Source organism: Methylibium sp., assembly GCF_965279545.1.
Lineage (GTDB): Bacteria > Pseudomonadota > Gammaproteobacteria > Burkholderiales > Burkholderiaceae_C > Methylibium.
In genome coordinates this window covers 3,085,140-3,140,630 of record NZ_OZ257250.1, presented here as the reverse complement: position 1 = coordinate 3,140,630, position 55,491 = coordinate 3,085,140, and the positions used below count along the sequence as shown (strand labels likewise).

Here is a 55,491-nt window from a genome sequence, read left to right as displayed (position 1 = left end):
TGCGCCGTTCGCAGTGGCACGACCGCTGCTTCGGGTACGGCGAGCCGCCGGCGCAGTGGACCTTCGACACCTTCCTGTCGCACGTGCATCCGGAAGACCGGACCGAAGCGGCGCGCACTTTTCATCGTGCCGTCGCCGAGCTGAAAGACTGGCGCGTCGAGTGCCGCGTGGTGTGGCCCGACACGAGCGTGCATTGGATCAGGGCCCAGGGCAGCGTCGTGCGGGACGGTGTGACGCCGCAGCGCGTGCTCGGCATCGTGACCGACATCACCGAACAGAAGTCGGCCGACGAGGCCCGGCTCAGGGCCCAGCGCCTCGAGAGCGAGAACCGCCAGATACAGGAAGCGAACCGACTGAAGAGCCTGTTCCTGGCCAACATGTCCCACGAACTCCGCACGCCGCTCAACGCCATCATCGGCTTTGCCGATTTGCTGCATGCGAACGCCGTGCCGCCGGAGTCGCCCAAGCACCGTGTCTTCCTGGGCCACATCAGCACCAGCGGACACCACCTGCTGCAATTGATCAACGACGTGCTCGACCTGTCGAAGGTGGAGTCGGGCAAGTTCGAGTTCACGCCCGAGCCGGTGCACCTGCCTGCGCTGGTGAAGGAGGTGAGCGACACCCTCAACACCGCCGTTCTGCGAAAACGCATCCGGGTCAATACGGTCGTCGACCCGACGCTCACCGATCTCGTGTTGGACGTGGCGCGGCTCAAGCAGGTGCTGTTCAACTACCTGTCGAATGCGATCAAGTTCACGCCGGTGGGGGGCCACGTGACGGTTCGCGCCCGTGCCGAGGGGGCAACCCACTTCCGGCTCGAGGTCGAAGACGACGGCATCGGCATCGCGGCGGCCGACCTGCCGCGCCTGTTCAGCGAGTTCCAGCAACTCGACGCCGGCTACAACAAGCGGCACCAGGGCACCGGTCTCGGTCTCGCGCTCACGCGCCGCCTGGTGCAGGCGCAGGGCGGCAGCGTGGGGGTGCGCAGCACGGTGGGGCATGGCAGCGTGTTCCACGCGGTGCTCAACCGTGTGCACGGCACCGATGCGTGCCTTGCCGAAGCGGCGCTCGCCCAGCCGGCCGCCGGGCCGCCTGCCAACCGCTGGCTCGTGATCGAGGACGATCCCCGGGACCAGGACCGCCTGTTCCACGCGCTATCGGAAGCCGGCTTCGACGTGGACGTGGCGACCACCGGCGAGCAGGCGCTGCGGCACGCGAGCGGCCGAACCTACGATGCGATCACCCTGGACCTGATGCTGCCCGACCAGCATGGCCTCGGGGTGCTCGCGAACATCCGCAGCCACGGCCCGAGCCGCACTGCGCCCGTGGTGGGCATGACCATGCCCGCCGACTCGGGCACGGTCGCCGGTTTCTCGATCGCCGATGTGCTGTCGAAGCCGATCCGCACCGAGGAGATCGTCCTGGCCATGGCCCGCTTCCGACGACGGGAACCGGACCGCGCCAAGGTGATGGTGATCGATGACGACCCCCTGGCGCTGGACCTGATGCGCTCGACGCTCAAGGGTCTCGGCATCGAGACGGTCGGCCTGCTCGATGGCCGCCTGGCCCTGAGCGAGATCGATCAGCACCGGCCCGACGCCATCATTCTCGACCTGATGATGCCCGGCTTCGATGGTTTCGCGGTGATGGATGGCTTGCACCGATTGCCGCAGTGGCAAGCCACGCCGGTGTTCATCTGGACCAGCATGATCCTGTCGGACGCCGAATACGAAAGCCTGGCCCGATCGGCCAGCGCCATCGTCAGCAAGGGCGGCGGTGTCGTGACCGACCTGCTTGACGAATTGCGTCGATGGCGACCGCCGCACCGCGTGCTGCCGCCGAGGAGCCGTGTGTGACATCACCGCGCATTCTGGTCGTCGACGACAACGCCATCAACATCGAGTTGGTGACGTTTCTGTTGACATCGAATGGCCTCGTCGTCGAGTCCGCTGCGAATGCGGCCCAGGCCGTGGAGCGGGTCGGCGTGTTCCAGCCCGACCTCATCCTGATGGACGTGCAACTGCCCGGCATGGACGGGCTGTCGTTGACGAGGCAGATCAAGGCCGATCCCGCCACGCGGCATATCGTGGTCGTCGCCTTCACGGCGTACGCGATGAAGGGCGACGAGGCCAAGATGCGCGCGGCCGGCTGTGATGGCTACCTGTCCAAGCCGATCGACGTGGCCACTTTTGCAGCGAGCGTTCGCGCCTACGCCGAGGCTGCCGGCTGATCGGATGCGGGTGAACGCGACGGGGGGGTGTCAATCCACGAAGAAGTCCGGCACGAAGTCCTTCGTCCCCGGTGTCACGCTGTACTTCTCGAGGTCCGTGATGCCGTGCTCGGCCAGCAGCGTGTCGTCGATGAAGAAGTTGCCGGTGACGCTGCGTGCGTCGCTGGTCAGCACCAGCCAGGCGGCGTCGGCCAGGATCTCGGGCGTGCGGCAGCGGGCGATGTCGATGCCGGGGATCATCTGCAGCGCCGCGGTGGCGATCGCGGTGCGCGGCCACAGGCTGTTGACGCCGATGCCATAGGCCGTGAACTCGGCCGCATGGCCCAGCGTGCATTCGCTCATGCCGTACTTCGCCATCGTGTAGGCGACATGGTTCTTGAACCAGTGCGGCTTCATCGACAGCGGCGGACTCATGTTCAGCACCATCGGGTTGCGGCCGGCCTCGGCGCTCCTGACGAGCTGCGGCAGGCAGGCCTGGGTGCACAGGTAGGTGCCGCGCACGTTGACGCCGAACATCAGGTCGAAGCGCTTCATCGGCGTCATGGGTGTCGCCGTGAGGCTGATCGCGCTGGCGTTGTTGACGAGGATGTCGATGCCGCCGAAGCGCTCCACGGTCTGCGCCACCGCCGCCAGCACGCTCGCTTCGTCGCGGATGTCGCCGGCAATCGCCAGCGCCTGGCCCCCTGCGGCCTCGATCTCCTCGGCGGCGCTGTAGATGGTGCCGGGCAGCCTGGGGTTCGGCTCGGTGCTCTTCGCGATGATCGCGATGCGGGCACCGTCGGCCGCGGCGCGCCTGGCGATCGCCAGGCCGATACCGCGGCTCGCGCCGGTGATGAAGAGGGTCTTGTCGCGCAGGTTCATGGCAGCTTCCTCGTCAGGCAGGGTGGCGCCCGGTGGTGGTGGGCGCGGAGTCACGGGCGTCGTCTCTCAGACCTTGCTGAAGTCCGGCTTGCGCTTGTCCACGAAGGCCGAGAAGGCCTCGCGCGCTGCCGCGCCGCGCAGCAGCGGGCCGAACACCTCGCCTTCGGCGGCCATCGCTCGTGCCACCGGCTCGGCCGACGCGGCCTTCATCAGGCGCTTGGTCGCGATCAGCGCACTCTGCGGCTTGTCGGCCAGCTTCCTTGCCTGCGCCTGCGCGAAGTTGTTCGCTTCACTCGGCGGCAGGATGCGGTTCACCAGGCCCCACTCCTGCGCCTGCTCGACACCGAAGGGCTCGCCGAGCAGCAGCGCCTCGGCGGCGCGCGCATGGCCGATGCGCTGCGGCAGCAGCAGGCTCGAGGCGGCCTCGGGGCACAGGCCCAGGTTGACGAAGGGCAGGCTGAACCTGGCGTTGTCGCCGGCGTAGACGAGGTCGCAGTGCAGCAGCAGCGTGGTGCCGATGCCGACCGCCGCACCGCACACCGCCGCGACCACCGGCTTCGGAAAGCTGCGCAGGCCGTGCAGGAAACGCCACACCGGCGCGTCCGCACTGGCCGGTGGGTCGTTCAGGAAGTCGGCGAGGTCGTTGCCGGCGCTGAAGATCAGCTCGTGGCCCTGGATCACGAGCACGTGCACCGCGGCGGCGTCGCGGGCCGCGGCCAGCGTGTCGGCGAGCGTGGCGTACATCGCGGCAGTGATCGAATTCTTCTTGTCGAGCCGGTTGAAGGTCAGCGTCAGCACGCCGGCCTCGGTGTGGGTCAGGATGTCGCTCATGGCGGGGATCTCCGTGGTGTCGGGTTGTGCCGTCGGCCGCGAGCGCTCAGGCGTTGCGGGTCTGTTCGAATTGCTGCCAGTGATCGGCCAGGTGCATCAGATGCGCGCGCTGGTAGGCCGGCTTGTCGAGTGCGCCGTACGCGAAGTGGGGGGCCAGCGGGCCGGTGTGGACCTCGAAGGCGTCCATCGCCCGCAGCAGGCGCAGTGCCGCCACGTCCGGCGGCCAGGCGGCGTCGAGTGGCGCAGCGCCGGGGATCGGTTCGTCGAGTGAGTGCGTCATGCGGCCGCGCGCGTCGAACACCGCATGGGCCGCCGCACCCAGCGTGCGGGTGAACCAGGCCGGCTTCGACTGCGGATAGCCGGCCAGCGAGCCCTCGATGCTCTGCGCCAGGTGCTGCAAGGCCTGGCTCAGCGACCAGGCACCGCTGCTGCGCCAGCGCGAGCCCGGCTGTGCCAGCGCGAAGACCGCATTGCGCGCCTCGGCCCAGGTCGCGAAGCGCTCGATGCGTCCGGGCGCGCAGCCGCCGAGACCCCCCGCGGCGACCACCGCCATCCCCACCAGCGCGTGTCGCCGCTGCCAGCCGAGCGGCCGCCGCGGATCCGGCTCCGCCGGTCCGCCAGCGGTGCCCCCTGGGGGGCGCGGCGCAGCCGCAACGGGGGGGTTCACACGCTCTCGAAGATGCCGGCCGCGCCCTGGCCGGTGCCGACGCACATCGTCACCATGCCGTACTTCAGCTTGTGGCGGCGCAGCGCGTGCACCACGGTCGCGGCGCGGATCGCGCCGGTGGCGCCGAGCGGGTGGCCGAGCGCGATCGCACCGCCCATCGGGTTGACCTTGCTGCGGTCGAGCTCCAGCGTGTTCAGCACCGCCAGCGACTGCGCGGCGAAGGCCTCGTTCAGCTCGATCCAGTCGAGCTGGGCCGCAGTGAGGCCGGCGTACTTCAGCGCCGCGGGAATGGCCTCGATCGGCCCGATGCCCATGATCTCGGGCGGCACGCCCTTGATCGCGAAGCTGACGAAGCGCGCGAGCGGCGTGAGGCCGAACTGCCGACAAGCCTTCTCGGACGCGAGGATCAGCGCGCCCGCGCCGTCGCTGGTCTGCGAGCTGTTGCCGGCGGTGACGCTGCCCTTGGCGGCAAACACCGCCTTCAATCTGGCCAGGCCCTCGGCCGAGGTGTCCTTGCGCGGGCCTTCGTCCAGGCTCACGGTCTTCGTCTTGACGATCGTGCTGCCGTCCGTGAGATTGGGCAGGCGCTCGATCGCTTCGACCGGCGTGATCTCGTCGGTGAACTCGCCGGCCGCCTGCGCGCGCAAAGCCTTCAGGTGCGACTGCAGCGCGAACTCGTCCTGCGCCTCGCGCGAGACCTTCCACTGCGCGGCCACCTTCTCGGCGGTGAGGCCCATGCCGTAGGCGATGCCGATGTTCTCGTTCTTCGCGAACACCTCGGGGTTGAACGAGGGCTTGTTGCCGCTCATCGGCACCATGCTCATCGACTCGGCGCCGGCGGCGATCATCACGTCGGCCTCGCCGACGCGGATGCGGTCGGCCGCCATCTGCACGGCAGTCAGGCCCGACGCGCAGAAGCGGTTGACGGTCACGCCGCCGACCGAGTTCGGCAGCCCGGCCAGCAGCACCGCGATGCGGCCCATGTTCAGGCCCTGCTCGCCTTCGGGCATGGCGCAGCCGACGATCGCGTCCTCGATCGCTTTCGGGTCCAGCGTCGGCACCTGCTTCAGCGCGCCGTGCAGCGCGGCAACCAGCAGGTCGTCGGGGCGGGTGTTGCGGAACACGCCGCGGCCGGACCTGCCGATCGGGGTGCGGGTGGCGGCGACGATGTAGGCGTCTTGCACTTGCTTGCTCATGCTCGGTCCTTCGAGGGAGGAACTCCCTCTCCCGCGAGCGGGAGAGGGCAGGGGTGAGGGTGATGGATCTGCAACCAGTCGAGCAGTCGCGCCAGCACGGCGTCTCGCTCGGTCAAGGCTTCCCGGTTGGTGAAGCGAAGCACTTCGAAGCCCGCTCGGCGCAATGCCGCGGTGCGTTGCTCGTCTGCGAGCAACGCGGGCGGCTCGAAATGCTGGCCGCCGTCCAGCTCGACGACGAGCCCCGCCTCAAGGCAGGCGAAGTCGGCGATGTAGCAATCGATCGGATGCTGGCGGCGGAACTTGTAGCCGCACAGTCCGCGGTTGCGCAAGGCGTGCCACAGCGCGCGCTCGGCGTCGGTTTGGGCAGCACGCAGGGTGCGCGCCCTCACCCCTGCCCTCTCCCGCGAGCGGGAGAGGGGGTTGGACGGAGCGGGCTTGTGTTCCATGTGCTTCTTCAAGAAGTCGATGGCCATGCGTTCCGGTAAACCCGTCGGCAGCCGACTCAGTTCCGCACCGGCTTGCCGGTCTGCAGCATGCCCATGATCCGCTCCTGGGTCTTGGGGTGTTCCAGCAGGGCGCAGAAGTGCCTGCGCTCCAGCGCCATCAGGTACTCCTCGGTCACCAGCGAGCCGGCGTCGATGTCGCCGCCGCACACCACGTCGGCGATCAGCGAGGCGAGGTGGAAGTCGTGCGCGCTGATGAAGCCGCCGTCGCGCATGTTGGCGAGCTGGCCCTTGATGGTGGCGATGCCGCTGCGGCCGGCCACCGGGAACAGTCGCTTCACCGGCGCGCGGTAGCCCGACGCGAACAGCGCCTTGGCCTGCTGCGTCGCCACGAACAGCAGCTCGTCCTTGTGCGGCACGATCACGTCGCCGTCGATCAGGTAGCCGAGCTTGCGGCTCTCCAGTGCGCTGCTGCCCACCTTCGCCATCGCGGCGCTGGTGAAGCCGTCGGTCGCGAACTTCAGGAGGTCGGCGTTCGCGTTGCCGGCGTTGGCCATCTCGGCCGCGCGCCGCGCGATGTAGGTCAGCCCACCCGCGCCCGGCAGCAGGCCCACGCCCACCTCGACCAGGCCGATGTAGCTCTCCATCGCCACGACGCGCCGCGCGCTGTGGACGGCCAGCTCGCAGCCGCCGCCCAGCGCCAGGCCGCGGATCGCGCTGACCACCGGCACGCTGGCATAGCGGATGCGCAGCATCGCGTCCTGCAGCTTCTTTTCCTCCGGCGCGATGCCCTTGGCGCCGCTCTTCATGAACACCGGCATCAGCGCCTCGAGGTTGGCGCCGGCCGAGAACACGTCGTCGGGCGACCAGATCACCAGGCCCTGGAACTGCTCCTCGGCGATCTCGACCGCCTTCAGCAGCCCTTCGGTCACCGTCGGGCTGATCAGGTGCAGCTTGGCGGTGATCGACGCGATGAGCACCTCGCCGTCGAGCGTCCAGACGCGGATCTCGTCGTTGCGGAACAGCTCGGTGCCACTCTTCAGCGCATCGACCGCGCCGCTGCCCAGCACACCCTCGGGGAAGTGCTGGCGCTGGTAGACCGGCAGCACGCTGTGCGGCACGAAGGCCTGGCGCGACGGCGACCACGAGCCCTCGGGCGTGTGCACGCCAGCGCGTTCGGCCACCGGACCGTCGAACACCCAGGCCGGCAGCGGCGCCGTCGACAGCGCCTTGCCGGCGGCGATGTCGTCCTTCACCCAGCCGGCCACCTGCCGCCAGCCGGCGGCCTGCCACAGCTCGAACGGGCCCTGCTGCATGCCGAAGCCCCAGCGCATCGCGAAGTCGACGTCGCGCGCGTTGTCGGCGATCTCCTCCAGGTGCACCGCCGCGTAGTGGAAGGCATCGCGCAGGATGGCCCACAGGAAAGCGGCCTGCGGGTTGCTGCTCTCGCGCAGCAGCTTCAGGCGCTCGGCCGGCGGCTTCTTCAGCATGCGCGCGACGATCTCGTCGGCCTTGCCGCCCGCTGGCACGTAAGGGCCAGCTTCCGAGGACTGCACGTCGTCCCGCTTGGCGGGGTCGAGCCGCAGAATGTCCTTGCCGACCTTCTTGTAGAAGCCGGCGCCGGCCTTCTGGCCCAGCGCGCCCTTGGCGATCAGCGCCGACAGCACCGGTGGCGTCGCGTAGCTCGGGTAGAAGGGGTCGTCCTTCAGGTTGTCCTGCAGCGTCCTGATGACGTGCGCCATCGTGTCCAGGCCCACCACGTCGGCGGTGCGGAAGGTGCCCGAGCTGGCGCGGCCGAGCTTCTTGCCGGTCAGGTCGTCGACCACGTCGTACGTCAGGCCGAAGGCCTCGGCCTCCTTGATCGTCGCCAGCATGCCGGCGATGCCGACGCGGTTGGCGATGAAGTTCGGCGTGTCCTTCGCGCGCACCACGCCCTTGCCGAGGAAGGTGGTGACGAAGCTTTCGAGCTGGTCCAGCACCGAGGGCGTGGTGGTCGGCGTGTCGATCAGCTCGACCAGCGCCATGTAGCGCGGCGGGTTGAAGAAGTGGATGCCGCAGAAGCGCGGCTTGATGCTCTCGGGCAGCGCCGCCGACAGCGTGGTGATCGACAGGCCCGAGGTGTTCGACGCCAGGATCGCGTGCGGCGCCACGTGCGGCGCGATCTTCGTGTACAGGTCGAGCTTCCAGTCCATGCGCTCGGCGATCGCCTCGATCACCAGGTCGCACTCCTTCAGCAGATCGAGGTGCTCCTCGTAGTTCGCCGCACCGATCAGCGCCGCATCCTCGGCCACACCGAGCGGCGCGGGCTTCAACTTCTTCAGGTTGTCGATCGCCCTGGTGACGATGCCGTTCTTCGGGCCTTCCTTCGCAGGCAGGTCGAACAGCAGCACCGGCACCTTGACGTTGACCAGATGGGCGGCAATCTGCGCGCCCATCACCCCGGCCCCGAGCACGGCGACCTTGCGGACTTGGAATCGACTCATCTTGATATTCCTTCGTTCAGGGCGGGAGCTTCACTCCACGCGGATCCAGGTTTGGTTGCGGTAGAACGGGCCGATGTAGCCCCGCACCTCGAGCGTCCTGCCGCTGTCCAGCGGCTTCAGGCGCAGCTTGTAGGTCTTGCCGTTCTTCGGGTCGGTGATGTCGCCGCCGGTCCACAGGCCCTTGTCGTCGCCGTCCTGCCGGGCGTTGCGGATGATCGTCAGCCCGAGGAGGGGCTTGCCCTTGCGCTCGTCGGTGCATTTGTCGCAGTGGTCGTCCTGCCGGGCCGGGTCGAGCAGCTTCTCGATCGTGCCGGTGAACACGCCGCCGGACTCGGTGATGCGCACCAGCGACTTTTCCTGTTGGCTCTCGTCGTCGATGGTCTTCCACACCCCGGCCGGGGTGGCCTGGGCCTGGGCGGCGAAGGCCGCGAGCGACAGCAGGCAGGCGGTGACCATGTGCTTCATCGTCGTCTCCTGGTGTGACGGTCAGAAGAGGGCGGGCGTCAGAACAGCGCCTCGTCCATTTCCAGCAGCGGTTTGACGCCGGCGCGCGCGCTGCGGATCAGGCCCGCGGTCTCGGGCAGCAGCTTGGCGAAGTAGAAGCGCGCGGTGGCGAGCTTGGCGGTGTAGAAGGGGTCGCCCGAGGATTGCCTGTCGAGGGCGATCCTGGCCGAGCGCGCGAAGAAGTAGGCGAACACCAGGTGACCCACGATGCGCAGGTAGTCGACCGCCGCGCCGCCTACCTCGTCGGCGTTGCCGAAAGCCTTCATGCCCAGTTCGGTGGTGAGCTTGGTGACCTTGTCGCCCAGGTCGGCGAGCGGGTTCACGAACTCCTGCATCGCCTCGCTCGTGCCTTCGTCCTCGACGAAGCCGGCAATCAGCGTGCCGAACTTCTTCAGCTTCGCGCCGTTGTCGGCCAGCACCTTGCGGCCCAGCAGGTCGAGCGACTGGATGGTGTTGGTGCCTTCGTAGATCATGTTGATGCGGGCGTCGCGCACGTACTGCTCCATGCCCCACTCCTTGATGTAGCCGTGGCCGCCGAACACCTGCAGGCAGTGCGAGGTGGCGAGCCAGGCGTTGTCGGTCAGGAAGGCCTTGACGATGGGCGTCAGCAGCGCGACCTGCTCGGCTGCTTCCTTGCGCACGTCCTCGTCGGGGTGGCTCAGCTCGCGGTCGATCAGCAGCGCGGTGTGCAACGACAGCGCACGGCCGCCCTCGGCGTAGGCGCGCGCTGTCAGCAGCATCTTGCGCACGTCGGGGTGCACGATGATCGGGTCGGCCGGCTTGTCGGGCGCCTTGGGGCCCGACAGGCTGCGCATCTGGATGCGGTCCTTCGCGTAGGCCACCGCGTTCTGGTAGGCCACCTCGGTCAGGCCCAGCGACTGCATGCCCACGCCGAGGCGGGCCGCGTTCATCATCACGAACATCGCGGCCAGGCCCTTGTGCGGTTCGCCGACCAGCGTGCCGATGGCCCCGTCGAGGCTGATCTGCGCCGTGGCGTTGCCGTGGATGCCCATCTTGTGTTCGAGGCCGGTGCAGAAGACCGGGTTGCGCGCGCCGAGCGAGCCATCGTCCTTCACCAGGAACTTCGGCACCGCGAACAGCGAGATGCCCTTGCTGCCCTGCGGCGCGTCCGGCAGGCGGGCGAGCACCAGGTGGACGATGTTCTCGGCCAGGTCGTGCTCGCCCGAGCTGATGAAGATCTTCGAGCCGGTGATCTTGTAGTTGCCGTCGGGCTGGGGTTCGGCCTTGCTGCGCAGCAGGCCCAGGTCGGTGCCGCAGTGCGCCTCGGTCAGGCACATCGTGCCGGTCCAGTGGCCGCTGGTCAGCTTGGGCAGGTAGCTGCGCTTCTGCGCATCGGTGCCGTGCGTGCGCAGCGCCTCGTAGGCGCCGTGCGTCAGGCCGGGGTACATGGTCCAGGCCTGGTTGGCGCTGTTGAGCATCTCGTACAGGCACTGGTTCAGCACGATCGGCAGGCCCTGGCCGCCGTAGGCCGGGTCGCAACTCAGCGCCGGCCAGCCGCCCGCGACGTACTGCGCATAGGCCTCCTTGAAGCCCTTCGGGGCCGCGACCTCGTGGGTGGTCTTGTCGAGCGTGCAGCCTTGCGTGTCGCCGCTGATGTTGAGCGGGAAGATCACCTCGGCGGCGAACTTGCCGCCTTCCTCGAGCACCGCGTCGAGGGTGTCCGCATCGATCTCGGCATGGGGCGGCATCGCTTTCAACTCGGCGGTCACGCCCAGCAGTTCGTGCATCACGAACTGCATGTCGCGGATCGGGGGGGTGTAGGTGGCCATGGGGATGCTCCGGGAAAAGACAGGGTGAAGGCGGTCGGTGCCGCGCGGTGCTCAGCGCGCTTTCGCGGCGTGCCTGCCCGGTGCCGCGCGGGCTGCGGGCGCGGCCGGGCCGAAGTGGTCGCGGAGGATGCGCTCGAAGCCGGCGCCGGCGCGCTCGACGGCGCCCGGGTTGCGCATGAAGCGCGCGTCGTGGTGCAGCGCCAGGATCAGGCCGTGGATCTCGAACAGCAGTTGCGTCGGGTCGGTGTCGGGCCGCAGGTGCTGCTCTTCGATGGCGATGAGGATCGCACGCTGCAGCGCGTGGTGCCAGGTGCGCACCATCGCGACCAGGGCGTCGCGCACCGGGCCGGGCCGGTCGTCGAACTCGACCGCGCCGCTGATGTAGATGCAGCCGGAATCGACCTCGACCGACACGCGCTTGACCCAGCGCTCGAACATGCTGCGCAGCCGCGGCAGGCCGCGCGGCTCGCGCACCGCGGGGAAGAAGATCTCCTCCTCGAAGCGCGTGTGGTACTCGCGGATCACCGAGATCTGCAGCTCCTCGCGCGAGCCGAAATGGGCGAACACGCCCGACTTGCTCATGTGCGTGACCTCGGCCAGCGCTCCGATCGACAGGCCCTCGAGGCCGATCTGCGATGCCAGGCCGAGGGCGGCCTCGAGGATCGTCGCGCGGGTCAGCTGGCCCTTGTGCGGGCCGCGCGGCGGCGGGCGCGACTCGCCGCGGCCGGCGCGATTCGCGGCGGTGTCGGGATCGAGTGTCGAGTCGGCCAAGGCGGTTTCCGATAAAAATCGAACGATCGTTCTATTTTGCAGAAATCCACCGCCTTGGTGTGAACCAGGCCCGGCGATCTTTAGGGTTGTGTGGTTAACTGGTCCTAGGGTTTACCAGCTGTGCTGTCGCGGCATGCGGGGCGGCGGCTGGCTGCTGCCGGCAAGGGGCCAGGGCCGTTCCCGGGCGTGAGCCCTAAGGGCGCGTGGGCAGGCCTCAGTCTTCGTCGGCCTGCAGCAGCCAGGACGGCGCATCGGGATCGCGTGCGCGCTTCTCCAGCGGCTGGCGCAGGGCGCGCGCCTCGTCGATGAACTGTTGTGGGCCGGTGGTCGGCGCCAGGCGCAAGGCGGGCGGGCCCAGCGTGCTCAGGTAGAGCGGCGCAAACCAGCGGTCGCTGCGCTGCTGGTTCAGGGCCAGCTTCAGGCCGGCGCCGACGACGAACATGGTGGCGAAACCGACCGCGAGCGCCTGGCGGCGTGTGGGCAGGATCAGACTCAGGTGGCCCCACACCAGGCCGCAACCGAGCGCCAGCGTGATCAGCTCGCCGGCCCGCGCCAGCCCTTCCAACGACAGCGCAAAAGCGGCCAGTGGCAGTGCGGCGTCGAGCAGCAGCGAGACCAGCAGCACGCCCAGCGCCAGTTGCAGGTGCGCCAGGTAGTCGAAATGCCGCGTGAACAGCTTCGAGCCCAGCGCCCAGAGGAAGCACCACACGCCCAGCATCACCGGCGTGCCGACCAGCACCGGCAGGTAGCTGCTCAGCGGGTCGCCCGGGTCGCTCTGCAGCCAGTGCTCGCCCAGCACCCAGGCCAGCAGCAGCACCAGCCCGGCCAGCAGGCGGCGGCCGTGCACCGGCGCGGCTGCGGTCCAGGGCAGTTCGGGGGCCAGCACCTCGCCAGCCAGGCGCAGGCGCAGGCGGCTGCGGCCGATCTGCCATTCGGCGCCACTCCCCAGCGCCGCCCGTTCTCCGGCGTGCACGGTCCGGCCGGCGAGGCGCAGGCCGTTGCGCGACTCGCCGACACACAACAGCAGCGGTTCGCCGTCGGCTGCTTCGATCGTCGCGTGCCGCGGCGCGGCGTGCGGGTCGTCGAGCACCACGTCGCAGTCGAGCGCGCGACCGATCGTCACCGGCCACTGCATGACCGGCAAGCGGTGCGCGACGCCACCGTCGCGGTCGAGCAGTTCGATCAGGCCCAGCCGCGCCCCGCTCACGGCGCGCCCTTCAGGCCGTAGCCCTGCAGGTAGTGCGCCGCCAGCTTCATCGCATTGTCGAAACTGACGCCGCGCGCATCGAGGCGGCCCTGGGCGCCGGCGGTGGCCTGGTCGAGCGTGGCGACCAGCACGCTCAGGTCGTACAGGCCGGCGAGCCGCTTGTAGGCCGACAGGCACAGCACCGCGCGCAGCGGCAGGCCCTCGTGGTCGACGAAGCGCTCGCGGCATTGCGGCGCCGTGTACTCCTTCGGGTTGCGCCGTCCGAAGCTCTCGTTGCGAAAACTCGCGCCGTAGCGCTCGGTGAAGCGCAGCCAGCCGATCTTGCGGCCGTCGTAGGCTTCGTGACGCACGCCCAGCGAGCCGGTGAGCATGCCGCCGCTGACGAAGATCTGGGTGTCCATCTCGCAGTCGGAGCGCTCGAATTCGATGCCCTTGGTGTCGGCCGCGGTGCTGCGGCCCCAGCAGCGCATGAAGTCCTCCTGCGGCACGGGGATCAGGTAGTGCGGGTGGCCGGCGCTGCGCCAGGGCTGCTGGATGAAGCGCTGCGTGACGGCGTCCTGGTGTGTCAGCAACTGCGCGGTGAGCAGCGGATAGACCGGCGTGGTGATCGGCGCTGCCGTGCGCGCGCGCTCGACCAGCGCCTGCGCGAAGGGCGCCGGCACCAGGAAGCTGACCTGCTGCCCGTCACGCCGCGTCGCGACATTGATGCCGACCACGCGCCCCTGCTCGTCGAGGGCCGGGCCGCCGCTCATGCCGGCGTTGAGGGCGCCGCCGAAAAAGATGCTCGGGTAGAAGCTGCGTTCGACCAGCCCGTTGTAGTTGCCTTCGAGCACCGCGAAGCCGACGTCGAGCGGGTTGCCGAGCGAATAGATCCGCTCGCCCTGGGCCAGCGTCTCGGCGGCGGGGCGAAAGGCGAGCGGCTCGCCCGGTGCGTCGACGGCGGCCGCGCCGTTCTTCTTCGCGGGGCCGGTCGGAGGCAGGGCCTTGACGAGCGCGAGGTCGTGGATCGCGTCGAAGCCGAGCAACTGCAGCGCGCCTTCGCGACCGTCGACACGGTTGTAGGTCAGCCGGTAGCGTTCGGGCTGCAGTGCCGCCTGGCTGACGACGTGGTAGTTGGTGACGATGAGCCCGTCGTTGCTGACGAAGAAGCCCGAGCCGACCGAGGCCTGACTGTCCTGGCCCTTCAGCAGCGTGCGGACCTGCAGCAGCTGGCCGCGCGCGCGCTCGTAGAGGCGTTGTGCCGAGGGCGAGACGGGCAACGGCGCGGCAGCGGCCGACGGGGATGCCGCCGCCGGGGCCGAGGCCGGCGAGGCAGCGGAAGCGGGTGCGGCGGGCTGGGCACAGGCGGCGCCGCTCGCCAGCGCGAACAGCAGCTCGAGTGCACGCTGCCGCCAGGCTCGGGGTCGTGTCATGGCATCGATTCTGGCAGGGAGCTGCGGCTTACCATCGCTGCGGATCACGCGGACGCGGAGGTGCGATGAAGGTCGCGGTGGTGGGCTTGGGCGCGGTCGGCGGCTTCCTGGCCGCGCGGCTGGCACGCGGCGGCCATGCGGTCAGCGCGTTGGCGCGCGGCGCCACGCTGGCGGCGGTGCGCGAACACGGGCTGCAGTTGGACGAGAACGGGCAGATCGTCACGCACCCGATCGCGGTGGCGGACGATGCGGCGGTGCTCGGCCCGCAGGACCTGGTGGTCGTCGCAGTCAAGGCGCCGGCGCTGGCGGCCGTGGCCCAACGGCTCGCGCCGCTGCTCGGGCCCGACACGCCGGTGCTGACCGCGATGAACGGCGTGCCATGGTGGTTCTTGCAGACGCTGCCGGCCGGCCGCATCGACCCGCGGCTCGCGAGCGTCGACCCCGGGGGTCGCATTGCCGCGGCCTTGCCGCTGGCGCGCGTGCTCGGCGGCGTGGTGCATCTGACGTGCAGCACGCCGTCGCCGGGAGTGGTGCGTCACGGCTTTGGCGACCGCCTCATCGTGGGCGAACCGGTCGGTGGCCCGAGCGCACGGGTCGATGCCGTCGCGCAGGCCTTGCGCGACGGCGGCCTGCAGGTCGAGGCCACGCCCGACATCCGCCAGGCCATCTGGTTCAAGCTGTGGGGCAACATGACCACCAACCCGGTGTCGGCACTCACCGGTGCGACGGCCGACCGGATCTTCGACGATCCGCTGGTCAATGCCTTCTGCCTGCGCGCAATGGCCGAGGCGTCCGCGATCGGTGCGCGCATCGATTGCCCGATCGCGCAGAGCGGCGAGGAGCGCCAGGCGGTGGGGCGCAAACTCGGTGCCTTCAAGACCTCGATGCTGCAGGACGTGGAGGCGGCCCGCCCGATCGAGCTCGATGCGCTGGTGACCAGCGTGCACGAGATCGGCCTCAAGCTCTGCCTGCCCACCCCGAACATCGACGCGCTGCTCGGCTTGACCCGCCTGATGGCCGGCACACGCGGCCTGCTGCCCGCGACGGCCGGTCGATGACGGTCGCGTGACGCTCGGCGCAAGATGCACCGGGGTGTCGCGCCGGCCCCGCACATTCCCCGCGGCAGCGCCGGAGTTGGCGTTGCTCCGCTTGAGGCGGCATGCCGCCGTGCTCTATGCTCCGTGTCAAGGAGTTTGTGCATGGACGTGCTGCAGCTCGACGTGTCGGGCCGACCTCAGGCTTGGATCACCGCCCGCGAGGCGGCGATTCTCTACGCCAGCGACGGCGTCGCGTGGACGCTGGGCGAGGCATGCCTGGTGCTGCGCGGCGGCATCCAGCGCCGCACCGGCCTGCAGTCGCGCATCGAGGTGCACTCCATCATCGCGGTGCGCGGCAGCGTGCCCAGCCGCGCCTGGCGCCAGACGCCGGCGCTGTCGAATCCCAAACTGTTCGTCCGCGACCGCTACTTCTGCGCGTACTGCGGCGGCCAGTTCCATGCCGACGACCTGACGCGCGAGCACATCCAGCCGACCTCGCGCGGCGGGGTCGACAGCTGGATGAACTGCATCACCGCCTGCCGCGGCTGCAACGGCCGCAAGGCGGATCGCACGCCCGAAGAGGCGCACATGAGCCTGCTGTACCTGCCCTATGTGCCCAGCCTGCACGAGGACATGATCCTGCGCGGGCGCCGCATCCTGGCCGACCAGATGGAGTTCCTGCTGGCCAGCGTGCCACGCTCCAGTCGCCTGCACGGCTAGGGTCGCCGCCCGCTGGCTTTACACGGCGACGGGTCGCCGCGGTGAAATAATTCCGCTTCGGCCACTGTGCAGCCAATGAACCGAAGTCGCGCCGCCGACTCCAACACGGCTGTGTCAACGCCTTCGAATGCGGCCTCGTTGTGCCGTCACCGCGTGGAGGATTTCCTCATGAAGAAGTTTCTGATGGCCGGCCTCGTGCTGGCCCTGGCCGCCTGTTCCACCACCAGCCCCGACGTGATCCAGCGCGGTGACGCGCAGCGCCTGTCGACCGTGCAGGATGCGGTGGTCATCAATGTGCGACAGGTGACGGTCGAGGGCACGCAGTCCGGCATCGGCGGTGTGGCCGGCGGTGTGGCCGGCGGCGTGGCCGGCAGCTCGGTCGGCGGCCACCGCGAAGCGGTGGTGGTGGGCGTGCTCGGCGCGGTCGCTGGCGCGGTGGTCGGCAACGTTGCGGAGCGCGCCGCGACCCGCGAGCAGGCGCTGGAGATCATGGTGCAACTGCGCAACGGCGAGCGCCGCGCGATCGTCCAGGCGCAGGGCAAGGAGAGCTTCCAGCCCGGCGATCAGGTCGTGTTGATCTCCAGCGGCGGCACGACGCGCGTGGCGCGGACCCAGTCGGTTCAGCCGCCGGTGCCGCAGCCGCGCAGCTGAGCCCGCAGGGCCCCGGGCGGCGTGATCAGATCTCCGGCGCCAGTGCGGCGCCGGGCTGCTGATCGCACTCGCTGAAGATCCGCACCCGGCACCGGGCGCAGATCCCGGGATCGAGCCGCGGCACGATCCGTGCGATTGCACTGTGCTTGTCGGCGAAGATGTGGTCGCGGCCCAGCACATCGAGGAAGCCGGCGCGCTCCCACAGTTCCAGCACCGGCGGACGCGGGCGGTGGAAGTACAGGTCGCCGCCGAGGGCGCGGCGGCTTCGCAGCTCCTCGCTCCAGACCTGGGCACCGGCCGGGTCGATGAAGTTCATGCTCTTGCTCATCACCAGCAGATGCCTGGGTGCGTCGGCGGCGTCGCGCAGGTGGTGCAGCGTGTCGGACACGTGTTGCGCGGCGCCGAAGTAGACCGCGCCTTCCATGCGCAGCAACTTCAGCTGCGGGCACTCGGGCAGGGCGCCGGCCTGCCCGTCGAGCACGACGAAGGGCCGGCCCGGCGTCACCGAGTCGAAGCCCATCGTGCGCATCGCCGGCCGGGCGGTGCGCTGCAGGTAGCTGCTCAAGGACAGGATGCTGCCCAGCAGGATGGCAATCTCAAGCCGCAGGCTCACGGTGGCCACCGCGGTCGCCGCGGCGATCGCGAAGTCGCTGCGCTCCAGCCGCACCAGGCGGTGCCAGCCCGGCAGGTCGAGCAGGCTCCAGGCGACCGGCAGCAGCACGGCGGCGATCGCGGCGTTCGGGATCAGCGCCAGCAGCGGCGCGCTGGCCAGCACCAGCAGCAACAGCAGCAGCGCCGAGAACACCGCCGCCAGCGGCGTCTGCGCACCGGCTTCGAAGTTCGGCAGCGAGCGGTTCAGCGAGCCGCAGGACACGTAGGCCGAACTCAGGCCGCCCGCCAGGTTCGACAGGCCCTGTCCGAAGAACTCGCGGTTGGCATCGATGCGCTGACCCGAGCGGGCCGCGACGGCCTTGGCGATCGAGATCGACTGTGCCAGGGCCACCAGGGTCAGTGCGAAGGCGATGCCCACGAGGTCGGGCAAGCGCGCCACGTCGACGCGCGGCCAGTGCCATTGCGGCCAGGGCAGCGGCAGCTCGCCGATCTGCTCGACGTGCCAGAACGTGCCGTCGTCGTGGCCGGCGTTCAGCAGCGTCGCACCCAGCGTGCCGGCTGCCAGCCCGAGCAGCAGTGCCGGCCAGCGCGGTCGCCACTGCCGCGCGGCGAGCGTGACCGCCAGCGTGAGCGCGCTCACGACGAGTGCGCCGGGATGCACCGCCTCGAGCGGGCGCGTTAGCGCCAGGCTCAGCGTCGAGCCGACGTGGCCGCCGGTGCTCAGGCCGAACAGGTCCGGCAGTGCATGCAGCACGATCAGCAGGGCCGCGCCGGTCGTGAAGCCGAGCAGGGCGGCCGGCGAGATGAAGTTGGCGATGCTGCCCAGGCGCAGCGCGCCGATCAGGGTCTGCATCACGCCGACCAGCAGCGTCACGGTCAGCGCGAGTTCGATGTAGTCGGGGCTGCGGACCCAGGCCAGCGGCGTCAGCATCGCCGCGAGTGCCAGCGAGTTGGCATTGGTCGGCCCCGACATCACGTGCCGGCTCGAGCCGAACAAGGCTGCCACGATGCAGGGCAGGATGGCGGTGGCCAGGCCGTACTGCGGCGGCAGCCCGGCCAGTGTCGCGAAAGCGATGCCCTGCGGCAGCACCAGCACGGCGCCCAGCAGCCCGGCCAGCAGGTCGGCACGCAGTGTGTGGCGCGAGACCTCGGCCACCCAGGGGCCGAAACAGCGGCGGAGCAGCGGCAGGGCGGCCGGCGCGGGGGGCGAAGTCATGCAGGATGATAGAAGCCGCTGCGTCGCACAGCCTCCATTTCACCTCCCGCATGAACCTCCAAGCCGAGCGCTCCGATCCACCGTGCCGGGCGTCATCCGTGCGTTGCTGGCCGCACGCCGCACCGGCCGGCCCTGCGACTCGCCAGCGATGCCGTGGCGGTCGAGTTCCCGGGGCCGGGCTCGCTGCGCCTCGACTTCCGGGCCGGGCGCTGAGACCGGCGCGCCAACGGGGGCGACGCGGCGCAATTTCGCGGGGGCATGCCGACTGCCGCGCCGCGCTGCGTTGCACAATGCCTCGCATCGCGGGACGAATACAGCCTGGCATCCCGCCGGCCGACGGCCCGCTTTTCGCCATGGAGAGCACAGCAGCATGACGCAGATCCCCACGCTCGAGACCGCGACCACGTCGAGGATCCACATGATCGGCGGAGAGAAGGGCGGCGTCGGCAAATCGCTCGTGTCGCGGCTGCTGGCGCAGTACCTCATCGACCACGAGATTGCGTTCACCGGCTTCGACACCGACCGCTCGCACGGCTCGCTGATGCGCTTCTACTCCGGCTACGCGTCGCCGGTGCTGGCCGATCGCTACGAGGCGCTCGATGCCATCGTCGAGGCGGCCATTGAGGTGCCCGGCCGGCGCGTGCTGGTCGACTTGGCGGCGCAGACGCACGAGCCGCTGGTGAAGTGGATGGACGAGTCGGGCGTGCTGGACCTGGCCGACATGTCCGGCGTCGCGATCCACTACTGGCACGTGATGGACTCCGGCAAGGACTCCGTCGACCTGCTCAAGCGCCTGCTCGACCGCTTCGGGCGGCGCCTGCGCTACGTGCTGGTGCGCAACCAGCTCCGCGGCGACGACTTCAGCCAGCTCGAGAAATCCGGCGAGCAGGACCGCGCGCTGGCGCTGGGCGCCCGCGTGATCACGCTCAAGCGCTTGCATGACTCGGTGGTGCAGAAGATCGACGCCAGCAACAGCAGCTTCTGGGCGGCGCGCAATTCGCCCGGCAGCGAAGGTCCGGGCCTGGGCCTGATGGAGCGGCAGCGCCTCAAGTTGTGGCTCAACCACGCCTTCGGCGAGATCGAGGCGGCAGGGGTCTGACCCGTCGGGCCCGCTGCCGAGCGGACCTTCATCACGCTCCGGGTGCCGCGCTATTGAAACGCCGGCGACGACCCCTATAATCTGTCGCTAGCACTCGTGCAGACTGAGTGCTAACAAGCCGGGGACGACGTCATCGTCTCGGGTTGCGCAAATGTAAGTTTGCGCTAACTGCTTGAAATAAGTCCATAGATATTCGATACCCATCAAGGAGATGCGATGAAACTTCGTCCTTTGCACGATCGCGTGATCGTCAAGCGCCTCGAACAGGAAACCAAGACCGCTTCGGGCATCGTGATCCCCGACAACGCCGCCGAGAAGCCCGACCAGGGTGAAGTGCTGGCCGTCGGCCCGGGCAAGCGCAACGACAAGGGCGACTTCATTGCCCTGAACTGCAAGGTCGGCGACCGCGTGCTGTTCGGCAAGTACAGCGGCCAGACCGTCAAGGTCGATGGCGACGAACTGCTGGTGATGCGCGAGGAAGACCTGTTCGCCGTGGTCGAAAAGTAAATCGCACGCGATTTACTTTCGTCGCAGGCTGACTTCGCGTAGCGAAGTCAAGGCCCCAAGGGCCGGCCGCAGACAAAAGAATTCCCCGGCGCGAGCCGGCAAATCAGATTTCGGAGAATACAAATGGCAGCTAAAGACGTCGTTTTCGGCGGTGAAGCCCGCGCTCGCATGGTCGAGGGCGTGAACATCCTGGCCAATGCGGTCAAGGTGACCCTGGGTCCGAAGGGCCGCAACGTGGTGCTCGAGCGCTCGTTCGGTGCGCCGACCGTGACCAAGGACGGTGTGTCCGTGGCCAAGGAAATCGAGCTCAAGGACAAGCTCCAGAACATGGGCGCCCAGATGGTCAAGGAAGTGGCTTCCAAGACCAGCGACATCGCCGGCGATGGCACCACCACCGCCACCGTGCTGGCCCAGGCCATCGTGCGCGAAGGCATGAAGTACGTGGCTGCCGGCATGAACCCGATGGACCTCAAGCGCGGCATCGACAAGGCCGTCCTGGTCCTGGTCGAGCAGCTCAAGAAGCAGTCCAAGCCCACCACCACCAGCAAGGAAATTGCGCAGGTCGGCACCATCTCCGCCAACAGCGACGATGAAGTCGGCAAGATCATCGCCGAGGCGATGGACAAGGTCGGCAAGGAAGGCGTGATCACCGTCGAGGACGGCAAGAGCCTGAACAGCGAGCTCGATGTGGTCGAAGGCATGCAGTTCGACCGCGGCTACCTGTCGCCCTACTTCATCAACAACCCGGAGAAGCAGAGCGCGGTGCTCGACAACCCGTTCGTGCTGCTCTACGACAAGAAGATCAGCAACATCCGCGACCTGCTGCCCACGCTGGAGCAGGTGGCCAAGTCCGGCCGTCCGCTGCTGATCGTCGCGGAGGAAGTGGAAGGCGAAGCGCTGGCGACCCTGGTGGTCAACACCATCCGCGGCATCCTGAAGGTCGTCGCCGTCAAGGCGCCGGGCTTCGGTGACCGTCGCAAGGCCATGCTGGAAGACATCGCCATCCTGACCGGCGGCAAGGTCATCGCCGAGGAAGTCGGCCTGACGCTCGAGAAGGTCACGCTGGCCGACCTGGGTCAGGCCAAGCGCGTCGAAGTGGGCAAGGAAAACACCACCCTGATCGACGGTGCCGGCGCCGCGGGCGACATCGAAGCGCGCGTCAAGCAAGTGCGCGTGCAGATCGAAGAAGCCACCAGCGACTACGACCGTGAGAAGCTGCAAGAGCGCGTGGCCAAGCTGGCCGGCGGCGTGGCCGTCATCAAGGTCGGCGCTGCCACCGAAGTCGAGATGAAGGAAAAGAAGGCGCGTGTCGAAGACGCGCTGCACGCCACGCGCGCGGCGGTGGAAGAAGGCATCGTCGCCGGTGGTGGCGTGGCCTTGCTGCGTGCCAAGCAGGCCGCCGGTGCGATCAAGGGCGACAACCCCGACCAGGACGCCGGCATCAAGCTGATCCTGCGTGCGATCGAAGAGCCGCTGCGCATCATCGTCACCAACGCCGGTGACGAAGCCAGCGTGGTGGTCAACGCCGTGCTCGCCGGCAAGGGCAACTACGGCTACAACGCCGCCAACGGCACCTACGGCGACATGATCGAAATGGGCATCCTGGACCCGACCAAGGTGACCCGCACCGCGCTGCAGAATGCTGCCTCCGTGGCCGCGCTGATGCTGACGACGGAAGCCATGGTCGCCGAGTCGCCCAAGGATGACGCTCAGGGCGGCGGCATGCCGGGTGGCATGGGCGGCATGGGCGGCATGGGCATGGACATGTGATGTCCGGCCGGCATCCTTCGGGATGCCGGCCGCCTGGGCTTCGCTCAGCGTTCAGTCAGGCAAGGGTCGCAGGAATGCGGCCCTTTTTCATGCCCGGGCCGCGACGAGGCCCGGGATAATCGCCGCATGGATGTCTCGCCGCTGCTGCAGCGCTACCTGGACAGTTGCCTCGCGGAGGTGCCGCGCTGGATGAGCCGGGCGGCAAACGATGCCTTGCAGGCCTTGCACGCTCCGACCACCCGCAGCGCCCTGCGCGAGCTGCCGGTGCGGCCCCGCGACGAAGCCGAAATGGCGCTGTGCCACAATCACCCGCTGTGGGCCCGCCGGGTGGGCGAGTTGCTGGCGACGCGGTGGCGTGCCGAGCTGGACGCCGCGCTGCCCGAAGCGGGCGCAACGCCCGCGCCGCGCGCCGTGTGGTCGGCCGACGCGCTGACCCTGGTCGACGACGCGGAAGCCGAAGAAAACATCGAGCTGCTGCGTGCCGTGCAGCTGGTCGACCATGCGGCGGAGCTCGAGCTTCATGACCTGCAGGCGCGTACTGCAACCTTGCGCGGCCAGGACACGGTGCGCAAGAACTCCAACCTGCTGCGGTCCGACCTGCTGGTGCGGGCCGTCTGGGACGCCAGCGAGGTGCTGGGTCTCGGTGCGCCGGCGCGCAAGGCGTTGATGCGCGCCTGCGGCGAGCCGCTGGCGCAAGCACTGCGGCAGGTCGCGATCGACGCCGGCCGGCGGCTGGCCGACTGGGGTGTCGGCCAGGCCGCGTGGAAGGCCAGCTCGACACCGGCGGCGCGGCGAATCGCACCACCGAACTCCGGCTACGACCTGACGCGCCCCGGTGCGCTCGACAGCCTGCGCAGCCGCCTCAGCACGCGCCAGGCGAGCATCGACGGCGCCACGCGCGCCGGCGTGATGGACGAGGCCGAGTCGCTGCAACAGCTGGACCACAACCTGGTGCACGTGCTGGCCCGCCGCCCCCTGGGGGCGAATGGCGCCGAGCGCTTGATGGCCCGCCTGCCCTTTCTCGAGGCGGCCGGCCGCAACGACGACGACCGCGAGGTGATGCTGCTGATCGCCCACCTGATCGGCGCGGTGCTCGACGATGCCCTGCTGCCCGTGTCGGTGCACACCGCGCTCGCCGCGCTGCAGGGTCCCTTGCTGCGCGTCGCGCTGCGCGAGCCGCGCGTGCTGGAAGACCACTCGCATCCGATCTGGCAGATGATGATCCGGCTCGCCTCGCACACGGCCGGCTTCCAGGACGACGACGATCCGCGCCTGTGCACCCTGCTGAAGGACGTCGGTGACCTGTTCGTGCGCCTGCAGGCGGCACCGCCCGCGGTTGCGGTGCACGCGCAGGCGCTGACGGCGCTCGACACGCTGCTCGTGGACGAGCTCGATGCCGAACGGCGTGAGGCGGCAGCGCCGATCGCCAAGCTGCAGGCCGCGGCGCGGCGCGCCACGCTGGTCGAGGCGCTGCGCCGCCAGGTCCGCCTGGAGCTGCACGGTGCCACCTCGCCGTGGCGGATCGAAGGCAGCACGCCGGCCACTGCATCGGCCGCCGTGGTGCTGGACGACACGCTGCAGCATTTCCTCACGGGTCCCTGGGCCGACGCGCTCGCGCATGCCATGCTGAACGATGGCGAGCACGCCGAGACGACGCGCGGCCTGCTGGCCGTGGTGCCGGACCTGCTCGCCAGCCTCGCGCCGGTGTGCAGCGAGAACGATCGGCGCAGGCTGGTCGCTGCGGTGCCGGCGCTGGTGCAGCGGCTGCAGCAGGGCATGGCGCGCATCGCGATGCCGGCCCCACAACGCGACGCCGTGCTCTGCGCGTTGATGGCACGCCACACCGAGCTGCTGCGCGCGCCCGGCAGCGCCGCGCCGCCTGCGCTCACGCCGGAAGAGATCGTGCGCCAGCTGCGCGACGAAGAGTTGCCGGCCGGTCCCGGGCCGCGTGCGGCCGCCGGTGATTCGATGTTCGACATCGCGACGCTCGACACCGTGCCTGCTGCCCTGATCCCCGAGACGCCGAGCCCCGGCGCGCGCAGCTGGCTGCAGCACCTGACGGTCGGCACCTGGTGCCGGCTGGTTGCCCGTGGTGACTGGACCGTCGCGCGCGTGCTGTGGGTCGACGAAGCCCGCGAGCACTGGCTGTTCAGCGATGCCGAGCTCGGGCTGACGCACGGCCTCACGCGCAGCGCGCTCGAGCGCCTGGCCGTCGGTGGTCTGGCGGCGCCGCTCGAGGAACGCAACCTCATCGAGCGTGCTGTCGACGCCTTGATGGCCCCCCCGCGTCACGCCACGCTGCGCTGAAGCGGTGCTGCCGCGGCGGCGGCGAGGCGCCCACCGCACAATCGCGGCATGCGTCGATGCCGTGTCCTGTCATGTCTGCGCGCGTGCCTGTTCGTGTGCGTTTTCGGCCCCGCGGCTGCGGTCGAATCGGCGGGTGGGAGCGCTTCGCCGCTGCCGGCTGCCGCACAGGCCGCCTCGGCGCCGGCGGCTGCTGCGCCGGTGGTCGCGGCACGGCCGCTGCAGCCGGCGGGGCGGCCCCGCATCGGCCTCGTGCTGTCGGGGGGCGGTGCGCGCGGTCTCGCCCATGTGGGCGTGCTGAAGGTGCTGGAGCGCGAGCGCATCCCGATCGATGCGATCGCCGGCACCTCGATGGGCGCGATCATCGGTGGCCTGTACGCCAGTGGCATGAGCGCCGAGGTGCTCGAGCGCGAACTCCTCAAGGTCGACTGGGACCAGCTGTTCGCAACCCGCGTGGCGCGGCGTGAGCTGTCGCAGCGGCGCAAGGAAACCGACTTCGAGATTGCCTGGGCGCTCGAGATCGGCCTGCGCGACGGCGAGCTGCGGGTGCCGATCGGCACGCTGTCGAGCCGTGGTCTGGAGTCCTTGTTGCGCCGCTACACCCTGCCGGTGCGTGCAGTGCGCGACTTCGACCGGTTGCCCACGCCGTTCCGCGCCGTTGCCACCGACATGGAGACCGGCCAGCCGTTGGTGCTGAAGGAGGGTGATCTGGCGCTCGCCATGCGCTCCAGCATGAGTGTGCCCGGCGTGTTCGCGCCGACCGAGATCGAAGGCCGCATCCTGGGGGACGGCGGCCTGGTGAACAACCTGCCGATCGACGTGGTGCGCGCGATGGGGGTCGATGTGGTGATCGCCGTCAACATCGGCACCCCGCTGGGCGGGCGCGAGACGCTCGGCTCGCTGCTGGGGGTGACCTCGCAGATGATCAACATCCTGACCGAGCAGAACGTGCAGCGCAGCCTGGTGACGCTGACGCCGCGCGACCTGCTGATCGCGCCGCAGCTCGGTGCGCTCACCTCGGCCGATTTTGCCAAGACCACGGCGCTGATCGAGCTGGGCGAACTGCAGACCGCGCAGAAGGTACTGGAGCTCCAGCCCTACGGCATCGACGCGGCCAGCTACCAGGCCTGGACGCAGGCGCGCACCCAGCCCGGGCTGCCGCAGCCCACGCTTGGCTTCGTGAAGTTCGAGGGCAACGAGGTCACGCAACCGGGGCGCTTTGCCGCGGCGCTGGAAACCCGCCCTGGCCAGCCCTTCGCTGCCGATGCCGCCGAGCGGGACGCGCGCCGCCTCGCGGCCAGCGGCGACTACACCCGCGTCGACTATCAACTCGTGCGCGACGGGACCGGCGACGACGGCGTGGTGTTCAACCTCGAGGAGAAGCCCTGGGGGCCGAACTATTTCCGCTTCGGCATCGGCCTGTCCACCGACTTCAGCGGTCGCAGCAGCTTCAACATCAAGATCGCGCACGTCTGGCGCTGGCTGGATGCTGCCGGCAGCGAGTGGCGCAACGGCGTCCAGATCGGCTCGAACCCGGGGTGGCTCACCGAGTGGTACCACCCGCTGGGCTGGAGCACCTCGCTCGGCAGCGACTGGTTCATCGCGCCGACGGCGAGCATCGACCGCAAGGAGGTCGTCACCTACGCCAGCGCCGAGGGGCCCGAGAGCGGGCGCTTCCGCCGCAGCAGCGTGCGCCTCGGGCTCGACCTCGGCCAGCCCTGGGGAGAATTTGGTGAACTGCGCCTGGGTCCTTACCTGCAGCGCTGGGACGACAAGACGCTCATCGTCAGCAGCGATTTCGCCGCAGCCGATCAGGGTACCGAACGCCGCGAAGTGGGGTTGCGATTGCGTGCAGTCGTCGACCAACTCGACTACGCCTTCTTCGCGCAGGAAGGCTATCGGCTGGTCGGCGAGGTGGCGCGCGGGAAGGTGCGCAACGGCAGCGACGCCGGCGACGCCGAACAAGACTTCAGCCGCATCGAGGCCAACGTGAACTTCGCCACCACCTGGGCCACGAAGCACACGCTGAACTTCTACGGCAGCACGCTGTTCGCCGGCCGGGCCACGCCGCTGGGGCGCGGCCTGTACACGCTCGGCGGCTTCCAGAATCTGTCGGGCTACAAGCCGGGGCAGGTCGAAGGCAATTACCTGCTGTTCGGGCGCGCCAGCTACTACTACCGCCTCACGCCGCCGGCACTGACGCGCGGCTTCTTCGCCGGCTTCTCGCTCGAGGCCGGCAACGCCTGGGCCGAGCGCCGCCAGATGAGCCTCGGTGACCTGCGCACCGGCATGAGCGCCTTCCTCGGTGCCGACACGGGGCTCGGTCCGCTCTATCTCGGCCTGGCCTACGCGCCGCGGGGCGAGACGGCGCTGTATCTGCTGCTCGGTCGGCCGTGACGCCCCTGCCGTCAAGCCGGTGATGCCACGGGCGCGCCATGTGCCCAGGTGTGCAGCACCTGGGCGGCGTCGCCGACGCCGCGTTGGTTCAGGGCCGAGAACAACGCGAGGCTCAGGTCGGCGTCGTCGGTCGCCAGCTGGCCGAGCACGGCCTGCGCTTTGGCGAGCGACGCGTCGGCCTCCCGGCGGTTGAGCTTGTCGGCCTTGGTCAGCAGCACCAGCAGCTTGATCTCGCCGGTGCCGACGCGCGGCGCGACGAAGGCCAGCAGTTGCTGGTCGAGTTCGGTGAAGCCGAGGCGCGAATCGACCATCAGCACCACGCCCGAGAGGCTGCGCCGCAGTTCCAGGTACTGGGCCATCACCTGCTGCCAGCGCAGCTTGGCGCCGCGCGCGACCGCCGCATAGCCGTAGCCGGGCAGGTCGGCGAACAGCGCGTCCGGTGCGTCCTTCGGGCCGAGCGAGAACAGGTTGATGTGCTGTGTGCGGCCGGGCGTCTTGGACGCGAAGGCCAGGCGCTTTTGCTGCGTCAGCCGGTTGATCGCGGTGGACTTGCCGGCATTCGAGCGGCCGACGAAAGCGATCTCCGGCAGCTCGTTGACCGGCAGGTGTTCGAGCTGCGCGGCAGTGGTCAGGAATCGGGCGGTGTGGGTCCAGGCCAGCGCCACTTTGGCGGGGTCCGGGACCGCCGGGGTGGGCGTGTTCATGCAGCATTGTAAAATCTTGGGTTAGCTGTCGGGTCTGACCCGTGCGCCACTCACTCCTCCATCTGCTCGCCATGAAGTCTGTCCTGTCATTCCTGTTGGCCGCCGCCCTCGTGACCCCGGTTCTGGCGGAGGAGGCCAAGGCGCCTGCCAAGCCCGACCTGAAGAAGGGCGAAGCGATCTCGACCACGGTGTGCGCCGCGTGCCATACGGCCGATGGTTCGCGCGGCAGCCCGGCCAATCCCATCCTGGCCGGACAGCACCCCGAGTACCTCGCCAAGCAACTGGCCGAGTTCAAGTCGGGCAAGCGCAGCAACCCCATCATGACGGGCATGGCTTCCACGCTGAGCGAGGACGACATGCGCAACGTCGCTGCGTTCTACGCCAGCAAGCAGGCCAAGCCGGGCTTTGCGAAGGGCAAGGACACCGTGGTGCTGGGCCAGCGGATCTACCGCGGCGGCATCGCCGACAAGCAGGTTCCCGCCTGTGCCGGCTGTCACAGCCCGACCGGAGCCGGCATCCCCGCCCAGTTCCCGCGCATCGCCGGTCAGCATGCCGACTACACCGAGGCGCAACTGGTCGCTTTTCGTGGCGGCGCGCGCAATAACAACGCGCAGATGAGCGTGATTGCGGCCAAGCTGAGCGACAAGGAGCTCAAGGCCGTCGCCGACTACATCGCCGGGCTGCGCTGACCGCGGCGCGTTTGCGCGGTTTCCCCGAAGGCCGGCTCGTCGCCGGCCTTCGCGCTTGTGCGATGCGCAGCCGGTCGCCGCCGAATCGAGGCAGTGCGGGATTCCGGTTGAACTTTCTAGCCTTCGTCGCCTCTGCCTGTTCGCCCCTCGAATGAAGCTTCCATGACTGTCAGCACCACCGGCCTCGAACTGCCGACCCGCTCGCGCACGCTGCGCGAAGCGGTCGAGGTGCTGTCGTCGATGCGTTTCTCGATCACGCTGCTCACGGTGATCTGCATCGTCTCCGTGATCGGCACCGTGGTCCGGCAGCACGAGTCGCTGAACAACTATGTCAATCAGTTCGGACCGTTCTGGGCCAAGGTGTTCGATGCGCTCGACCTGTACGCGGTCTACAGCGCCTGGTGGTTCCTGCTGATCCTGGCGTTCCTGGTGGCCTCGACCAGCCTGTGCATCGCGCGCAACGCGCCGAAGATCCTGGTCGATCTGAGGGTCTACAAGGAGCAGCTGCGTGCGAGCAGCCTGAAGTCCTTCCATCACCGCGCCGAGGGCGTGCTCGACGATCCGCGCGATGCGGTCCTCGCACGCGTGTCGGCGCTGCTGGTCGCCGGAGGCTGGAAGGCCAGGACGCACGAGCGCGAGGGCGGCGTGATGGTGGCGGCCAAGAAGGGCTCCGCCAACAAGCTCGGCTACCTGGCCGCGCACTCGGCGATCGTGCTGGTGTGCATCGGCGGCTTGCTCGACGGCGATCTGATGGTGCGTGCGCAGATGGCCCTGCTCGGCAAGTCCGCCTGGGCGGGCGCAGGCCTGCTGCGCAATGTGCCGGCCGAGCACGTGCTGGGCGAAGGCAATCCGACCTACCGCGGCAACATCCTCGTCGGTGAAGGGCAGCGCGGCGGCACCGCGGTGATCCAGCTGAAGGACGGCGTGGTGTTGCAGCCGCTGCCGTTCGACATCGAGCTGAAGAAGTTCATCGTCGACTTCTACCCGACCGGCATGCCCAAGCGCTTTGCCAGCGACATCGTGCTGCACGACCACGACACCGGCGCGACCCGGATCGCGACCGTGAAGGTCAACGAGCCGGTGCAGCACCGCGGCGTGATGATCTACCTGTCGAGCTTCGAGGACGGCGGCTCCAAGCTCAAGCTGCGGGCCTGGCCGCTGGCCGGCGGCGCACCGTTCGAGATGAACGGCGAGGTCGGTACCGAGACCCAGCTCAAGAGCGAGCGCGATGGTCAGACGCTGGGGCTGGAATTCACCGGCCTGCGCGTGATCAACGTCGAGAACCTCGCGGCGGCCGATGCGAGTCGGACCGACGTCCGCACGGTCGATCTCGTCAACCGCCTCGAAAGCCACCTGGGGTCCGGCGCGAAGACGCGCACCGAGAAGACGCTGCAGAACGTCGGCCCCTCGATCAGCTACAAGCTGCGCGACGCGGCCGGCCAGGCGCGCGAGTACAGCAACTACATGCTGCCGTTGACGCTGGAGGGCCAGCGCGTCTTCCTCGCCGGGGTGCGCGACACCCCCAACGAGCCCTTCCGTTACCTGCGCATTCCGGCCGACGATGCCGGCAGCCTGGCGGGCTGGATGCGCCTGCGCACGGGCCTGAACGAGCGCCCGCTGCGCGAAGCGGCCGTGCAGCGCTACGTGGTGCGGGCCACGCCGGCCGACAAGCCCGAACTCGCCCAGCAGCTCGCCGTGTCGGCGCAGCGTGCGCTCGACCTGTTCGCCGGCATCGAGTCGGCGCGTGCCGGCGAGAAGCCCGTCGGCGGGCTGCAGGCACTGTCCGACTTCCTCGAAGGCAGCGTGCCCGAAGCCGACCGCGGCCGCACATCGGAAGTGCTGCTGCGCATCCTCAACGGCACGCTGTTCGAGATGCTGAACCTGACGCGCGAGCGCGCCGGCCTGAAGGCGCTGACCCCCGACGACGGCACCCAGGCCTACATGACGCAGGCGGTGCTGTCGCTGTCGGATGCCTTCTTCTACCCGGCGCCGGTGCTGCTGGCCCTGGACGACTACACCCAGGTGCAGGCCAGCGTGTTCCAGGTCACGCGCACGCCGGGCAAGACGCTGGTCTACGCCGGCTGCCTGTTCCTGATCGTCGGCGTGTTCGCGATGCTCTATGTGCGTGAACGCCGCCTGTGGATCTGGCTCGAACACCTGCCGACAGGCGGCACGCGGCTGACCACCGCCCTGTCCGCGACCCGACAGACGCTCGACACGGACCGCGAATTCGAGCAGATTCGCGACACCCTGCTACCGAAGGCAAGCGCATGAACACCACCACCCGAACCCCTCCGCTGATGATCGGCCCGGGCGGCTACTTCACGCGCCGCAGCCTCTTCGACTGGGTTTTTGCGCTGCTGGTCGTGGCCGGCGCGGGCTATGCGTTCAGCCGCTACGGCGCCCACATGGACGGCTACGAACTCGGCATCCTCGCCGGCGCGACGCCGCTGGTGATCAGCCTGGGCTGGTTCTGGGGCCCGCTGCGCGTGCTGGCGATCGCCGTCGCGCTGGCCAGCTTCCTCGCGATCGGCCTGTACAGCCGCGCGACCGACAGCTTCGGTGCCGACCTCGAGGCCGGGCAGCAGCTGTTCCTGCTGAAGTACCTGTTCGCGAGCCAGACCGCGATCCTGTGGATGAGCACGCTGTTCTTCATGAGCACGCTGTTCTACTGGATCGGCTTCTTCAGGCGCGCCGGCCAGGCCACGGCCGAGAAGATCGGCTCGCTGCTCGCCTGGGGTGCGGTCTTCATGGCGCTCACCGGCACCATGGTGCGCTGGTACGAGAGCCATCAGATCGGCGCCGATATCGGCCACATCCCGGTCAGCAACCTCTACGAGGTGTTCGTGCTGTTCGCGTGGCTGACGGCGCTGTTCTACCTCTACTTCGAGGCGCACTACCTGCAGCGCGCGGCCAGCACGGTGAGCGGGCGGGCCGCCAACGCCGGCAACGGCGAGGGCAGCGTGCGCTCGCTCGGCGCCTTCGTGATGCTGGTCGTCAGCGCGGCGGTCGGCTTCCTGCTCTGGTACACGGTGGCGCGCGAGGCGCAGGAAATCCAGCCCCTGGTCCCGGCGCTGCAGAGCTGGTGGATGAAGGTGCACGTGCCGGCCAACTTCGTCGGCTACGGCACCTTCGCGCTGTCGGCGATGGTGGCCTGGGCCTATTTGCTCAAGACCGCCGGCACGCGCGCGCTGGTGATCGCCTTCGTTGCCTTGCCGCTGGGCCTGCTCGCGGTCCTGGGCGCCTTCGCGGCCTTCGCGCCGCTGCAGGCCGAGACGGTCGGCTCGCTGGCGTCGGCCATGCGCCTGATCGGCGGCGTGGGCGCCTTCTTCGCACTGACGCTGGCGCTGCGCCGCCCGATCGTGGCGAAGCTGCCGGCCGTCGAACTGCTCGACGACGTGATGTACAAGGCGATCGCCGTCGGCTTCGCCTTCTTCACGATCGCCACGGTGCTCGGCGCGCTGTGGGCGGCCGAGGCCTGGGGCGGCTACTGGAGCTGGGACCCGAAGGAGACCTGGGCGCTGATCGTCTGGCTCAATTACGCGGCCTGGCTGCACATGCGGCTGATGAAGGGCCTGCGCGGCAGCGTGGCGGCCTGGTGGGCGCTGACCGGCCTGGTGGTCACGACCTTTGCCTTCCTCGGCGTGAACATGTTCCTGTCGGGGCTGCACTCCTACGGGCAGTTGTAAGCGGCGGGCTGCCGGTCCGCTTAAAGTCGAGGCGCCATGCCCTATGCCCTGCGCCACACCGACGGCCGCATCCTGAGCCTGCACCGCAACCCGGAAGCAGGCTCGGAGTTCGTGCCGGCCGAGCATCCCGACGTGCAGGCCTTCCTCGGCCCCGGTGCCGGCGATCCGCAAAGCGAGTTCGCGAGGCTCGATGCCGACGTGGTGCGCGTGCTCGAGGACCTGATCGACGTGCTGATCGCCCGCCAGGTGCTGCGCATCACCGACCTGCCGGTGCAGGCACAGGAAAAGCTGTACGCGCGCAAGAGCTTTCGCGACCGCAAGCCGGCCCGGGCGCTGCGTCTCTACGGCGATGGCGACGACGACGGCATCATCTCGACGGATTTCGGCACCCTCTGAGCGCTCCCAGGCCCGCCGCCTTGCGGCGGCCGCTCCGAGCGGGCCAGGAGAATCCCGGGGAGGTTCCTGGAGAAGCGGCAGGATGCCGGCTGTAAGGTCGGCCGTGCCGCAGCGACTGCTGTGCATGCCGGTGTCGCCACGGAACTCCAGCCCGGCGGCACCCTTCGAACCCTGCGTTCTCCTCCCGGGCCACCGACCATGCTGACTCCTCGACACGCCCGCCTGGGCACCCTCCACCCCGTGTCCAGCGAGATCACGCCGCGCACGGTCTACGAGCAGCGGCGCGCCTTCCTGCACCTGCTGGCGGCCGGCGGTGCCGGCGCTGCGCTCGCCGGCTGGGCGCAGCGCGAGGCGCTCGCGCAAACGGCCCGGCCCGGCAAACTCGCGGCCCTGCCCGGGGCCCGCAGCGGCGTGGCCGGCGCCTCGGCGGTGGAGAAACCGACCCCCTATGCCGACGCCACCAGCTACAACAATTTCTACGAATTCGGCACCGGCAAGGAAGATCCGGCACACAACGCCGGCAAGCTGCAGACGCGGCCCTGGACGGTGGCGATCGAGGGCGAGGTCAGGAAGCCGCAGACGCTCGGCATCGAAGAGCTGCTCAAGCTCGGCCCGATGGAGGAGCGTATTTACCGCTTGCGCTGCGTCGAGGGCTGGTCGATGGTGATCCCGTGGGTTGGCTACTCGCTGGCCGAACTGATCAAGCGCGTCGAGCCGACCGGCAACGCGAAGTACGTCGAGTTCGTGACGCTGGCCGATCCGAAGCAGATGCCCTTCGTCGGCTCGCGCGTGCTCGAATGGCCCTATGTCGAAGGCCTGCGCCTGGACGAAGCGATGCACCCGCTGACGCTGCTTGCCTTCGGCATGTACGGCGAGGTGCTGCCCAACCAGAACGGCGCGCCGGTGCGGCTGGTGGTGCCCTGGAAGTACGGTTTCAAGAGCGCCAAGTCCATCGTCAAGATCCGCTTCGTCGAACAGCAGCCCCGCACCGCCTGGCTCAAGGCCGCGGCCCAAGAATACGGCTTCTACTCGAACGTGAACCCCAAGGTCGACCACCCGCGCTGGAGCCAGGCCACCGAGCGGCGCATCGGCGAGGACGGCATCTTCCAGAAGAAGCGCCCGACGCAGATGTTCAACGGCTACGAAGCGCAGGTCGGGCAGCTCTACGCCGGCCTGGACCTCGCGAAGAACTACTGATGGGCGCGACGACGCTGCCGGCTGGTGCCGCGCCGCGCCGCGCGGCGTCGGTGCTGTTGCGCCCCGCGGCCAAGCCCTTGCTGTTCGTCGCGAGCCTGCTGCCGTTCGCCTGGCTGCTCTATGGTGCGCTCGCCAACACGCTGGGCGCCAACCCGGCCGAGGCGCTGATCCGCGCCACCGGCGACTGGACGCTGCGTTTCCTCTGCCTCACGCTGGCCATCACGCCGCTGCGGCAATGGACCGGGCAGCCGGCGCTGGCGCGCTTTCGGCGCATGCTGGGGCTGTTCACCTTCTTCTACGGCGTGCTGCATTTCCTCTGCTACGCCTGGCTGGACATGGGCTTCGACCTCGCCGACATCACGCGCGACATCCCGAAGCGGCCGTTCGCCCTGGTCGGCTTCGCCGCGCTGCTGCTGATGACGCCGCTGGCGGCCACCTCGTTCAACCGCGCGATCAAGGCGCTCGGTGCCAAGCGCTGGCAGGCGCTGCACCGGCTCATCTACGCGGTGGCGCTGCTCGCCATCCTGCATTTCTTCTGGATGCGCTCGGCCAAGCACAACTACGCCGAAGTGGCGGTTTACGCCGCCATCCTCTCGGTACTGCTGGGCTGGCGGCTGCTGCGGCGCTTGCGCCGACCGGCCGCGAAGACATCAAGCTGAACCGGGCCGGCCTCAACTGCGCGGGATATCGCGCGGGCTGCCATCCATGTTGACCGCGACATAGGTCAGGCTGGCTTCGGTCACCTTGACCACCACCGGCGCGGCCGGATTGCGCTCGGCATAGACCTCGACGTGCACGGTGATCGAGGTGCGGCCGATGCGCTCCACGCGGGCGTAGAAGCTGAGCAGGTCACCGACCGACACCGGCTGCTTGAAAACGAACTGGTTCACCGCCACTGTGACAATGCGGCCACGGGCGACCCGGGCCGGCAGCACGGCGCCGGCCAGGTCGACCTGGGCCATGATCCAGCCACCGAAGATGTCGCCGTTGGGGTTGGCGTCGGCGGGCATCGGCATCACCCGCATCACCAGCGCCAGATCGGGGTCGACATGGGCCAGGTTGGCGCAGAGCAGGCCGGGCTGATGGTGCGGGCTGTCGTTCATGGTGGACTGGACAGAGTGGGACCGTTGTGGAGATTGTGATTGATGCGTCGCGCTGAAACCCTGAGTCCGCCGCCGGCGGCGGTCGCTGCGGTGCCGTCCCCGGCGGGTGGGATGGCCGCGCCGGCGCGCTCCGACTGGGCCACGCTGCGCAAGCTGCTGCCCTACCTGTGGGCCTACAAGGTCCGGGTGGTCGCGGCGCTGGCCTGTCTGATCACGGCCAAGGTCGCCAATGTCAGCGTGCCCTTGCTGCTCAAGCACCTGGTGGATGCGCTGTCCATTCCGCTCGGTGATCCGCGTGCCGCGCTGGTGGTGCCGGTCGGCCTGCTGCTGGCCTACGGCGCGCTGCGGCTGTCGACCTCGCTGTTCACGGAGCTGCGTGAACTGATCTTCGCCAAGGCGACCGAGGGCGCGGCGCGCAGCATCTCGCTGCAGGTCTTCCAGCACCTGCACGCCCTGAGCCTGCGTTTCCACCTCGAGCGCCAGACCGGCGGCATGACGCGCGACATCGAGCGCGGCACGCGCGGCGTGCAGTCGCTGATCTCGTATTCGCTCTACAGCATCCTGCCGACCCTGGTAGAGGTCGGCCTGGTGCTCGCGTTGCTGGCCGTCAAGTTCGATGCCATGTTCGCCGGGATCACGTTCGCGGCGCTGGTGGTCTACATCGCCTTCACCGTGCTGGTGACCGAATGGCGCAGCAAGTTCCGCAAGACGATGAACGAGCTCGACTCCAGTTCACACACCAAGGCGATCGACTCGCTGCTGAACTACGAGACCGTCAAGTACTTCAACAACGAGGCCTTCGAGGCGAAACGCTACGACGAGAGCCTGGACAAGCTGCGCCGCGCCAAGCTGAAGTCCCAGTCGACGCTGTCGCTGCTCAACACCGGCCAGCAGCTGCTGATCGCCATCGCGCTGATCGCGATGCTGTGGCGCGCCACCGAGGGCGTCGTGGCCGGGCGCCTGACCCTGGGCGATCTGGTGATGATCAACGCCTTCATGATCCAGCTCTACATCCCGCTCAACTTCCTGGGCGTGATCTACCGCGAGATCAAGCAGGCGCTGACCGACCTCGACAAGATGTTCGACCTGCTCGAGCGCGAACGCGAGGTGCGCGACGCGCCGGACGCGACCGAGCTTCGCGCCGACGCGCCGCCGGTCGTGCGCTTCGAGAACGTGAGCTTCGCCTATGAACCCGCGCGGCCGATCCTGCACGAGCTCAGCTTCGAGATTCCGGCCGGCCACACCATCGCGGTGGTCGGGCCGTCCGGCGCCGGCAAGAGCACGCTGGCGCGGCTGCTGTACCGCTTCTATGACGTGAGCCACGGCCGCATCACGATCGCCGGCCAGGACCTCCGCCAGCTCACGCAGGCCAGCCTGCGCCGGGCCATCGGCATCGTGCCGCAGGACACCGTGCTGTTCAACGACACCGTGGCCTACAACATCGCCTACGGCCGGCCCGGGGCGAGCCAGGCCGAGGTCGAGGCGGCGGCCCAGGCTGCGCGCATCCACGGTTTCATCGCGTCGACCCCCAAGGGCTACGACACCATGGTGGGTGAGCGCGGTCTCAAGCTCTCGGGCGGGGAGAAGCAGCGCGTCGCCATCGCGCGCACGCTGCTGAAGAACCCGCCGATCGTCATCTTCGACGAGGCGACCTCGGCGCTCGATTCAGCGAACGAGCGGGCGATCCAGGCAGAGCTGCAGACCGCGGCGCGCAACAAGACCGCGCTGGTCATCGCGCACCGGCTGTCGACCGTGGTCGATGCCGATCAGATCCTGGTGATGGAGGCGGGCCGCATCGTCGAGCGCGGCACGCACGCCGAACTGCTGGCCCGCGAGGGGCCCTACGCGCAGATGTGGGCGCTGCAGCAGAGCGGCGGCGAGGGCGACGACGCCGTGGCCGGTGCGCCGGGCGGTGCCTTGCCGCAGCGCTAGTCGCTCAGGCGCTGCCGCCTTCAGGCGGCGTGCCGGCCGGCGGCGCGCCGGTGGCGGCGTCGTTCGGGTTCGGCTCGCTGCCTTCTTCACCCGCCTTGCCGGGGGTGGTCTTGCGCTGCAGCTTCTCTTCCTTCTTGCGCTTCTTCGCCAGCTCGCGCTGGCGCTTCTCGTATGAATAGTTCGGGGTCGCCAATCAGCCCTCCTGCAGATGCTGGGGTGCATGGTAACCGGGCAGCAGCGGCCTGAGTTGGCGCGCCAGCCATTCGCCCGGCGTCAGGCCAGCGGCCTGCGCGGCATCGTTGAGCGCCACGACCAGGCCGGCCGGCAACTTGGCCGCGAACGGCACCAGGCCGGCGGCCTGGTCCAGGCGGCGCTGTTCGCGCCGGTCCACGGCCGGCGCCGCTGCCGTGCCGAAACGCGCCGGTGTGCCAGACTGCGCCAGCTTTCCCAAGGTCTTCATCGCCTTGCTTTTCTCGAGTTCGAACTTCTTACTTGGCATCGCATCCGCTCCATGGCTCTCAAATCGACGGTCTTCAAGGCCGAACTCCAGGTCGCCGACATGGACCGTGCCCACTACGGCACCCACGCGCTGACGCTGGCCCAGCACCCGTCGGAGAACGACGAGCGGATGATGGTGCGGCTGCTCGCCTACGCACTGCATGCCGGAGACGAGGACCAGGCCCCATTGTCGTTCGCCAACGCGATGACCGAAATGGACGAGCCCGACCTGTGGAAGCGCAGCCTGGTCGGCGACATCGAACTGTGGGTCGATGTCGGCCAGCCGGAGGAGAAGTGGCTGCGCAAGGCCAGTCACCGCTCGCGCGAGGTGGTGCTCTACATCTACGGCCGCAGCGGCAGCCTGTGGTGGAGTCAGAATCGCGGACCGCTGGAGAAGCTCGCGAACCTGCGCGTGCGCCAGATCCCGGCCGAGGCGAGCGCCGCACTGGCGCTGCTGGCCCGCCGTACGATGAAGCTGCAGTGCACGGTGCAGGACGGCACGGTGTGGCTGGGCGATGGCGAGGAGACGGTGGCACTGGAACTGGTCGAGCTCAAGGCATCGCAGGTCCGCTGACGGCCGCCACGGCGATGCGCAGGCGCTGGCTACACTGCGGCGCGTGGAAACCAAATGGCTGGAAGACTTCGTGAGCCTGGCTGAAACGCGCAGCTTCTCGCGTTCGGCGCAGTTGCGCCACGTCACGCAGCCGGCGTTCTCGCGGCGCATCCAGGCGCTGGAAGCCTGGGCCGGCACCGATCTGGTGGACCGCTCGTCCTACCCGACGCGGCTCACGCCGGCCGGCGAGAGCTTCCATGCCCAGGCGCTCGAGATCCTGGTGGCCCTGCAGGCCACACGCAACCTGCTGCGCGGCCACCGGGCGGCCGGGCCGGACATGATCGAGTTCGCGGTGCCGCACACGTTGGCGTTCGCCTTCTTCCCGCACTGGATCATGGAGTTGAACCGGGGTCTCAAGCGCGAATCCGGTGCGCTCAAGAGCCGGCTGATCGCGCTCAACGTGCACGACGCGGTGCTGCGCCTGACCGAAGGCAGCTGCGACCTGCTGATCGCCTACCACCACCCGGCGCAGCCGCTGCAGCTCAACACCGATCGCTACGAGATGCTCACGCTCGGAGAGGAGTCGCTGCGCGCCTACGCCAAGGCGGGGGCCGACGGTGAACCCATGTTCCGCCTGCCGGGGCGCGATCGCGAGCGGGTGCCTTTTCTCGGTTACGCCAGCGGCGCCTACCTCGGGCAGCTGGTCGACCTGATCATCAAGCACACGCCACTGCCGGTGCTGCTCGACCCCATCTACGAGACCGACATGGCCGAGGGCCTGAAGGCCATGGCGCTCGAGGGCCATGGCCTGGCCTTCCTGCCGGCCAGTTCGGTGCGCAAGGAACTGAAGACGCGCAAGCTGGTGCCGGCCGCACCCTCGGGCAGCTTCGAGCTGAGCATGGACGTGCGCATCTACCGCGAGCGGCCCGAGGTCGCCAAACACAGCAAGCCCGGGGTCCAGGCCCTGTGGGAGTATCTGCAGCGCCAAGAAGGGTCCGCGGCCTGAAGGAGGCACCGGCGTGCCGTGTCAGCGACCGGCCCGCCGCCGGTTCGTGCGGCCCGGAGCGTGAGTCGTGGCACGAACCCTGCTCCGGACTCGGGGCGGGCAGACCTGTGGCGACCCCGTATGGCCTGCATGCCGAGCCTCCTGTAGATTTTTGCTCTTCTGTTCCCGATACCCTGAAGGAGTCTTCATGAAGAAATCGCTCTTGATCCTCGTGGCCGCGCTGGCTGCTGCCGGTCTGGCCCAGGCCGAGGACACCCTGAAGAAGATCAAGGACTCCGGCGCCATCACCCTGGGCGTGCGCGAGTCCTCCGGTGTCCTGTCCTACACGCTGGGTGGTGCCAAGTACGTCGGCTACCACGTGGCGATCTGCGAGAAGGCGGTCGAGAACATCGAAAAGGCGGTCGGTCGCAAGCTCACGGTCAAGTATCAGCCGGTCACCTCGCAGAACCGCATTCCCCTGGTGCAGAACGGTACCGTCGACCTCGAGTGCGGCTCGACGACCAACAACGCCACGCGCCAGAAGGACGTGGCCTTCGCCAACACCACCTTCGTCGAAGAGGTGCGGATGGCGGTGAAAGCCAGTTCGGGCATCAAGTCGATCGCCGACTTGAAGGGCAAGACGGTGGCCACCACCACCGGCACGACCTCGGTGCAGACCCTGCGCAAGAACAAGCGCGCCGAAGGGTTGGAGTTCAACGAGCTGTACGGCAAGGACCACTCCGACAGCTTCCTGCTGGTCGACAGCGGCCGCGCCGATGTCTTCGTGATGGACGGCAGCCTGCTGGCCGGCCTGATCGCACGCAGCAAGAACCCGGCGGACTTCAAGATCGTCGGCGAGGTGCTGTCGGTCGAGCCGATCGCGATCATGATGCGCAAGGACGACGAGGGTCTGCTGAAGATCGTCAATGCGACGATCGCCGGCATGGTCAAGTCGGGCGAGATCTACCAGCTCTACGACAAGTGGTTCCTGCAGCCCACGCCGCCCACCGGCGCCAAGGTCGGCCTGGTCATGAGCGAGAACCTCAAGGCGGTGCTGAAGAGCCCGAACAACAAACCGATGGAAGACTACGCGAAGAAGTGAGCGAGAGCCGGTCGGGGTCGCGCAGACGCGCCCCGGCTTGAGTTGGGCGCGCGATAAGGGTACAACCCAACCGCGCCGTTGCACCGGGCGCAGGATCGCGCACCCCAGGAAAGGGAGGCCTCGTGGCCGCATGGGACTGGCAGGTGTTCTGCAAGAACACCCTCGATGGCGAGGTCATGCCGCGCTGCTTCGGCAGCGGTGGCGACATCACCTATCTCGACTGGATGCTCTCCGCCTGGGGCTGGACGCTGTCGGTGGCGCTGCTGGCGCTGCTGGTCGCGCTGGTCGTCGGATCGCTGGTCGGCATCCTGCGAACCTTGCCCGACAAGCGGCTCGTTCTGCTGGGCAATGCCTGGACCGAGGTGTTCCGCAACGTGCCGCTGCTGGTCCAGGTGTTCCTCTGGTACCACGTCATCCCGTCGATCTTCATCAGCCTGCGCAGCGTGCCCAGCTTCGTACTGGTCGTGTTCGCGCTGGGCTTCTTCACGTCGGCGCGCATCGCCGAGCAGGTCAAGGCCGGCATCCAGAGCCTGCCTCGCGGCCAGAGCTACGCCGGGCTCGCAATGGGCCTGACGCTGGCCCAGACCTACCGCTACGTGCTGCTGCCGATGGCGTTTCGCATCGTCCTGCCGCCCTTGACCAGCGAGTCGATGAACATCATCAAGAACTCGTCGGTTGCCTTCGCCGTGAGCATCGCCGAGCTGACGATGTTCGCGATGCAGGCGCAGGAGGAAACCTCGCGCGGCGTCGAGGTCTACCTCGCCGTGACCGGGCTGTACTTCATCTCGGCCTTCGCCATCAATCGCGTGATGATGGTCGTCGAGGACCGCCTGCGCGTGCCCGGCATGGCGGCGGGAGGCAAATGATGAGCCCCCACGTCGCTTTGCTCCTTTCCCCCCAGGGGGCTCAGTCTGCCCTTGGGGCGGCCCGGCGGGAGGCCTGAAATGCTCAACCTCGACTTTTCCTTCCTGAGCTGGGACGTCGTTTCCGGCTTCGTCCTCAAGGGCCTGATCTTCTCGGCGCAGCTGACGCTGATCGCGATGATCGGCGGCATCGTGCTGGGCACCTTGCTGGCGCTGATGCGGCTGTCCGGCAAGAAGTGGCTGATCCTGCCGGCCGCGGCCTATGTCAACACGCTGCGCTCCATCCCGCTGGTGATGGTGATCCTGTGGTTCTTCCTGCTGATCCCGGCTGCCTTCTACGCGGCCGTCGGCGGCGAGTGGGGCGCCAACAACCGCTCGGAGCTGTCGGCCATCATCACGTTCACGGTGTTCGAGGCGGCCTACTACTCGGAGATCATGCGCGCCGGCATCCAGAGCGTGCCCAAGGGGCAGGTCTACGCCGGCTATGCGGTCGGCATGACCTACGCGCAGAGCATGCAGTTGATCGTGCTGCCGCAGGCCTTCCGCAACATGCTGCCGGTGCTGATGACGCAGACCATCATCCTGTTCCAGGACACATCGCTGGTCTATGCGATCGGCGCCTACGACCTGCTCAAGGGCTTCGAGGTCGCCGGCAAGAACTTCAACCGCCCGGTCGAGACCTACCTGGTCGCCGCCGTCGTCTACTTCGTGATCTGCTTCAGCCTGTCGATGCTCGTGCGCCGGCTGCAGAAGAAGATCGCCATCATCCGGTAACTGTTGACCCCCGGCTGCGGCGTACCGCTGCCAACCCCCCGCGGGGGTGCTCGAACGGCTCGGGGCGGCCCAGCGCTCGTTCGAGCCCCGCTCTAAGCAAAGGAGTCTCGCGTGATCGACATCAAGAACATCTCCAAGTGGTACGGCAGCTTCCAGGTGCTGACCGACTGCACGACCTCGGTCCAAAAGGGCGAGGTGGTGGTGGTGTGCGGGCCCTCGGGCTCGGGCAAGAGCACCTTGATCAAGACCGTGAACGCGCTCGAGCCCTTCCAGAAGGGCGACATCGTGGTCGACGGCATCAGCATCGCCGATCCCAAGACCGACCTGCCCAAGCTGCGCTCGCGGGTCGGCATGGTGTTCCAGCACTTCGAGCTGTTCCCGCACCTGAGCGTGACCGAGAACCTGACGCTGGCGCAGATCAAGGTGCTCAAGCGCAACCCCGACGAGGCCAAGAAGCGCGGCCTGAAGATGCTCGAGCGCGTGGGCCTGATCGCCCACAAGGACAAGTTCCCCGGCCAGCTCTCGGGCGGCCAGCAGCAGCGCGTGGCGATCGCCCGCGCGCTGAGCATGGACCCGATCGTGATGCTGTTCGACGAGCCCACCTCCGCGCTCGACCCCGAGATGGTCGGCGAGGTGCTCGACGTGATGGTGCTGCTGGCCAAGGAAGGCATGACGATGATGGTCGTCACCCACGAGATGGGCTTCGCGCGCAAGGTCAGTCACCGCGTGATCTTCATGGACCAGGGCAAGATCTGCGAGGACTGCAAGAAGGAAGACTTCTTCGGCGCCCCCGAAGCGCGCTCGCCGCGCGCACGGGACTTCCTGTCGAAGATCCTGCAGCACTGATACGGCATTGCGTTCGAACGCATTGGCTTGAAGGTCGGGCCAGGGTTCGTTGCAGCCGTTCGTGTGCGTGGTCACGGGTGACTGACAATCCTTCGCATGAGTTCCCCGGACACCCTGACCCTCACCCGCCCCGACGACTGGCATCTGCACCTGCGCGATGGCGCCGCGCTCGCTGCCGTCGTACCGCACAGCGCGCGCCAGTTCGCCCGCGCGATCGTGATGCCCAATCTCAAGCCGCCGGTCACCACCGCGGCGCAGGCGCAGGCCTACCGCGAGCGCATCCTGGCGGCCGTGCCCGCCGGCGCGGACTTCGAGCCGCTGATGACGCTGTACCTGACCGACAACATGCCGCCCGACGAGATCCGCCGCGCGAAGGAAGCCGGCGTGGTGGCCGTCAAGCTCTATCCCGCCGGCGCCACGACCCACAGCGACGCCGGCGTCACCGAGCTGCGCAAGACCTACGCCACGCTCGAGGCCCTGCAGCGCGAGGGCCTGCCGCTGCTGGTGCACGGCGAGGTCACCGGCGCCGAAATCGACCTGTTCGACCGCGAGGCGGTGTTCATCGACCGTCAGCTGATCCCGCTGCGGCGCGACTTCCCCGGGCTGAAGATCGTGTTCGAGCACATCACGACGAAAGAGGCCGCGCAGTACGTGGCCGAGGCCGGGCCGCACACCGCGGCCACGCTCACCGCCCACCACCTGCTCTACAACCGCAATGCCCTCTTCGCAGGCGGCATCCGCCCGCACTACTACTGCCTGCCGGTCCTGAAACGCGAGGAGCACCGCCGCGCGCTGGTGGCGGCGGCCACCTCCGGCAGCGACCGCTACTTCCTCGGCACCGACAGCGCGCCGCACCCGGCGCACCTGAAGGAGCACGCCAGCGGTTGCGCCGGCTGCTACACCGCGTTGAGTGCCCTGGAGCTGTATGCCGAGGCCTTCGAGGCCGCGGGGGCACTCGACAAGCTCGAAGGCTTTGCCAGCTTCCACGGCCCCGCGTTCTACGGGCTGCCGCGCAACGCCGGCACGGTGACGCTGCGCCGCCAGCCCTGGACCGTGCCGCAGACGCTGCCGTTCGGCGACGCGACGCTCAAGCCGCTGCGGGGCGGCGAGGTGCTGGCCTGGCAACAGGTCGACCGGGCACGGCCGCAGGGGCATTGACAAGGGAGATTCGATGGACAAGACGATCCGGACCGCACTGCTGATCGATGCCGACAACGTGAAGGTCGAGCTGGTGGCCGAGGTGATCGAGCGGCTGCGCGATGCGCAGCGCGTGCTGCAGCATCGCCGTGCCTACGGCAGCGTGCAGAAGGCCAACGAATTCGCCGCGCTGTCGCAGGACCATGCGATCCGCTTCCTGCCGAGCACCTTCGCCGGGCCGAACGCGACCGATCTCGCGCTCGCCATCGACGCGGTCGAGCTGGTGCTGCAGCAGCCCGTCGACGAGGTCGTGCTGGTGTCCTCGGACCGCGACTTCGCGCCGCTGATCGTGCGGTTGCGCGAGCTCGGCTGCCGTGTCGTCGGCTTCGGCCAGCATGGCAAGACGGCGCCCGACGTCGAGCGCAACTACCTGCGGGTCTACGACGAATTCCACGTCCTCGGCGCCGCCAGGCCGACCTCACGGGCCGCGGCGCCGAAGGCCCCCGCGAAGCCCCGGGTTGCCAAGGCCGTCAAGGCCGTCAAGACCGCGAAACCCGCCAAGCCAGCGAGGGTCGCGCAAGCAAGGGCCGAGCAGGTGGCGGTGCCCGTCGCGCCGCCAGTGCCGCCGCCGTCGGTGCTGCCGCAGGACGTCGAAGCGGTGCTGGTGGCCTGCCCCGATCTGCGCCAGGGCCGTGCGATGCGGCTCAATGCCGCCGGCAAGGCGCTGCACGACAGCGGCGTGCTGAAGAAGAACGGCCGGCCGTCGGCGCTGTTCAAGAAGCTCGAATCGCACTTCGAGATGCTGCCGGCCGACAAGCCGGAGCAGGTGCGTTTCGTCGGCGCCGAGGGCTGAGCGGCCCGCCGCCCCCGCAGCCTTCACTCCAACGGCAGGAACCCCTCGATCGACAGGTAGCGCTCGCCGGTGTCGTAGTTGAAGCCGAGCACGCGGCTGCCCGCGGGCAACTCGGGCAGCTTCTGCGCGATGGCCGCCAGCGTGGCGCCCGACGAGATGCCGACCAGCACGCCTTCCTCGCGCGCCGAGCGGCGTGCCATCTCGCGTGCCGCCTCGGCCTCGACCTGGATCACGCCGTCGAGCAGCGCGGTGTGCAGGTTGGTGGGCACGAAGCCCGCGCCGATGCCCTGGATCGGGTGCGGCGAGGGCTTGCCGCCCGAGATGACCGGCGAGGCGCTGGGCTCCACCGCGAACACCTTCAGCTGCGGCCACTGCGCCTTCAGCACCTGGGCGCAGCCGGTGATGTGGCCGCCGGTGCCCACGCCGGTGATCAGCGCATCCAGCCCCTGCGGGAAGTCCGCCAGGATCTCCTGGGCCGTGGTGCGCGAGTGCACCTCGATGTTGGCCGGGTTGTCGAACTGCTGCGGCATCCACGATCCGGGCGTCGCGGCGATCAGCTCGGTGGCCTTGGCGATCGCGCCCTTCATGCCCAGCTCGCGCGGCGTCAGCACGAAGCTCGCGCCGTAGGCCAGCATCAGGCGGCGGCGCTCCACGCTCATGCTGTCGGGCATCACCAGCACCAGCTTGTAGCCCTTGACCGCGGCCACCATCGCCAGGCCGACGCCGGTGTTGCCCGAGGTCGGCTCGATGATCGTGCCGCCGGGCTTGAGCCGGCCGTCGCGCTCGGCCGCCTCGATCATCGACAGCGCGATGCGGTCCTTGATCGAGCCACCGGGGTTGCTGCGCTCGGACTTGATCCACACCTCGTGTCCCGGGCCGAACAGGCGCTGGACGCGGATGTGCGGCGTGTTGCCGACGGTGTCGAGGACGGTGGTGGCTTTCATGGGGTCTCCTCTGGAGGCTGACGATCAATTTCGTGTCGCCGACGATAATCCATCCCGTGAAGTGGGCCAGACCGCCGCTGGCACACCGGCCGAAAGGCCGTGCTGGAGGAAGGTCCGGACTGCACAGGGCAGCGCAGCAGCTAACGACTGTCCACCGCAAGGTGAGGATCAGAGCAACAGAGACGAGTCCGGGCGAATGCCCGCTCGGGTGCTCTACGAAGCGCCGGCGCAAGCCGGCCCCGAGTAGCCGCCCCGGGCGGCGCAGCCGCCCGGGGTGAAACGGGCAATCTCTGCGCGCAGCAACACCAAATAGGCCAGCGTTGATGTGGCTCCGCGGAGCTGGCGGGTAGGTGGCACCGAGCCGTTTCCGCGAGGGGCGGCCCAGAGGAATGGCGGTCACGGCCGCGGCGCTGCAAGGCGCCGCGGTTGCACAGAATCCGGCCTATCGGTCCACTTCACACTTATTTCGACGCGCCGCACCCCTGGGGTTCGGCGCGTTTCGCTGCGGCGCCCGCCGCGACACACTGGATCCGATGAACCCCGACGCCCACACCCTCTGGCGCGCCCCGATGTGGGCCCTGTCCGTGCTGCTCGCCTGCCTGGGCATGCTCGGGCCGTTCGCGATCGACACCTACCTGCCGGCCTTCACCGGCATCGCCGCCTCGGTCGACGCGACGCCGCTGCAGATGCAGCAGACGCTGTCGGTCTACCTGATCGGCTTCGCGGTGATGAGCCTGTTCCACGGCGCGCTGTCCGACAGCTTCGGCCGCCGCCCGGTGGTGCTGTGGGGCGTGGCGGTGTTCGCGGTCGCGTCGGCCGGCTGTGCGCTGTCGCAGACGATCGGCCAGTTGGTGTTCTTCCGGCTGCTGCAGGGCCTGTCGACCGGGGCGGGCATCGTGGTCTCGCGCGCGGTGATCCGCGACATGTTCCCGCCCGCCGACGCGCAGCGCGTGATGTCGCAGGTCACGATCTTCTTCGGCGCCGCGCCGGCCATCGCGCCCATCATCGGCGGCTTCCTGTTCGTGCACGCCGGCTGGCATGCGATCTTCTGGTTCCTCACCGCGGTGGGCGCCGCGCTGTGGCTGGCCAACTGGAAGCTGCTGCCGGAAACCCTGCATGTCGATGCCCGGCAGCCCTTCAACGTGCGCCACCTGCTGCGCGGCTACTGGCAGATGGGCTCGAGCGGGCGCTTCGTGCTGCTGGCGCTGGCCAGCGGCATCCCGTTCAACGGCATGTTCCTCTACGTGCTGTCGGCGCCGGTGTTCGTCGGCAACCACCTCGGCCTGCCGCCGCAGCAGTTCTTCTGGTTCTTCCTGTTCACCATCGGCGGCATCATGGGCGGCGCCTGGTGGAGCGGGCGGCTCGCCGGCAAGCTGCCGGCGCAGCGCCAGATCCGCCGCGGCTTTCGCATCATGGTGTCGGTGTCGGTCGTCAACGTGATCGCCAACGCGCTGCTGCCGGCGCAGGCCTGGTGGGCGCTGCCGCTGATCTCGCTGTTCTCGTTCGGCTGGGCGCTGATGGTGCCGGTGATCACGCTGATGGTGCTGGACCTGGTGCCCGAGCGGCGCGGCATGGCCTCGTCGATGCAGTCCTTCCTCGCGGCCAGTGCGAATGCGCTGGTGGCGGGGCTGATCGCGCCGCTGGTCATGCACTCGACGCTGGCGCTGGCGATCACGTCGATGGGCCTGATGAGCATCGGCCTCGTCTCATGGCTGTGGGTGAAGCGGTGGCCGGCGCCGGCCGCGGACTGAGGCCGGCTGCAGGCATCATGCGGCCCTGATCGCCCCCACAGCCCGCCCGCCATGCGCTACGAACACCTGCTCCAGGTCACCGATCCCGCCGACCCGCGCGTGCCGCCGATGAGCCGTGCCGAGTTGTGGCGCGGCCTGCTGGTGCGCGTCGAATCGCCGCAGCAGTTTCCCCTCGGCCCCGACCGCTGCGAAGCCCGGCTCGGCGCGCATGCCGGCGAACGCCGCCGCAGCATCCACTTCGGCGCCTTGCGCTTCGACGACACGGTGCAGCTCGAGCCCGAGCGGCGCGTCGTCTTCACGCCGGAGCCGCACGAGGGTGCCGCACCGGTGCGGCTGACGGTGACGATCGAGGAGCCCAGCGCCGGCGCGCTGTTCCTGCGCTTCGTCTACGAGACCGACGGCCCGGCCTCGGCCGACGACAAGGCACTGCAGGGCTACCGCCAGCAGGCCTGGCTCGAGCTCGACCGCGACATGCTGCGCACGCTGCGGGAGTGGCAGGTGCAGGGGCGGCTGGGCTGAAGGCGCCGCGAAGCGCTGCGGCGCGCGAGTGCGACCGGTCCGCTGAGCGCACCCCGAGAGATGACGGCCGCCGTGCCCAAGGCACGGGCATCGGCTCACAATTGCTCGCGGGAATCGAGTCAAGCTACCCTGAGGCGGTCGAGTGCGAGATCGCTTCTCCGTTGGGCATTTGTCAGCGATGCCTCAACGCGACGGCCCCGCTGACGCCCTGGACAAGGAGCAACTCATGGCCAGTTACATGCTCATCAGGCACAAGGTCAGGGACTTCAAGACCTGGAAGGCCGGCTACGACGCCCACCGGCCCAAGCGGACCGAGGCAGGCCTCACGGAGAAGTACCTGCTGCGCGGTGCCGAAGATCCCAACGAGGTTGTTGCCCTCTTCGAGGCGCAGGATCCCGACCGTGCGAAGGCATTCGCCACGTCGGCAGATCTGCGCGAGAAGATGCAGGAAGTCGGCGTGGTCGACAAGCCGGACATCTACTTTCTAAACAGCTGAGGCGCTGCCGGTGCAGGCCCTGTCCAGCGTTGGCATGGCCGCACCAGAACACCCGCACGACGCCGGCCGAGCCGCTCCCTCATGGACCCATCCCAAGCCCACGCACTCAAGGCGCTGCTCGAGACCCAGCCGGTCGCCTCGCTGGCGACCTTGCACAACGGCGAACCGGCCGCCTCCATGGTTCCCTTTGCGCTCCTTCCGGCGGGCCAGGGTGTCGTCATCCATGTCAGCCGGTTGGCAACGCACACGAAGGACATGCTCGCGAATCCTGCGGTCGGCCTGCTCGTGCTGGCCTCGCCCGCACCCGGCCTGCCCGTGCAGGCGCTCCCCCGTGTCAGCCTTCAAGGCCGGGCGCGGCAATGCCTGAACGATGCCGCGGAGTACACGGAGGCAAGGCAGGCCTACCTGGCGCGCTTCCCCGAGAGCGAGCCGATGTTCGGCTTTGCCGATTTCTCGCTCTTCGTCATCGGGGTTCGCTCCGCCCGGTTCGTCGGCGGCTTCGCGCAGGCCGGCTCCGTGACGGCCGAGCGCTTCGTGGCCATCATGGCCGCCGGGGCGTGAGAACGCCGCCCCCCCTCCCCCACCCCCCCCACCTCGCAGCAATCCATGGCCGCCTCGACGAACCCCATTGCCGTCCTCGCAACCGACGTGCCGCCGCGCACGAAGCCGTCCAACTACCCCGAGCCGTTTGCCTCGCGCATGAAGGGCCGGGAGAAGCGCGCGCTCGGAGACTTGTTCGGCCTCACGAACTTCGGCGTCAATCTCACTCGCCTGGCGCCCGGCGCGGTCTCTGCGCTTCGGCACGCCCACTCCAGGCAAGACGAGTTCATCTATGTCCTGCAGGGGAGCCCGACGCTTCAAACCGACGAAGGCAAGACCCGGCTTTCGCCGGGCATGTGTGCAGGCTTCAAGGCAGGCACGGGCAACGGCCATCACCTGCTCAACGAGACGTCCGAAGACGTCGTCTACCTCGAAGTCGGTGACCGCACGCCTGGCGACGAGGGCACGTACCCGGACGATGATCTCAAAGCCAGCATGGTGCAGGGCACGTGGCGGTTCACCCACAGGGATGGATCGGCCTACTGAGCGAGCCTTCCTGGCGTCCAATGCGAGGCAACGTCGCCGAGCTCGAGGGCGCGCCCGGGTGCCTGCGGCCGTGGTCGTCAAGAACCGGCGCCGCTTCTACACTCCCGCCCTGTTCCCGCACGCGTCACGTCACCTACCTCAGGAGCCATCAAATGCGACACATGCTTCTTGATACGCCGTGGGCATTCGGGCTCGTCGTCGTGTCCGGCTTTGCCGGAATCCTCGGGTCTTTCCTCTGCTTCCTCGTATTTCGCAGCGCTACCGCCGCGAAAGCCGAGAAACTCTTGTCGCGCGAGTTCTTCTACACCGGGTTCCTGACGGGCGTTGCAGAGCGATTCTTCTTCACCCTCCTCATCGGCTTGCTGGGCACGAATGGCATTGCGCAGGCCGCAGTGGGTTGGGTGGCCATCAAGGGGCAGGTCCACTACAAGATGTTCTCCGATGGCAGCAAGGTCGACATGTCCCGGGCCTATCTGGGAATGCTCGGTTCTCTCTCGTCGCTCGTTTTCGCCATCGTCGGCGGCTACGTATGGAAAGAGGGGTTCTCGGCGCAGAAGGTTTGCGAGTGGTTGGGCAGCGTTTTCTGAACGACAGAAGCGGGCCATGAAACCCGAGACCTCACTGTCCGAATACCTCGTCATTTCCCGCGGGCAGTGGGGCGAGGACGTAGTCGGTCAGGGAACCCGCGTCTGGCCTGTGGCCTGCTCTTCGAGCTCCGGCCCATCGACCCGGTGCGCGCCAGGGCATTCGTCGTCACCGCCGAGACGCCGGGCGAGCACCGGGGCTGACGCCCGGCCCCGCCGCACGGTGGTTTCCAGGGAGCACAATTCGCGCAGGGCACTGTCGGTGGAGCCGCACATGAACATCCCTTTCGGCGCTTTGCTCGCCGTTTTCATTGCGATGCAGGCATCGTCCGTGAACGCGGAGTCGCTGCGTTGCAACGGCCGCAGCGCCTCGGAAGGCGACTCGCAGCTGTCGGTCCTCTACAAGTGCGGTCAACCGCTGCTCAAAGAGAGCTTCTGCGCGCCGGTCTTCTACTCGCAATCGCTGCAGCCCGTGCCCGAGCCCTTCGCGAGCGCCTACGTCCCTTGCCAGCCGGTCGAGGAGTGGCTCTACGACCGCGGCCCCGGGAACCTGATGGCCACGGTGCGGTTCCGTTCCGGCCTGGTCCAGTCCATCACCTACGCAAGCACCCCTCGGTAGGCGGCGAGGGCCGCCGAACGGCGGGTTTCATGCCGGCCGCCGACCCGACCGGCCCCGCATGCCCCTAGCTTGTCAGGGCCACGTTCCTGCAGTGCTGCGCAAACCCCAGAACTACACTGCGTGAGCGCGTTTCGCGCAAGGAGACCGACTCATGGCCGTTGAAATCCGGGCGTATCTGTCTCCGACGCTGGTGCTGCTCGCGCTCGATTGGGACAAGGGCGCCACCGCTGCAGACTTCCTGGGGTTCGCCATCAAGCGAGCGCCCGGGTTCCGGTCGGCAGACGGCCGGTCCCGGGCGGCCGAAAGCTGGCTGCCAAACCGCGTCACGTTCAACGGCCCGGTCCCGCAGGGGCGGCCCGATGCGGCGTCGAAGGATGCGCCCATCCAGAAGTTCTGCTGGTGGGACGCGCGCATCGACGCCGAAGACCGCAACGGTCAGTTCGTCTACACCGCCTTTCCGGTCGTCGGCACCGCGCAGAGTCCGCAACTCGCCGAGGACGAGGCCGGCACGTGCGCAGTGAGCCTGCCCGACCACACCGTCGACGGCATCGGCACCTGGTTCAACCGCGCGGTGCTCAGCTCGCAGGCCTTCACGCGCAAGCTCCGCGCACTGGGTCTGGCGCCCGACAAGGCGCCCCCGCCGGCCAAGGCCCTGGTGCTGCGCGAGTGGCTCGCGAACGACATCCACCAGGTCTTCGGCGAGATCCTGGCGGGCGCCACCCGGGCGGTCGGGGCGACCTACCACCTGACCGACAGGCTGTGGGCGATACCGCAGCTGCAGGCCTTCGCCGAGGCGCACCCGCCGAAGAGCGTCGCGCTGGTCTATGACTCGCACAAGATCGCGAAGACGAAGACCCAGCCGCAGCGGCCGTCCCCGAACCAGGAGGTCGTCGACCAACTGGGGAGCCTCATCGCGTTCTCGCCGCGCGACAAGACGAGCATCATGCACAACAAGTTCATCGTGACCGATGGACCGCAGGGCGGCGGCAAGCCGCGACGCGTGCTGATGGGCTCGGCGAACTTCACGACCGGCGGCCTGACCACGCAGGCGAACCTCCTGCACAGTTTCGATTCGGCCGCGCTGGCCAAGCTGTACAGCGACCGTGCCGCGGCGATCGCCGGCAACCCGAAGAAGTCGGACACCGCGAAGTTGACCCCCGGGTGGTCGCGCGCGATGCAGCTGGGGTCGGCGAAGATCCGGGTGAGCTTTTCGCCCGAGCCGGCGGCCCAGCGGCAGCAGATCGACACCGTCGTCGAGGCCATACGCCGGGCCAAGCATTCCGTGCTGTTCTGCATCTTCACGCCCACCGACAAGAAGCTGCGGGACGCCTGCTTCGCCGCGGGGGACCGGGGGCTGATGATGTTCGGCATCGTCAACAGCATCAGCGAGAAGTCGGCGAAGGCGGCGGCACAGGCGCACGCCGAAGGCAAGGACATCGATGCCGCCGCGCTGGCGAACATGGACCTGTTCCACCGCTCGCGCAGCAACAAGGACGTGATCGACGGCGCGCATTTCTCGGCCGCCACGGTGCCTGAAGGCTTCGAGCCCGAGTTGACGGTGTTCCCCGGCGACCAGGCGCAGGACTTCGGTGCTGTCGTGATCCACCACAAGTTCGTGGTCATCGACGCCGAGGGCGACAGGCCCGTCATCTACACCGGGTCCGCGAACATGAGCGAGAACTCCGAGCACAACAACGACGAGAACCTCATCGAGCTCAAGGACCAGCGCGTTGCCGCGGTGTACCTCGCCGAGTTCATGCGGCTGTACGAGCACTACCGCGCCCGCGCGATCGCGATCAAAGACGCCGGCAAGCCGAAGGGCAGGTGGCGACTGATCCTGCAGCCGACGCGGCGCTGGGCCGACAAGTACTACGTCGACGGCAGCCCCGAGGCCAAGGCCCGCATCGCCATGGCGAACGCCCCCCGGGATTGAAAGGTCCGCGGCGCACGCGGATCGCCGGCCCCCACGCTCGGCACGGACGGAGACCCCCAACGCAGGTCGCGAATGAATCGTCGCTAAGTCGTTGTGCGGTTTGCCGCACTGGGCACGCAAGGTACGAAGTTCCTGTTCGGGCTTGCGCAGTTCGCGGATTCGTTGCGCCACGTGCCCGATGTGCTCGTCGAGCAAGGTGTTGACCTCGCCGCAGTCGGCCTTCGGGGCGTCCCTAAAACGAAGCAGCACTCGCACTTCGTCGAGCGTCATGTCGAGGTTTCGGCACTGGCGGATGAAGCCGACGAACATCACGTCGAGTTTCTCGAACCGAGAGAAGATTCGACGGAAGCCTTTGAGGCGGCGGAAGAGTCGTTCGACCTCGTTGCGGCGCTTGTACATCTCGCGGTCGTACTCCCGGGGGCGAGATGCGTGTTCTCAGGGGCGCAACGACGGGGATGAAGCCCAGATCGAGTGCGAGTTGGCGCGTCTCGTTGCCTTCGTAGGCCTTGTCCACCAGCAGGTGCAGCGGTCGATCCGGCGGCCCCAACCGCTCGAGCAAGGCGCGGCCCTCCGGCGCATCGCCGGCTTGGCCTGGCGACAGCGAGAACGTCACGGCCGTTCGAGCATCCGCGGCAACCATATGAATCTTGGTGGTCCACCCGCCGCTGGACTTGCCGATGGATTGCGGGCCGCTTTTTTTAGCGCCCCGGTGCCGTCCGGATGCACCTTGACGATGGTGCCGTCCAGTGACACGGCCTCGATCTTGATGCGCACAACCTGGGCCTGCTGCAATTCCTCGAACACCCGATCCAACACGCCGCTCTTGGACCAACGGTTCATGCGCGTGTAGATGGTGTGCCAGTTGCCGAAGCGCTCGGGCAGGCCGCGCCACTTGCAGCCATGCTCGGCCACGTACAGGATCGCGTTCAGCACGCTCAGGTTGGACAGGCTGACGTTGCCGCGCTGCAGGGGTAGGCAGTGCTCGATCTGCGCGAACTGGGCTTCGGTGATCGCCATGCATGAAGTGTCTCGCGCCAGGAGCGTTCGGATCAGGTTGGGCTTCCCCCGGTTTTCCGGACACGTCGGATGACATGATGTGGACAGGAGAGAGCCATGGGGAACACGAGAAGGCGCTTCACGGCCGAGTTCAAGCGTGAGGCGGTGAGGCTGTGCAGCCAGCCGGGTGCGGTGGTCATCTTGACGCCGGTCACCATCGTCAGCGGCCTGGCGGCTGCCGCGCGCAAGGGCATCCTCATCAAGGGCGGCACCTTCCTGGAGCAGGCCCGGCTCATCAAGGCTGTCGCGCTCGACAAGACCGGCGCCATCACGGAAGGCAAGCCCCGCCTCGTGCACTGGGAAGCACTGTCCAACTCCGACCCGGTGGCCATCGGCGCGAGCCTCGCGGCCCGATCCGACCACCCGGTCTCCAAAGCCATCGCCGAGGGGCTTCCGGGCCAGCGCCTGGAAGTGGCCGACTTCGAAGCCCTGGTCGGGCGCGGAGTCCAGGGCCGCGTGGACGGCGCGCCCTACACCTTGGGCAATCACCGGTTGATTCACGATCGTGGGCTGTGCAACACCGAACTGGAGGCCAAGCTCGCCGAGCATGAGACAGCAGGGCGCACGGTAACGCTGCTTGCTTCAGACGGTCATGTCCTCGCGCAGTCCGACATCGGCTTCGCAATGGGCGGTGTCGGCACCGACGTGGCGATGGAAGCGGCCGACGTGGTCATCATGACCGACGACCCGCGCCGCGTGGCCACGACGATCCGGCTATCGCGCGACACACATTCGGTTCTCTGGCAGAACATCGTTCTCGCTCTGGGCATCAAGGCCGTGTTCCTCGTGCTCGCGGTGTTCGGCAGCGCGACGATGTGGATGGCGGTGTTCGCCGACATGGGTGCCAGCCTGCTTGTCGTGGCCAACGGCTTGCGGCTGTTGCGCCGATGAGTCGGTCTACCGATCGCCACTTTGGCGCGCGTTCGGCATGAACACGCTACAAATTGCCGTCCCGGCGTTGGAGCAAGGGAGTTGGCACTTGTTCGGTGCCTACTGCCCGTGCGCTGCGCTGGTCGTGGTGGTCGCTGGTTAGCCGCTCGACATGGGGACCCGGGATTTCATCCGTCAGAGCGCCTTCCGACGATAATACAAATTAAACTCATTCGCATTGAATGCGTTCGGACTGCCATCATGGTTTCGTTGCGTCGCTCGCTCTCGTTGATCGCCTTCGCGTTGGTAGTGCTGTCCGGCTTCGCGTCTAACGGATACGCCGCCGAGCCGATCGTCGACGCCAAGGCCAAACAGGTCTGGCAGTTGCTCGACTACGTTGCCGTCGACTACGGCGGTGCAGTCGCAAACGGAGCCGTGTTGAAGGCTTCTGAATACGCAGAGATGCAGGAGTTCGCGGCAGCCGCCGAGAAGCAACTCGCCGAACTGCCGCGCACTGGCGCCAGTGCCGCGCTGCAGGCACAGGCCGCTCGCCTGCGCAGCGCCGTGGCGGACAAGGCAGAGCCGGCCACCGTGGCGCAACTGGCGCATGGCCTGGCTGGCGACGTGCTGAAAGCCTATCCATTCCCCATCGCGCCCACACAGTTGCCAGATCTCCAACGCGGGGCGCAACTGTTCCAGGCGCAATGCGCCGCTTGCCACGGCCTGGAAGGCCGCGGCGATGGCCCGGCAGCAGCGACCTTGGACCCGAAGCCGACTGCATTGGCCGAGCATCTGCGGGCCCGCGAGCGATCGTTGTTCGCGCTGCATCAGGTCATCAGCAACGGCGTCAACGGCACCGCGATGGCCAGCTTCGGCGCACTGCCGGAAGACGACCGCTGGGCGCTTGCGTTCTTCGTCGGCACCTTGCCATACGCCGAAGCCAACAGGTCCGCGGGCGCAAAAGTCTGGCAAACCAGCGCCAAGGCACGCGAGGCGATCGCGGGTCTGGATGCGTTGACGCAGACTTCCGAGCATGCGCTGGCCGGGCGCCTGGACGCCGACTCGGCGAAGTCCGTGACGGCGTACCTGCGCGCCAATCCGCAGGCCTTGGCCGCGAACAAGCCGGGTGGCATCTCGGTTGCCAAGGCCCAACTCGCGGAGAGTGTCGCCGCCGTGCGCACTGGTGATCGGATGACCGCGACCAAGCTGGCCTTGTCGGCCTACCTCGACGGCTTCGAGCCCGTCGAGCCGGCGCTGGCGACGCGCGACCGCCCCCTCTTCGAAAAGATCGAGGCCGCGATGGTGGCCTACCGCGCGAAGGTGGCCGACGGCAACGCCGAGCAGGTGCAAGCATCGGCGCAGGCGCTGCAGCATTTGCTGGACGAGGCCGACAAGGCACTGGCACCTTCGGAGAACGATGCCGCCGCTGCCTTCATCGGCGCTCTGACCATCCTGCTGCGCGAAGGGCTGGAAGCACTGCTCGTGGTCGTGGCGATGGTCGCCTTCCTCAAGAAGGCGGAGCGCCAGGACGTGCTGGTCTACGTGCATGCCGGCTGGGTCGCCGCGCTGGCGGCCGGTGGCGTGACCTGGGCCGTGGCGACCTA

51 protein-coding genes, 1 other RNA gene and 3 pseudogenes (2 of these 55 running past the window's edge) are annotated in these 55,491 nt (G+C 68.6%); 36 read left to right on the top strand and 19 right to left on the bottom strand.

Features of this window, described 5'->3' with window-relative positions:
- Both ACQY9S_RS14720 and ACQY9S_RS14715 read left to right on the top strand, forming a co-directional pair.
- Positions 1–1,856: the 3' portion of a PAS domain S-box protein gene (locus tag ACQY9S_RS14720; protein WP_428420555.1), read on the top strand. 1,285 nt of this gene lie to the left of the window's left edge; 1,856 of the gene's 3,141 nt are visible here — the last part of the coding sequence; its start codon lies beyond the left edge, outside the window; the stop codon is at positions 1,854–1,856.
- A complete protein-coding gene (locus ACQY9S_RS14715) occupies positions 1,811–2,230 on the top strand; it encodes a response regulator (protein ID WP_428420554.1) in 420 nt (139 codons plus the stop codon). Before ACQY9S_RS14720 ends, ACQY9S_RS14715 begins: the two co-directional genes overlap by 46 nt.
- A 30-nt stretch (positions 2,231–2,260) precedes the next feature.
- On the opposite strand, the gene ACQY9S_RS14710 is transcribed toward ACQY9S_RS14715, so the two are convergent.
- From ACQY9S_RS14710 to ACQY9S_RS14660, 11 genes are all read right to left on the bottom strand, one after another.
- On the bottom strand, positions 2,261–3,091 hold the full coding sequence (locus ACQY9S_RS14710) for an SDR family oxidoreductase (protein WP_428420553.1): 831 nt from the start codon (positions 3,089–3,091) through the stop codon (positions 2,261–2,263).
- 66 nt (positions 3,092–3,157) lie between these two features.
- Positions 3,158–3,922: an enoyl-CoA hydratase gene (locus tag ACQY9S_RS14705; RefSeq protein ID WP_428420551.1), complete on the bottom strand. Its 765-nt coding sequence runs from the start codon at positions 3,920–3,922 to the stop codon at positions 3,158–3,160.
- 46 nt (positions 3,923–3,968) lie between these two features.
- The gene (locus tag ACQY9S_RS14700) at positions 3,969–4,475 is read right to left on the bottom strand and encodes a DUF1569 domain-containing protein (RefSeq protein ID WP_428420550.1); all 507 of its coding nucleotides are present in this window, start codon (positions 4,473–4,475) and stop codon (positions 3,969–3,971) included.
- Between the two features lie 110 nt (positions 4,476–4,585).
- Entirely contained in the window at positions 4,586–5,785 is a 1,200-nt protein-coding gene (locus tag ACQY9S_RS14695) for an acetyl-CoA C-acyltransferase (protein WP_428420548.1), read from the bottom strand.
- The gene (locus ACQY9S_RS14690) at positions 5,782–6,258 is read right to left on the bottom strand and encodes an endonuclease domain-containing protein (RefSeq protein ID WP_428420547.1); all 477 of its coding nucleotides are present in this window, start codon (positions 6,256–6,258) and stop codon (positions 5,782–5,784) included. The genes ACQY9S_RS14695 and ACQY9S_RS14690 overlap by 4 nt, the downstream gene beginning before the upstream one ends.
- Before the next feature lie 29 nt (positions 6,259–6,287).
- Entirely contained in the window at positions 6,288–8,711 is a 2,424-nt protein-coding gene (locus ACQY9S_RS14685) for a 3-hydroxyacyl-CoA dehydrogenase/enoyl-CoA hydratase family protein (protein ID WP_428420545.1), read from the bottom strand.
- A gap of 30 nt (positions 8,712–8,741) precedes the next feature.
- Positions 8,742–9,176 (bottom strand): DUF2147 domain-containing protein, encoded by a 435-nt coding sequence (locus tag ACQY9S_RS14680; protein WP_428420544.1) that lies wholly within the window; start codon positions 9,174–9,176, stop codon positions 8,742–8,744.
- Positions 9,177–9,214: 38 nt separating this feature from the next.
- Entirely contained in the window at positions 9,215–11,005 is a 1,791-nt protein-coding gene (locus tag ACQY9S_RS14675) for an acyl-CoA dehydrogenase C-terminal domain-containing protein (protein WP_428420542.1), read from the bottom strand.
- 51 nt (positions 11,006–11,056) lie between these two features.
- Positions 11,057–11,776, bottom strand: coding sequence for a TetR/AcrR family transcriptional regulator (locus ACQY9S_RS14670; RefSeq protein WP_428420541.1), 720 nt, complete (start codon positions 11,774–11,776; stop codon positions 11,057–11,059).
- 214 nt (positions 11,777–11,990) lie between these two features.
- Positions 11,991–12,983 (bottom strand): FHA domain-containing protein, encoded by a 993-nt coding sequence (locus tag ACQY9S_RS14665; RefSeq protein ID WP_428420540.1) that lies wholly within the window; start codon positions 12,981–12,983, stop codon positions 11,991–11,993.
- Complete coding sequence (locus tag ACQY9S_RS14660) at positions 12,980–14,395, bottom strand: S1C family serine protease (protein ID WP_428420538.1); 1,416 nt, start codon at positions 14,393–14,395, stop codon at positions 12,980–12,982. Before ACQY9S_RS14660 ends, ACQY9S_RS14665 begins: the two co-directional genes overlap by 4 nt.
- Before the next feature lie 65 nt (positions 14,396–14,460).
- Between ACQY9S_RS14660 and ACQY9S_RS14655 the strand changes: the two genes are divergently transcribed.
- From ACQY9S_RS14655 to ACQY9S_RS14645, 3 genes are all read left to right on the top strand, one after another.
- Positions 14,461–15,453 carry a 2-dehydropantoate 2-reductase gene (locus tag ACQY9S_RS14655; protein ID WP_428420537.1) on the top strand — a complete coding sequence of 331 codons (993 nt, stop codon included), beginning with the start codon at positions 14,461–14,463 and terminating at the stop codon, positions 15,451–15,453.
- A 141-nt stretch (positions 15,454–15,594) separates the two neighbouring features.
- Entirely contained in the window at positions 15,595–16,152 is a 558-nt protein-coding gene (locus ACQY9S_RS14650) for an HNH endonuclease (RefSeq protein ID WP_428420535.1), read from the top strand.
- 168 nt (positions 16,153–16,320) lie between these two features.
- Positions 16,321–16,803 (top strand): glycine zipper 2TM domain-containing protein, encoded by a 483-nt coding sequence (locus ACQY9S_RS14645; protein ID WP_428420533.1) that lies wholly within the window; start codon positions 16,321–16,323, stop codon positions 16,801–16,803.
- Between the two features lie 25 nt (positions 16,804–16,828).
- On the opposite strand, the gene ACQY9S_RS14640 is transcribed toward ACQY9S_RS14645, so the two are convergent.
- A complete protein-coding gene (locus ACQY9S_RS14640) occupies positions 16,829–18,631 on the bottom strand; it encodes a SulP family inorganic anion transporter (RefSeq protein ID WP_428420531.1) in 1,803 nt (600 codons plus the stop codon).
- A 370-nt stretch (positions 18,632–19,001) separates the two neighbouring features.
- Between ACQY9S_RS14640 and ACQY9S_RS14635 the strand changes: the two genes are divergently transcribed.
- The 5 genes from ACQY9S_RS14635 to ACQY9S_RS14615 all read left to right on the top strand — a co-directional run bounded on the left by ACQY9S_RS14635 (position 19,002) and on the right by ACQY9S_RS14615 (position 26,708).
- Positions 19,002–19,730 (top strand): mobilization protein, encoded by a 729-nt coding sequence (locus ACQY9S_RS14635; RefSeq protein ID WP_428420530.1) that lies wholly within the window; start codon positions 19,002–19,004, stop codon positions 19,728–19,730.
- Between the two features lie 216 nt (positions 19,731–19,946).
- A complete protein-coding gene (locus ACQY9S_RS14630) occupies positions 19,947–20,237 on the top strand; it encodes a co-chaperone GroES (RefSeq protein WP_011828027.1) in 291 nt (96 codons plus the stop codon).
- Positions 20,238–20,360: 123 nt separating this feature from the next.
- Positions 20,361–22,007: a chaperonin GroEL gene (gene groL, locus ACQY9S_RS14625; RefSeq protein ID WP_428420529.1), complete on the top strand. Its 1,647-nt coding sequence runs from the start codon at positions 20,361–20,363 to the stop codon at positions 22,005–22,007.
- Positions 22,008–22,133: 126 nt separating this feature from the next.
- Positions 22,134–24,314, top strand: a complete 2,181-nt coding sequence (locus ACQY9S_RS14620) for a DUF1631 family protein (protein ID WP_428420527.1) — start codon at positions 22,134–22,136, stop codon at positions 24,312–24,314.
- A gap of 48 nt (positions 24,315–24,362) precedes the next feature.
- The gene (locus ACQY9S_RS14615; protein ID WP_428420525.1) at positions 24,363–26,708 is read left to right on the top strand and encodes a patatin-like phospholipase family protein; all 2,346 of its coding nucleotides are present in this window, start codon (positions 24,363–24,365) and stop codon (positions 26,706–26,708) included.
- A gap of 11 nt (positions 26,709–26,719) precedes the next feature.
- On the opposite strand, the gene yihA is transcribed toward ACQY9S_RS14615, so the two are convergent.
- Positions 26,720–27,412 carry a ribosome biogenesis GTP-binding protein YihA/YsxC gene (gene yihA / locus ACQY9S_RS14610; RefSeq protein ID WP_428420523.1) on the bottom strand — a complete coding sequence of 231 codons (693 nt, stop codon included), beginning with the start codon at positions 27,410–27,412 and terminating at the stop codon, positions 26,720–26,722.
- A gap of 71 nt (positions 27,413–27,483) precedes the next feature.
- On the opposite strand from yihA, the gene ACQY9S_RS14605 reads away from it, so the two are divergent.
- From ACQY9S_RS14605 to ACQY9S_RS14580, 6 genes are all read left to right on the top strand, one after another.
- The gene (locus ACQY9S_RS14605; protein WP_428420521.1) at positions 27,484–28,101 is read left to right on the top strand and encodes a c-type cytochrome; all 618 of its coding nucleotides are present in this window, start codon (positions 27,484–27,486) and stop codon (positions 28,099–28,101) included.
- A gap of 162 nt (positions 28,102–28,263) precedes the next feature.
- Positions 28,264–30,375, top strand: a complete 2,112-nt coding sequence (locus ACQY9S_RS14600; protein WP_428420519.1) for a cytochrome c biogenesis protein ResB — start codon at positions 28,264–28,266, stop codon at positions 30,373–30,375.
- Complete coding sequence (ccsB, locus tag ACQY9S_RS14595; protein ID WP_428420517.1) at positions 30,372–31,790, top strand: c-type cytochrome biogenesis protein CcsB; 1,419 nt, start codon at positions 30,372–30,374, stop codon at positions 31,788–31,790. The genes ACQY9S_RS14600 and ccsB overlap by 4 nt, the downstream gene beginning before the upstream one ends.
- A 36-nt stretch (positions 31,791–31,826) precedes the next feature.
- Positions 31,827–32,186, top strand: a complete 360-nt coding sequence (locus ACQY9S_RS14590) for a hypothetical protein (RefSeq protein WP_428420515.1) — start codon at positions 31,827–31,829, stop codon at positions 32,184–32,186.
- A 198-nt stretch (positions 32,187–32,384) separates the two neighbouring features.
- Positions 32,385–33,383, top strand: a complete 999-nt coding sequence (gene msrP, locus ACQY9S_RS14585; protein WP_428420514.1) for a protein-methionine-sulfoxide reductase catalytic subunit MsrP — start codon at positions 32,385–32,387, stop codon at positions 33,381–33,383.
- Entirely contained in the window at positions 33,383–34,042 is a 660-nt protein-coding gene (locus ACQY9S_RS14580; protein ID WP_428420513.1) for a sulfite oxidase heme-binding subunit YedZ, read from the top strand. Before msrP ends, ACQY9S_RS14580 begins: the two co-directional genes overlap by 1 nt.
- 12 nt (positions 34,043–34,054) lie before the next feature.
- On the opposite strand, the gene ACQY9S_RS14575 is transcribed toward ACQY9S_RS14580, so the two are convergent.
- The gene (locus ACQY9S_RS14575; RefSeq protein ID WP_428420512.1) at positions 34,055–34,486 is read right to left on the bottom strand and encodes an acyl-CoA thioesterase; all 432 of its coding nucleotides are present in this window, start codon (positions 34,484–34,486) and stop codon (positions 34,055–34,057) included.
- A 42-nt stretch (positions 34,487–34,528) separates the two neighbouring features.
- On the opposite strand from ACQY9S_RS14575, the gene ACQY9S_RS14570 reads away from it, so the two are divergent.
- Positions 34,529–36,418, top strand: a complete 1,890-nt coding sequence (locus ACQY9S_RS14570; RefSeq protein ID WP_428420510.1) for an ABCB family ABC transporter ATP-binding protein/permease — start codon at positions 34,529–34,531, stop codon at positions 36,416–36,418.
- A 4-nt stretch (positions 36,419–36,422) separates the two neighbouring features.
- Here ACQY9S_RS14570 and ACQY9S_RS14565 read toward each other — a convergent pair whose 3' ends face one another.
- Together ACQY9S_RS14565 and ACQY9S_RS14560 are read right to left on the bottom strand one after the other, a co-directional pair.
- Positions 36,423–36,611 carry a hypothetical protein gene (locus tag ACQY9S_RS14565; protein WP_428420508.1) on the bottom strand — a complete coding sequence of 63 codons (189 nt, stop codon included), beginning with the start codon at positions 36,609–36,611 and terminating at the stop codon, positions 36,423–36,425.
- The gene (locus tag ACQY9S_RS14560) at positions 36,612–36,917 is read right to left on the bottom strand and encodes a hypothetical protein (protein WP_428420506.1); all 306 of its coding nucleotides are present in this window, start codon (positions 36,915–36,917) and stop codon (positions 36,612–36,614) included.
- 12 nt (positions 36,918–36,929) lie between these two features.
- On the opposite strand from ACQY9S_RS14560, the gene ACQY9S_RS14555 reads away from it, so the two are divergent.
- The 8 genes from ACQY9S_RS14555 (at position 36,930) to ACQY9S_RS14520 (ending at position 44,029) form a co-directional block, all read left to right on the top strand.
- Positions 36,930–37,490: a YaeQ family protein gene (locus ACQY9S_RS14555; RefSeq protein ID WP_428420504.1), complete on the top strand. Its 561-nt coding sequence runs from the start codon at positions 36,930–36,932 to the stop codon at positions 37,488–37,490.
- Positions 37,491–37,533: 43 nt separating this feature from the next.
- Complete coding sequence (locus tag ACQY9S_RS14550) at positions 37,534–38,475, top strand: LysR family transcriptional regulator (protein ID WP_428420503.1); 942 nt, start codon at positions 37,534–37,536, stop codon at positions 38,473–38,475.
- Between the two features lie 187 nt (positions 38,476–38,662).
- On the top strand, positions 38,663–39,556 hold the full coding sequence (locus ACQY9S_RS14545; RefSeq protein ID WP_428420501.1) for an amino acid ABC transporter substrate-binding protein: 894 nt from the start codon (positions 38,663–38,665) through the stop codon (positions 39,554–39,556).
- A gap of 176 nt (positions 39,557–39,732) precedes the next feature.
- Positions 39,733–40,422: an amino acid ABC transporter permease gene (locus ACQY9S_RS14540; protein WP_428425767.1), complete on the top strand. Its 690-nt coding sequence runs from the start codon at positions 39,733–39,735 to the stop codon at positions 40,420–40,422.
- 78 nt (positions 40,423–40,500) lie between these two features.
- Positions 40,501–41,193: an amino acid ABC transporter permease gene (locus tag ACQY9S_RS14535; RefSeq protein WP_428420500.1), complete on the top strand. Its 693-nt coding sequence runs from the start codon at positions 40,501–40,503 to the stop codon at positions 41,191–41,193.
- Positions 41,194–41,304: 111 nt separating this feature from the next.
- Positions 41,305–42,039, top strand: coding sequence for an amino acid ABC transporter ATP-binding protein (locus ACQY9S_RS14530; RefSeq protein WP_428420498.1), 735 nt, complete (start codon positions 41,305–41,307; stop codon positions 42,037–42,039).
- A gap of 96 nt (positions 42,040–42,135) precedes the next feature.
- Positions 42,136–43,197, top strand: a complete 1,062-nt coding sequence (gene pyrC, locus ACQY9S_RS14525; protein ID WP_428420496.1) for a dihydroorotase — start codon at positions 42,136–42,138, stop codon at positions 43,195–43,197.
- A gap of 13 nt (positions 43,198–43,210) precedes the next feature.
- Entirely contained in the window at positions 43,211–44,029 is an 819-nt protein-coding gene (locus tag ACQY9S_RS14520; protein WP_428420494.1) for an NYN domain-containing protein, read from the top strand.
- A gap of 23 nt (positions 44,030–44,052) precedes the next feature.
- Here the strand turns inward: ACQY9S_RS14520 and cysK are convergent, their stop codons facing one another.
- Positions 44,053–44,973, bottom strand: coding sequence for a cysteine synthase A (gene cysK / locus ACQY9S_RS14515; RefSeq protein ID WP_428420492.1), 921 nt, complete (start codon positions 44,971–44,973; stop codon positions 44,053–44,055).
- 58 nt (positions 44,974–45,031) lie between these two features.
- On the opposite strand from cysK, the gene rnpB reads away from it, so the two are divergent.
- From rnpB to ACQY9S_RS14470, 9 genes are all read left to right on the top strand, one after another.
- An RNA gene (gene rnpB / locus ACQY9S_RS14510) (RNase P RNA component class A) lies at positions 45,032–45,434 on the top strand.
- Positions 45,435–45,506: 72 nt separating this feature from the next.
- Positions 45,507–46,724 (top strand): multidrug effflux MFS transporter, encoded by a 1,218-nt coding sequence (locus ACQY9S_RS14505; protein ID WP_428420491.1) that lies wholly within the window; start codon positions 45,507–45,509, stop codon positions 46,722–46,724.
- A 51-nt stretch (positions 46,725–46,775) separates the two neighbouring features.
- Positions 46,776–47,243: an SRPBCC family protein gene (locus tag ACQY9S_RS14500; RefSeq protein WP_428420489.1), complete on the top strand. Its 468-nt coding sequence runs from the start codon at positions 46,776–46,778 to the stop codon at positions 47,241–47,243.
- Positions 47,244–47,469: 226 nt separating this feature from the next.
- Entirely contained in the window at positions 47,470–47,739 is a 270-nt protein-coding gene (locus ACQY9S_RS14495) for a hypothetical protein (RefSeq protein WP_428420488.1), read from the top strand.
- Between the two features lie 81 nt (positions 47,740–47,820).
- Positions 47,821–48,300, top strand: a complete 480-nt coding sequence (locus ACQY9S_RS14490; RefSeq protein WP_428420486.1) for a HugZ family protein — start codon at positions 47,821–47,823, stop codon at positions 48,298–48,300.
- A 45-nt stretch (positions 48,301–48,345) separates the two neighbouring features.
- Positions 48,346–48,825, top strand: a complete 480-nt coding sequence (locus tag ACQY9S_RS14485) for a cupin domain-containing protein (protein ID WP_428420484.1) — start codon at positions 48,346–48,348, stop codon at positions 48,823–48,825.
- Positions 48,826–48,977: 152 nt separating this feature from the next.
- Positions 48,978–49,412 carry a hypothetical protein gene (locus ACQY9S_RS14480; RefSeq protein ID WP_428420482.1) on the top strand — a complete coding sequence of 145 codons (435 nt, stop codon included), beginning with the start codon at positions 48,978–48,980 and terminating at the stop codon, positions 49,410–49,412.
- Between the two features lie 271 nt (positions 49,413–49,683).
- On the top strand, positions 49,684–50,028 hold the full coding sequence (locus ACQY9S_RS14475) for a DUF2845 domain-containing protein (RefSeq protein ID WP_428420480.1): 345 nt from the start codon (positions 49,684–49,686) through the stop codon (positions 50,026–50,028).
- A 151-nt stretch (positions 50,029–50,179) separates the two neighbouring features.
- Entirely contained in the window at positions 50,180–51,961 is a 1,782-nt protein-coding gene (locus ACQY9S_RS14470; protein WP_428420478.1) for a phospholipase D-like domain-containing protein, read from the top strand.
- Positions 51,962–52,138: 177 nt separating this feature from the next.
- Here the strand turns inward: ACQY9S_RS14470 and ACQY9S_RS14465 are convergent.
- Together ACQY9S_RS14465 and ACQY9S_RS14460 are read right to left on the bottom strand one after the other, a co-directional pair.
- Positions 52,139–52,231 (bottom strand): annotated as a pseudogene (locus ACQY9S_RS14465) (MerR family DNA-binding protein); the annotation flags it as partial.
- Positions 52,211–52,978: pseudogene (locus ACQY9S_RS14460) on the bottom strand (IS5 family transposase); the annotation flags it as partial. The pseudogenes ACQY9S_RS14465 and ACQY9S_RS14460, both read right to left, overlap by 21 nt.
- 123 nt (positions 52,979–53,101) lie before the next feature.
- On the opposite strand from ACQY9S_RS14460, the pseudogene ACQY9S_RS14455 reads away from it, so the two are divergent.
- Both ACQY9S_RS14455 and ACQY9S_RS14450 read left to right on the top strand, forming a co-directional pair.
- Positions 53,102–53,908, top strand: a pseudogene (locus tag ACQY9S_RS14455) (HAD family hydrolase); the annotation flags it as partial.
- 240 nt (positions 53,909–54,148) lie between these two features.
- Positions 54,149–55,491, top strand: the 5' portion of a protein-coding gene (locus ACQY9S_RS14450; protein ID WP_428425765.1) for an FTR1 family protein. The gene runs 604 nt beyond the window's last position; only the first 1,343 of its 1,947 coding nucleotides appear in the window; its start codon is at positions 54,149–54,151; the stop codon falls past the right edge of the window.

What these genes read in the sequence shown, in the direction of transcription:
- ACQY9S_RS14715 (WP_428420554.1), top strand. Translation starts at nt 1,811, where the DNA reads ATGGCGACCGCCGCACCGCGTGCTGCCGCCGAGGAGCCGTGTGTGACA.
- ACQY9S_RS14710 (WP_428420553.1), bottom strand. Translation starts at nt 3,091, where the DNA reads ATGAACCTGCGCGACAAGACCCTCTTCATCACCGGCGCGAGCCGCGGT.
- ACQY9S_RS14705 (WP_428420551.1), bottom strand. Translation starts at nt 3,922, where the DNA reads ATGAGCGACATCCTGACCCACACCGAGGCCGGCGTGCTGACGCTGACC.
- ACQY9S_RS14700 (WP_428420550.1), bottom strand. Translation starts at nt 4,475, where the DNA reads ATGGCGGTGGTCGCCGCGGGGGGTCTCGGCGGCTGCGCGCCCGGACGC.
- ACQY9S_RS14695 (WP_428420548.1), bottom strand. Translation starts at nt 5,785, where the DNA reads ATGAGCAAGCAAGTGCAAGACGCCTACATCGTCGCCGCCACCCGCACC.
- ACQY9S_RS14690 (WP_428420547.1), bottom strand. Translation starts at nt 6,258, where the DNA reads ATGGCCATCGACTTCTTGAAGAAGCACATGGAACACAAGCCCGCTCCG.
- ACQY9S_RS14685 (WP_428420545.1), bottom strand. Translation starts at nt 8,711, where the DNA reads ATGAGTCGATTCCAAGTCCGCAAGGTCGCCGTGCTCGGGGCCGGGGTG.
- ACQY9S_RS14680 (WP_428420544.1), bottom strand. Translation starts at nt 9,176, where the DNA reads ATGAAGCACATGGTCACCGCCTGCCTGCTGTCGCTCGCGGCCTTCGCC.
- ACQY9S_RS14675 (WP_428420542.1), bottom strand. Translation starts at nt 11,005, where the DNA reads ATGGCCACCTACACCCCCCCGATCCGCGACATGCAGTTCGTGATGCAC.
- ACQY9S_RS14660 (WP_428420538.1), bottom strand. Translation starts at nt 14,395, where the DNA reads ATGACACGACCCCGAGCCTGGCGGCAGCGTGCACTCGAGCTGCTGTTC.
- ACQY9S_RS14655 (WP_428420537.1), top strand. Translation starts at nt 14,461, where the DNA reads ATGAAGGTCGCGGTGGTGGGCTTGGGCGCGGTCGGCGGCTTCCTGGCC.
- ACQY9S_RS14650 (WP_428420535.1), top strand. Translation starts at nt 15,595, where the DNA reads ATGGACGTGCTGCAGCTCGACGTGTCGGGCCGACCTCAGGCTTGGATC.
- ACQY9S_RS14645 (WP_428420533.1), top strand. Translation starts at nt 16,321, where the DNA reads ATGAAGAAGTTTCTGATGGCCGGCCTCGTGCTGGCCCTGGCCGCCTGT.
- ACQY9S_RS14640 (WP_428420531.1), bottom strand. Translation starts at nt 18,631, where the DNA reads ATGACTTCGCCCCCCGCGCCGGCCGCCCTGCCGCTGCTCCGCCGCTGT.
- ACQY9S_RS14635 (WP_428420530.1), top strand. Translation starts at nt 19,002, where the DNA reads ATGACGCAGATCCCCACGCTCGAGACCGCGACCACGTCGAGGATCCAC.
- ACQY9S_RS14630 (WP_011828027.1), top strand. Translation starts at nt 19,947, where the DNA reads ATGAAACTTCGTCCTTTGCACGATCGCGTGATCGTCAAGCGCCTCGAA.
- groL (WP_428420529.1), top strand. Translation starts at nt 20,361, where the DNA reads ATGGCAGCTAAAGACGTCGTTTTCGGCGGTGAAGCCCGCGCTCGCATG.
- ACQY9S_RS14620 (WP_428420527.1), top strand. Translation starts at nt 22,134, where the DNA reads ATGGATGTCTCGCCGCTGCTGCAGCGCTACCTGGACAGTTGCCTCGCG.
- ACQY9S_RS14615 (WP_428420525.1), top strand. Translation starts at nt 24,363, where the DNA reads ATGCGTCGATGCCGTGTCCTGTCATGTCTGCGCGCGTGCCTGTTCGTG.
- yihA (WP_428420523.1), bottom strand. Translation starts at nt 27,412, where the DNA reads ATGAACACGCCCACCCCGGCGGTCCCGGACCCCGCCAAAGTGGCGCTG.
- ACQY9S_RS14605 (WP_428420521.1), top strand. Translation starts at nt 27,484, where the DNA reads ATGAAGTCTGTCCTGTCATTCCTGTTGGCCGCCGCCCTCGTGACCCCG.
- ACQY9S_RS14600 (WP_428420519.1), top strand. Translation starts at nt 28,264, where the DNA reads ATGACTGTCAGCACCACCGGCCTCGAACTGCCGACCCGCTCGCGCACG.
- ccsB (WP_428420517.1), top strand. Translation starts at nt 30,372, where the DNA reads ATGAACACCACCACCCGAACCCCTCCGCTGATGATCGGCCCGGGCGGC.
- ACQY9S_RS14590 (WP_428420515.1), top strand. Translation starts at nt 31,827, where the DNA reads ATGCCCTATGCCCTGCGCCACACCGACGGCCGCATCCTGAGCCTGCAC.
- msrP (WP_428420514.1), top strand. Translation starts at nt 32,385, where the DNA reads ATGCTGACTCCTCGACACGCCCGCCTGGGCACCCTCCACCCCGTGTCC.
- ACQY9S_RS14580 (WP_428420513.1), top strand. Translation starts at nt 33,383, where the DNA reads ATGGGCGCGACGACGCTGCCGGCTGGTGCCGCGCCGCGCCGCGCGGCG.
- ACQY9S_RS14575 (WP_428420512.1), bottom strand. Translation starts at nt 34,486, where the DNA reads ATGAACGACAGCCCGCACCATCAGCCCGGCCTGCTCTGCGCCAACCTG.
- ACQY9S_RS14570 (WP_428420510.1), top strand. Translation starts at nt 34,529, where the DNA reads ATGCGTCGCGCTGAAACCCTGAGTCCGCCGCCGGCGGCGGTCGCTGCG.
- ACQY9S_RS14560 (WP_428420506.1), bottom strand. Translation starts at nt 36,917, where the DNA reads ATGCCAAGTAAGAAGTTCGAACTCGAGAAAAGCAAGGCGATGAAGACC.
- ACQY9S_RS14555 (WP_428420504.1), top strand. Translation starts at nt 36,930, where the DNA reads ATGGCTCTCAAATCGACGGTCTTCAAGGCCGAACTCCAGGTCGCCGAC.
- ACQY9S_RS14545 (WP_428420501.1), top strand. Translation starts at nt 38,663, where the DNA reads ATGAAGAAATCGCTCTTGATCCTCGTGGCCGCGCTGGCTGCTGCCGGT.
- ACQY9S_RS14540 (WP_428425767.1), top strand. Translation starts at nt 39,733, where the DNA reads ATGCCGCGCTGCTTCGGCAGCGGTGGCGACATCACCTATCTCGACTGG.
- ACQY9S_RS14535 (WP_428420500.1), top strand. Translation starts at nt 40,501, where the DNA reads ATGCTCAACCTCGACTTTTCCTTCCTGAGCTGGGACGTCGTTTCCGGC.
- pyrC (WP_428420496.1), top strand. Translation starts at nt 42,136, where the DNA reads ATGAGTTCCCCGGACACCCTGACCCTCACCCGCCCCGACGACTGGCAT.
- ACQY9S_RS14520 (WP_428420494.1), top strand. Translation starts at nt 43,211, where the DNA reads ATGGACAAGACGATCCGGACCGCACTGCTGATCGATGCCGACAACGTG.
- cysK (WP_428420492.1), bottom strand. Translation starts at nt 44,973, where the DNA reads ATGAAAGCCACCACCGTCCTCGACACCGTCGGCAACACGCCGCACATC.
- ACQY9S_RS14505 (WP_428420491.1), top strand. Translation starts at nt 45,507, where the DNA reads ATGAACCCCGACGCCCACACCCTCTGGCGCGCCCCGATGTGGGCCCTG.
- ACQY9S_RS14500 (WP_428420489.1), top strand. Translation starts at nt 46,776, where the DNA reads ATGCGCTACGAACACCTGCTCCAGGTCACCGATCCCGCCGACCCGCGC.
- ACQY9S_RS14495 (WP_428420488.1), top strand. Translation starts at nt 47,470, where the DNA reads ATGGCCAGTTACATGCTCATCAGGCACAAGGTCAGGGACTTCAAGACC.
- ACQY9S_RS14490 (WP_428420486.1), top strand. Translation starts at nt 47,821, where the DNA reads ATGGACCCATCCCAAGCCCACGCACTCAAGGCGCTGCTCGAGACCCAG.
- ACQY9S_RS14485 (WP_428420484.1), top strand. Translation starts at nt 48,346, where the DNA reads ATGGCCGCCTCGACGAACCCCATTGCCGTCCTCGCAACCGACGTGCCG.
- ACQY9S_RS14480 (WP_428420482.1), top strand. Translation starts at nt 48,978, where the DNA reads ATGCGACACATGCTTCTTGATACGCCGTGGGCATTCGGGCTCGTCGTC.
- ACQY9S_RS14475 (WP_428420480.1), top strand. Translation starts at nt 49,684, where the DNA reads ATGAACATCCCTTTCGGCGCTTTGCTCGCCGTTTTCATTGCGATGCAG.
- ACQY9S_RS14470 (WP_428420478.1), top strand. Translation starts at nt 50,180, where the DNA reads ATGGCCGTTGAAATCCGGGCGTATCTGTCTCCGACGCTGGTGCTGCTC.